Origin of the sequence: Bradyrhizobium sp. HKCCYLS1011, from assembly GCF_051167795.1 — a bacterium.
Classification (GTDB): domain Bacteria; phylum Pseudomonadota; class Alphaproteobacteria; order Rhizobiales; family Xanthobacteraceae; genus Bradyrhizobium.
Genome location: NZ_JBNPTT010000011.1, coordinates 216,554 through 273,273 on the forward strand (window position 1 = coordinate 216,554; position 56,720 = coordinate 273,273).

49 protein-coding genes (2 of these 49 running past the window's edge) are annotated in these 56,720 nt (G+C 64.1%); 30 read left to right on the forward strand and 19 right to left on the reverse strand.

All coding sequences use genetic code 11. The features are described from left to right. The 4 genes from ACQR1W_RS32270 to sbmA all read left to right on the forward strand — a co-directional run. A protein-coding gene (locus ACQR1W_RS32270) for a 6-pyruvoyl trahydropterin synthase family protein (RefSeq protein WP_035984181.1) crosses the window boundary here: on the forward strand, positions 1-178 show its 3' end. The gene continues 191 nt to the left of window position 1, outside the view; only the last 178 of its 369 coding nucleotides appear in the window; its start codon lies beyond the left edge, outside the window; it ends in the stop codon at positions 176-178. 19 nt (positions 179-197) lie between these two features. Further along, positions 198-1,082 (forward strand): oxygen-dependent coproporphyrinogen oxidase, encoded by an 885-nt coding sequence (gene hemF, locus ACQR1W_RS32275; protein WP_434854551.1) that lies wholly within the window; start codon positions 198-200, stop codon positions 1,080-1,082. 11 nt (positions 1,083-1,093) lie between these two features. Then, on the forward strand, positions 1,094-1,831 hold the full coding sequence (locus tag ACQR1W_RS32280) for an HAD family hydrolase (protein ID WP_008974697.1): 738 nt from the start codon (positions 1,094-1,096) through the stop codon (positions 1,829-1,831). A gap of 521 nt (positions 1,832-2,352) precedes the next feature. Next, the gene (gene sbmA / locus ACQR1W_RS32285; RefSeq protein ID WP_434854622.1) at positions 2,353-3,573 is read left to right on the forward strand and encodes a peptide antibiotic transporter SbmA; all 1,221 of its coding nucleotides are present in this window, start codon (positions 2,353-2,355) and stop codon (positions 3,571-3,573) included. Between the two features lie 34 nt (positions 3,574-3,607). On the opposite strand, the gene ACQR1W_RS32290 is transcribed toward sbmA, so the two are convergent. Genes ACQR1W_RS32290 through ACQR1W_RS32305 form a run of 4 tightly spaced genes read right to left on the reverse strand, consistent with a single transcriptional unit; the run spans position 3,608 to position 6,397 of the window. Next, positions 3,608-4,861 carry a CCA tRNA nucleotidyltransferase gene (locus ACQR1W_RS32290; protein ID WP_434854552.1) on the reverse strand — a complete coding sequence of 418 codons (1,254 nt, stop codon included), beginning with the start codon at positions 4,859-4,861 and terminating at the stop codon, positions 3,608-3,610. Further along, positions 4,858-5,121: a DUF6111 family protein gene (locus ACQR1W_RS32295; protein WP_008974693.1), complete on the reverse strand. Its 264-nt coding sequence runs from the start codon at positions 5,119-5,121 to the stop codon at positions 4,858-4,860. The genes ACQR1W_RS32290 and ACQR1W_RS32295 overlap by 4 nt, the downstream gene beginning before the upstream one ends. Continuing rightward, the gene (locus tag ACQR1W_RS32300; RefSeq protein WP_434854623.1) at positions 5,118-5,777 is read right to left on the reverse strand and encodes a CoA pyrophosphatase; all 660 of its coding nucleotides are present in this window, start codon (positions 5,775-5,777) and stop codon (positions 5,118-5,120) included. The genes ACQR1W_RS32295 and ACQR1W_RS32300 overlap by 4 nt, the downstream gene beginning before the upstream one ends. A gap of 8 nt (positions 5,778-5,785) precedes the next feature. Next, positions 5,786-6,397 carry a DUF1285 domain-containing protein gene (locus ACQR1W_RS32305; RefSeq protein ID WP_008974691.1) on the reverse strand — a complete coding sequence of 204 codons (612 nt, stop codon included), beginning with the start codon at positions 6,395-6,397 and terminating at the stop codon, positions 5,786-5,788. A 279-nt stretch (positions 6,398-6,676) separates the two neighbouring features. On the opposite strand from ACQR1W_RS32305, the gene ACQR1W_RS32310 reads away from it, so the two are divergent. The 4 genes from ACQR1W_RS32310 to ACQR1W_RS32325 are packed head-to-tail and all read left to right on the forward strand — an operon-like array spanning position 6,677 to position 13,562. After that, positions 6,677-7,675, forward strand: a complete 999-nt coding sequence (locus tag ACQR1W_RS32310) for an AAA family ATPase (RefSeq protein ID WP_434854553.1) — start codon at positions 6,677-6,679, stop codon at positions 7,673-7,675. After that, the gene (locus ACQR1W_RS32315; protein WP_434854554.1) at positions 7,675-8,676 is read left to right on the forward strand and encodes a DUF58 domain-containing protein; all 1,002 of its coding nucleotides are present in this window, start codon (positions 7,675-7,677) and stop codon (positions 8,674-8,676) included. The genes ACQR1W_RS32310 and ACQR1W_RS32315 overlap by 1 nt, the downstream gene beginning before the upstream one ends. Next, a complete protein-coding gene (locus tag ACQR1W_RS32320) occupies positions 8,673-11,489 on the forward strand; it encodes a DUF4159 domain-containing protein (protein ID WP_434854555.1) in 2,817 nt (938 codons plus the stop codon). Before ACQR1W_RS32315 ends, ACQR1W_RS32320 begins: the two co-directional genes overlap by 4 nt. 9 nt (positions 11,490-11,498) lie before the next feature. Next, positions 11,499-13,562, forward strand: a complete 2,064-nt coding sequence (locus tag ACQR1W_RS32325) for a hypothetical protein (RefSeq protein WP_434854556.1) — start codon at positions 11,499-11,501, stop codon at positions 13,560-13,562. 176 nt (positions 13,563-13,738) lie between these two features. On the opposite strand, the gene ACQR1W_RS32330 is transcribed toward ACQR1W_RS32325, so the two are convergent. After that, positions 13,739-14,839, reverse strand: coding sequence for a ferritin-like domain-containing protein (locus ACQR1W_RS32330; RefSeq protein WP_434854557.1), 1,101 nt, complete (start codon positions 14,837-14,839; stop codon positions 13,739-13,741). A 745-nt stretch (positions 14,840-15,584) separates the two neighbouring features. On the opposite strand from ACQR1W_RS32330, the gene ACQR1W_RS32335 reads away from it, so the two are divergent. From ACQR1W_RS32335 to ACQR1W_RS32345, 3 genes are all read left to right on the forward strand, one after another. Further along, positions 15,585-15,803, forward strand: a complete 219-nt coding sequence (locus ACQR1W_RS32335) for a hypothetical protein (protein WP_434854558.1) — start codon at positions 15,585-15,587, stop codon at positions 15,801-15,803. A gap of 194 nt (positions 15,804-15,997) precedes the next feature. Beyond that, on the forward strand, positions 15,998-16,399 hold the full coding sequence (locus ACQR1W_RS32340; protein WP_434854559.1) for a DUF2946 family protein: 402 nt from the start codon (positions 15,998-16,000) through the stop codon (positions 16,397-16,399). 152 nt (positions 16,400-16,551) lie between these two features. Then, positions 16,552-18,921 carry a TonB-dependent receptor domain-containing protein gene (locus ACQR1W_RS32345; protein ID WP_434854560.1) on the forward strand — a complete coding sequence of 790 codons (2,370 nt, stop codon included), beginning with the start codon at positions 16,552-16,554 and terminating at the stop codon, positions 18,919-18,921. A 171-nt stretch (positions 18,922-19,092) separates the two neighbouring features. On the opposite strand, the gene ACQR1W_RS32350 is transcribed toward ACQR1W_RS32345, so the two are convergent. The 3 genes from ACQR1W_RS32350 to ACQR1W_RS32360 all read right to left on the reverse strand — a co-directional run bounded on the left by ACQR1W_RS32350 (position 19,093) and on the right by ACQR1W_RS32360 (position 21,179). Further along, the gene (locus ACQR1W_RS32350; RefSeq protein ID WP_008974684.1) at positions 19,093-19,605 is read right to left on the reverse strand and encodes a GNAT family N-acetyltransferase; all 513 of its coding nucleotides are present in this window, start codon (positions 19,603-19,605) and stop codon (positions 19,093-19,095) included. Positions 19,606-19,676: 71 nt separating this feature from the next. Then, complete coding sequence (locus ACQR1W_RS32355) at positions 19,677-20,609, reverse strand: glycosyltransferase (RefSeq protein WP_434854561.1); 933 nt, start codon at positions 20,607-20,609, stop codon at positions 19,677-19,679. Between the two features lie 75 nt (positions 20,610-20,684). Next, on the reverse strand, positions 20,685-21,179 hold the full coding sequence (locus tag ACQR1W_RS32360; protein WP_434854562.1) for an NUDIX domain-containing protein: 495 nt from the start codon (positions 21,177-21,179) through the stop codon (positions 20,685-20,687). A gap of 122 nt (positions 21,180-21,301) precedes the next feature. Here ACQR1W_RS32360 and ACQR1W_RS32365 point away from each other — a divergent pair, with 122 nt between their 5' ends. Then, on the forward strand, positions 21,302-22,192 hold the full coding sequence (locus ACQR1W_RS32365; protein WP_434854563.1) for a metallophosphoesterase family protein: 891 nt from the start codon (positions 21,302-21,304) through the stop codon (positions 22,190-22,192). A 24-nt stretch (positions 22,193-22,216) separates the two neighbouring features. On the opposite strand, the gene ACQR1W_RS32370 is transcribed toward ACQR1W_RS32365, so the two are convergent. Both ACQR1W_RS32370 and ACQR1W_RS32375 read right to left on the reverse strand, forming a co-directional pair. After that, entirely contained in the window at positions 22,217-23,110 is an 894-nt protein-coding gene (locus ACQR1W_RS32370) for an alpha/beta fold hydrolase (RefSeq protein ID WP_434854564.1), read from the reverse strand. Positions 23,111-23,118: 8 nt separating this feature from the next. Further along, a complete protein-coding gene (locus tag ACQR1W_RS32375) occupies positions 23,119-24,063 on the reverse strand; it encodes an alpha/beta fold hydrolase (RefSeq protein ID WP_434854565.1) in 945 nt (314 codons plus the stop codon). Between the two features lie 64 nt (positions 24,064-24,127). Here ACQR1W_RS32375 and ACQR1W_RS32380 point away from each other — a divergent pair, with 64 nt between their 5' ends. Beyond that, complete coding sequence (locus ACQR1W_RS32380) at positions 24,128-24,769, forward strand: TetR/AcrR family transcriptional regulator (protein WP_434854624.1); 642 nt, start codon at positions 24,128-24,130, stop codon at positions 24,767-24,769. On the opposite strand, the gene ACQR1W_RS32385 is transcribed toward ACQR1W_RS32380, so the two are convergent. The 3 genes from ACQR1W_RS32385 to ACQR1W_RS32395 all read right to left on the reverse strand — a co-directional run bounded on the left by ACQR1W_RS32385 (position 24,755) and on the right by ACQR1W_RS32395 (position 27,373). Further along, entirely contained in the window at positions 24,755-25,300 is a 546-nt protein-coding gene (locus tag ACQR1W_RS32385) for a hypothetical protein (protein ID WP_434854566.1), read from the reverse strand. The two genes, ACQR1W_RS32380 and ACQR1W_RS32385, sit on opposite strands and share 15 nt — an antisense overlap. 194 nt (positions 25,301-25,494) lie before the next feature. Then, positions 25,495-25,707, reverse strand: coding sequence for a DUF4170 domain-containing protein (locus tag ACQR1W_RS32390; RefSeq protein WP_035984176.1), 213 nt, complete (start codon positions 25,705-25,707; stop codon positions 25,495-25,497). 28 nt (positions 25,708-25,735) lie between these two features. Beyond that, positions 25,736-27,373 carry an isocitrate lyase gene (locus ACQR1W_RS32395; RefSeq protein WP_008974676.1) on the reverse strand — a complete coding sequence of 546 codons (1,638 nt, stop codon included), beginning with the start codon at positions 27,371-27,373 and terminating at the stop codon, positions 25,736-25,738. A gap of 243 nt (positions 27,374-27,616) precedes the next feature. Here ACQR1W_RS32395 and ACQR1W_RS32400 point away from each other — a divergent pair, with 243 nt between their 5' ends. From ACQR1W_RS32400 to ACQR1W_RS32425, 6 genes are all read left to right on the forward strand, one after another. Next, complete coding sequence (locus ACQR1W_RS32400) at positions 27,617-29,065, forward strand: helix-turn-helix domain-containing protein (protein ID WP_434854567.1); 1,449 nt, start codon at positions 27,617-27,619, stop codon at positions 29,063-29,065. Between the two features lie 557 nt (positions 29,066-29,622). Then, positions 29,623-31,128, forward strand: a complete 1,506-nt coding sequence (locus tag ACQR1W_RS32405; protein WP_434854568.1) for a glucan biosynthesis protein G — start codon at positions 29,623-29,625, stop codon at positions 31,126-31,128. Beyond that, positions 31,116-33,254: a glucans biosynthesis glucosyltransferase MdoH gene (gene mdoH, locus ACQR1W_RS32410; RefSeq protein ID WP_434854569.1), complete on the forward strand. Its 2,139-nt coding sequence runs from the start codon at positions 31,116-31,118 to the stop codon at positions 33,252-33,254. Before ACQR1W_RS32405 ends, mdoH begins: the two co-directional genes overlap by 13 nt. 150 nt (positions 33,255-33,404) lie before the next feature. Continuing rightward, positions 33,405-33,836, forward strand: coding sequence for a hypothetical protein (locus ACQR1W_RS32415; RefSeq protein WP_008973518.1), 432 nt, complete (start codon positions 33,405-33,407; stop codon positions 33,834-33,836). A 223-nt stretch (positions 33,837-34,059) separates the two neighbouring features. Beyond that, complete coding sequence (locus ACQR1W_RS32420; RefSeq protein ID WP_434854570.1) at positions 34,060-35,235, forward strand: zinc-dependent alcohol dehydrogenase; 1,176 nt, start codon at positions 34,060-34,062, stop codon at positions 35,233-35,235. A gap of 14 nt (positions 35,236-35,249) precedes the next feature. Further along, positions 35,250-35,807: a hypothetical protein gene (locus tag ACQR1W_RS32425; protein WP_434854571.1), complete on the forward strand. Its 558-nt coding sequence runs from the start codon at positions 35,250-35,252 to the stop codon at positions 35,805-35,807. A gap of 8 nt (positions 35,808-35,815) precedes the next feature. On the opposite strand, the gene ACQR1W_RS32430 is transcribed toward ACQR1W_RS32425, so the two are convergent. Then, complete coding sequence (locus ACQR1W_RS32430; protein ID WP_434854572.1) at positions 35,816-36,199, reverse strand: hypothetical protein; 384 nt, start codon at positions 36,197-36,199, stop codon at positions 35,816-35,818. A 787-nt stretch (positions 36,200-36,986) separates the two neighbouring features. On the opposite strand from ACQR1W_RS32430, the gene ACQR1W_RS32435 reads away from it, so the two are divergent. From ACQR1W_RS32435 to ACQR1W_RS32445, 3 genes are all read left to right on the forward strand, one after another. Continuing rightward, a complete protein-coding gene (locus ACQR1W_RS32435) occupies positions 36,987-37,475 on the forward strand; it encodes a hypothetical protein (protein ID WP_434854573.1) in 489 nt (162 codons plus the stop codon). 325 nt (positions 37,476-37,800) lie between these two features. Further along, entirely contained in the window at positions 37,801-39,441 is a 1,641-nt protein-coding gene (pgm, locus tag ACQR1W_RS32440; RefSeq protein WP_434854574.1) for a phosphoglucomutase (alpha-D-glucose-1,6-bisphosphate-dependent), read from the forward strand. 136 nt (positions 39,442-39,577) lie between these two features. Continuing rightward, entirely contained in the window at positions 39,578-40,903 is a 1,326-nt protein-coding gene (locus tag ACQR1W_RS32445; RefSeq protein WP_434854575.1) for a lytic murein transglycosylase, read from the forward strand. Positions 40,904-40,941: 38 nt separating this feature from the next. Here ACQR1W_RS32445 and ACQR1W_RS32450 read toward each other — a convergent pair whose 3' ends face one another. After that, positions 40,942-43,197 carry a tetratricopeptide repeat protein gene (locus ACQR1W_RS32450; protein WP_434854576.1) on the reverse strand — a complete coding sequence of 752 codons (2,256 nt, stop codon included), beginning with the start codon at positions 43,195-43,197 and terminating at the stop codon, positions 40,942-40,944. 980 nt (positions 43,198-44,177) lie between these two features. On the opposite strand from ACQR1W_RS32450, the gene ACQR1W_RS32455 reads away from it, so the two are divergent. The 6 genes from ACQR1W_RS32455 (at position 44,178) to ACQR1W_RS32480 (ending at position 51,206) form a co-directional block, all read left to right on the forward strand. Then, positions 44,178-45,767, forward strand: coding sequence for an ABC transporter substrate-binding protein (locus ACQR1W_RS32455; protein WP_434854577.1), 1,590 nt, complete (start codon positions 44,178-44,180; stop codon positions 45,765-45,767). Positions 45,768-45,819: 52 nt separating this feature from the next. Then, positions 45,820-46,743 (forward strand): ABC transporter permease, encoded by a 924-nt coding sequence (locus ACQR1W_RS32460; protein ID WP_434854578.1) that lies wholly within the window; start codon positions 45,820-45,822, stop codon positions 46,741-46,743. Continuing rightward, positions 46,740-47,561: an ABC transporter permease gene (locus ACQR1W_RS32465; protein ID WP_434854579.1), complete on the forward strand. Its 822-nt coding sequence runs from the start codon at positions 46,740-46,742 to the stop codon at positions 47,559-47,561. Before ACQR1W_RS32460 ends, ACQR1W_RS32465 begins: the two co-directional genes overlap by 4 nt. After that, positions 47,558-48,538, forward strand: coding sequence for an ABC transporter ATP-binding protein (locus tag ACQR1W_RS32470; protein WP_434854580.1), 981 nt, complete (start codon positions 47,558-47,560; stop codon positions 48,536-48,538). The genes ACQR1W_RS32465 and ACQR1W_RS32470 overlap by 4 nt, the downstream gene beginning before the upstream one ends. After that, positions 48,531-49,565, forward strand: coding sequence for an ABC transporter ATP-binding protein (locus tag ACQR1W_RS32475; protein WP_434854581.1), 1,035 nt, complete (start codon positions 48,531-48,533; stop codon positions 49,563-49,565). Before ACQR1W_RS32470 ends, ACQR1W_RS32475 begins: the two co-directional genes overlap by 8 nt. 867 nt (positions 49,566-50,432) lie before the next feature. Continuing rightward, positions 50,433-51,206 carry an outer membrane protein gene (locus ACQR1W_RS32480; RefSeq protein WP_434854582.1) on the forward strand — a complete coding sequence of 258 codons (774 nt, stop codon included), beginning with the start codon at positions 50,433-50,435 and terminating at the stop codon, positions 51,204-51,206. A gap of 372 nt (positions 51,207-51,578) precedes the next feature. On the opposite strand, the gene ACQR1W_RS32485 is transcribed toward ACQR1W_RS32480, so the two are convergent. Beyond that, positions 51,579-51,968 carry a hypothetical protein gene (locus tag ACQR1W_RS32485; RefSeq protein ID WP_434854583.1) on the reverse strand — a complete coding sequence of 130 codons (390 nt, stop codon included), beginning with the start codon at positions 51,966-51,968 and terminating at the stop codon, positions 51,579-51,581. Between the two features lie 327 nt (positions 51,969-52,295). On the opposite strand from ACQR1W_RS32485, the gene ACQR1W_RS32490 reads away from it, so the two are divergent. Continuing rightward, positions 52,296-52,652, forward strand: coding sequence for a DUF3302 domain-containing protein (locus ACQR1W_RS32490; RefSeq protein ID WP_434854584.1), 357 nt, complete (start codon positions 52,296-52,298; stop codon positions 52,650-52,652). After that, entirely contained in the window at positions 52,645-53,985 is a 1,341-nt protein-coding gene (locus tag ACQR1W_RS32495; protein ID WP_434854585.1) for a TAXI family TRAP transporter solute-binding subunit, read from the forward strand. Before ACQR1W_RS32490 ends, ACQR1W_RS32495 begins: the two co-directional genes overlap by 8 nt. A 444-nt stretch (positions 53,986-54,429) precedes the next feature. On the opposite strand, the gene ACQR1W_RS32500 is transcribed toward ACQR1W_RS32495, so the two are convergent. From ACQR1W_RS32500 to ACQR1W_RS32510, 3 genes are all read right to left on the reverse strand, one after another. Then, the gene (locus tag ACQR1W_RS32500) at positions 54,430-54,666 is read right to left on the reverse strand and encodes a hypothetical protein (RefSeq protein WP_434854586.1); all 237 of its coding nucleotides are present in this window, start codon (positions 54,664-54,666) and stop codon (positions 54,430-54,432) included. A gap of 174 nt (positions 54,667-54,840) precedes the next feature. After that, positions 54,841-55,791, reverse strand: a complete 951-nt coding sequence (locus tag ACQR1W_RS32505) for an ABC transporter permease (protein ID WP_434854587.1) — start codon at positions 55,789-55,791, stop codon at positions 54,841-54,843. Next, on the reverse strand, positions 55,788-56,720 hold the 3' portion of the coding sequence (locus ACQR1W_RS32510; RefSeq protein ID WP_434854588.1) for an ABC transporter permease. It continues 51 nt past the right edge of the window; the window shows 933 of its 984 coding nt (coding positions 52-984); its start codon lies off the right edge, out of view; the stop codon is at positions 55,788-55,790. The genes ACQR1W_RS32505 and ACQR1W_RS32510 overlap by 4 nt, the downstream gene beginning before the upstream one ends.

Sequence of the window (56,720 nt, forward strand, 5' to 3'; positions counted from 1 at the left end):
CCAGAAGATGCTCGATCACAAGTTCCTGAACAAGATCGAGGCGATCGGATTGCCGACGCTCGAGAACCTGTCGCGGTTCATCTACGAGCGGGTCCGGCATATCGGCCATGTCACCAAGGTCAGCGTCCATCGCGACAGTTGCCGCGAGACCTGCACGTATTATGGGCCCGAAGCATAGGTCGGTCAGGGGAAGGCCAATGGACATCGCCGCAATCGAGCACCGCAAGGCGACCGCGCGAGCCTGGTTCGAGCGCCTGCGCGACGACATCTGCCTGGCCTTCGAGCGGCTGGAGGACGAGGCGCCTCCTGAGCTCTATCCGGGGACGCCCGGCCGCTTCGTCCGCACACCCTGGGAGCGCACCGACCATTCCGGCGCCAAGGGCGGCGGCGGCGTGATGGGCATGATGCATGGCCGGCTGTTCGAGAAGGTCGGCGTGCACTGCTCCACCGTGCATGGCGAGTTCGGCCCCGAATTCCGCAGCCAGATTCCGGGCGCCGCGGACGATCCGCGGTTCTGGGCGTCCGGCATCTCACTGATCGCCCATATGTGGTCACCACATGTGCCCGCCGTGCACATGAACACGCGTTTTGTCGTGACAACCAAAGCCTGGTTCGGCGGCGGCGCAGATTTGACGCCGGTGCTCGATCGCCGACGCAATCAGGAGGACCCGGACACGGTCGCCTTCCATGCCGCCATGAAGAAAGCCTGCGGCGCCCATCCCGTTGCCGACTATGAGTGGTACAAGAAATGGTGCGACGAATATTTCTATCTGCCGCACCGGAAGGAGCCGCGCGGCATCGGCGGCATCTTCTACGACCATCATGACTCCGGCGACTGGAGCGCCGATTTCGCCTTCACGCAGGATGTCGGCCGTGCCTTCCTTGCGATCTATCCCGAACTGGTGCGGCGCAACTTCTCGACGCCCTGGACCGAGGCCGATCGCGAGGAGCAGTTGATCCGCCGCGGGCGCTATGTCGAGTTCAACCTGCTCTATGACCGCGGCACCACCTTCGGGCTCAAAACCGGCGGCAATGTCGAGTCCATCCTGTCGTCGATGCCGCCCGAGGTGAAATGGCCGTAAACTTGACTCCGATGACCCCTGCCCTGCCCCGCGCCATGCTGATCGACATGGATGACACCATCCTGTCGGCCTATGCCAGACCGGAGCTCGCCTGGACCATCATCTCCACTGAATTCGCCGATGAGATCGCCCCTTACGAGGCGCAGATGGTGGCTGCTGCGATCACCGGCGCGGCGCGCGAGTTCTGGTCCAAGGCTGGCGCCGAATGGCGGCTGAAGCTGATCGAGGCGCGGCAGCTCGTGGTCAAGGGCGGCTTTGCGGCGCTCGCCGCGGCGGGCGGCCGCGCCCTGCCTGATGACCTCGCCGTGCGCATCGGCGACCGCTTTACCAGTTATCGCGAAGAGCAGATGTTCGTGTTCCCCGGCGCGCATGAGGCGATCGACGAATTGAAGGCGCGCGGCGTCAAACTCGCACTGGTGACCAACGGCGCCGCCGACATGCAGCGCGCCAAGATCGAGCGCTTCGCACTGGCCCACCGCTTCGATCACATCCAGATCGAGGGCGAGCACGGCTTCGGCAAGCCAGAGGAGCGCGCCTATCTGCACGCGATGCAGGCGCTCGGCGTTGGGCCTGCTGACACCTGGATGGTCGGCGACAATCTGGAATGGGAAATCGTGGCGCCCCAGAAGCTCGGCATCTACGCGATCTGGATCGACGTCCATGGCGACGGCCTGCCCGAAGGCTCGACTGTCAGGCCCGACCGCATCATCCGCTCACTGACCGAGTTGGTGCCGAACGTCAGCAAATAGCGCTGGCGCCAAGCGGGAGCTCACCGTTGGGCGCAAGGACTGCAATTGCATCGAACGCGTAGCCAATGGCGGCCTCTCGGCGATGCGTTGACAAGGACGCGGACAAAGCCGTTCCACCCGCGAGCTATCATTGTCGTGTCGGTGAGGAAGGTGCAGACCGAAGCGAGCGCCCCGTCATCTCCCAAAATGCTGGTCGCCTGCGGCTCCAGGGCCGGACCGCGGCCTCGAATTGGCTTGCATTTTGCCTGCGGTGATCCGTAGGAGTGATCCGTGGTATCGCGGACTTGCGGTCGCGCCTCGGCCGGGATTTCCGTAGCAACGGTCAAGTCCATAGCTACACACAACAAATGAGTTGGCCGGCGTTCCCCTGGCCCAACATTCGCAAGAGTGCTCCAGATGAAAGAGTGCTCCAAAAGGGATGCGAAAGTGAGCGCCGGGGCACCAGGAACTGAGTGCTTATCGTCATTCGGGCAGCAACGCCGCATCGATGAGTGTCGGCTGCCCTCACCGCCCTGAGGACCATGTTCGTCTCATTCTTCCCTCGACCCAGGCTGTTCTTTCTTTCTGCGGTCGCCTGGACCGTTTTCGCGATGGTGATCTGGTACGGCTATGCGAACGAGCTGTTTCAGGCCCCTGAAAAGCCGGTCGGACTAGCAACGTTCTGGGCGCCGCCGGCGCTTTGGTTCGATGCCTATTTTGTGCTGTGCGTGGCGATCTTCGCGACCGCATGGATGCGGCTCGCCCCACATCCCTGGGCAAACTGGTCCATCCTCGGCTCCTCGCTGATTCTGTTCACCACCTATTTTCAGGTGCAGGTCAGCGTGGCCATCAACAGCTGGTACGGACCGTTCTACGATCTGGTGCAGGCTGCGCTGTCCAAATCGGCTCCGGTCACCGTCGAGCGCTTCTACAGCCAGCTGTCAACCTTCGCCGGCATTGCTTTCGTGGCGGTCGTGGTCGGCGTGCTGACCCGTTTCTTCGTCAGCCACTACATCTTCCGCTGGCGGACGGCGATGAACGACTACTATGTTGCGAACTGGCCGCGGCTGCGCGCGATCGAAGGCGCCTCGCAGCGCGTGCAAGAGGACACCATGCGGTTCGCAAGCACCGTGGAGGGTCTCGGGGTCAACCTCATCAGCGCCGTGCTGACGCTGTTGGCTTTCCTGCCGGTTCTCGTGAAGCTGTCCAGCAATGTCACCGAGTTGCCGCTGATCGGCTCCATTCCGTATCCGCTGGTGTTTGCCGCCGTGATCTGGTCGGTGCTCGGCACCGGCGTGCTTGCGCTGATCGGCATCCGCCTCCCGGGGATCGAGTTCTTCAACCAGCGGGTCGAAGCAGCCTATAGAAAGGAACTCGTGCTCGGCGAGGATGATCCGGCGCGCGCTGATCCGCCGACCCTGAGCGTGCTGTTCGCCAACATCCGCAGGAACTATTTCCGGCTCTACCTCAACTTCATGTATTTCAACGTCGGCCGGATCGTCTACTTGCAGACCGACGTTATCTTTCCCTACGTCCTGCTTGCGCCCACCATCATTGCCGGCAAGATCACGCTGGGTGCGATGAACCAGATCCTCAATGCATTCACCCAGGTCAGAACCTCGTTCCAGTATCTCGTGAATGCATGGAGCACCATCGTCGAGCTGATTTCGATCTATCAGCGATTGCGTTCGTTCGAGGCCAAGCTCCACGGCGAGCCGCTGCCATCGATCGAGGCCGAGACGGAGCCCGTGTCCCTGGCCTGAAGTTGACCGTCGCGCGCGCAGATAGCCCGGAGTTCTACGAGCGTCCGTCGCGATGGATGCGCGCCGCGGCCTGATCGGCGATCGCGTGCAGGCGCGGCTCATCGAGCGGGAAATCCGCGGCCAGCCAGGCGTCCTCGGCGAGCGTCAGCACGTGACCGAGCAGCGGGCCCTCGGCGATGCCGCGGGCGATGAAGTCGGCCGCCTTGAGTGGGAATTTCGGCGGCGTGAAGCGCTGCGGCAACAGCGCCAGATCGCACCAGCGCGGATCGCTGCGATCGCGGCCCGCCCGCGCCCAGCCGAGCAGCAGGCGATCGCGGTAGTTCGCTTCGCCGAGCCGATAGAGCAGCCGCCGCGCCCGCGCTTCGTCCGCCGAGGCGAAGCGCCACCAGCGATGCCCCATCGAATCCAGCGCCTTGGTTTCGGCATTGGAGAGCTTGAGCCGCGTGCCGAGCCGGCGGGCATCCTCGGTGACGGCGACGGCAAGCGCCGCCAGGCGCCGGATCGGGTGAGGCGGAAGCGCCGACTGCCGCTCGGCCTCGATCATCGCCGCGAACGGACCGAGATAGACCACGCCGCCCAGAATCGATGTCAGCAGGCCGCCATCCGTCATTGCGGTGATCGCACCGACCGCGCCATCGGTGACGACAAGCTTCAGCATTTCCATGCGCACCCGCTCGGCCGACAGCGTGGCCAATCCTGCGCGTGCGGCGATACAGGCGAGATAACCGTCGCGGTCGGGCTCACCATGACCGAAGGCGGCATGGATGCGGAAGAAGCGGAGGATCCGCAAGTAATCCTCGGCGATCCGCTGGGCGGGATCGCCGATGAAGCGGACGCGGCGCGCGGCGATGTCGGCAAGGCCGCCGACATAGTCATGGATGATGCCGTCAGCGCTCACCGAGAGCGCGTTCATGGTGAAGTCGCGCCGATGCGCATCGCCGACCCAGTCGCGGCCGAACTCGACCTTGGCCTTGCGGCCGAAGGTCTCGGTGTCCAGGCGCAAGGTCGTGACCTCGAACGGATGGCCTTCGAGCACCAGCGTCACGGTGCCGTGGTCGATGCCGGTCGGCACGCTCTTGATGGAGGCCGCTTTGGCGCGACGGACCACTTCCGTCGGCAGCGCGGTGGTGGCGATATCGATGTCACCGATGGGAATGCCGAGCAATGCGTTGCGCACGGCGCCGCCGACCACACGCGCCTCCTCGCCGTCGCAGTTCAAGAGCGCCAGCACGCGCGCGGCGGGGCCGGATCTGAGCCAGGGCGCGTCCAGCACACGCGCATCCGTCATCGCTCGACTCCGGGCACGAGCCTGCCGTTCTCGATATGCGCCGGCGTGTAGGTGGAGTTCGGCGGCGCGCCGGAAAATTCAGCCAGCATGACCAGGCTCACAATGACCAGCACCAGCGCCGCCACGGTCAGCTTCGCGATCAAGGCCAGGGGCCATGCGGCCGGTACGAACAGCCCGGAGCGGGTCGCCAGCAGAAACAGCACATAGACGGCAAAGGGAATGAGGAAAATCCCGATTTCCGTCAGCACCGGGCGGATCATGACAGGTAGATCCGCTCATACAACAGCCGCAGGATACCAGCGGTCGCGCCCCAGATATAGCGTTCCGCGAACGGCATCGCGTAATAGATCCGCTCCATGCCGCGGAATTCTTTGCTGTGCAGCTGGTGATTGGCCGGATTCATTAGGAAGGACAGCGGCACCTCGAAGGCGTCGTCGACCTCACCCTGATTGATCTTGAGCGTGAAGCCGGGCCGCACCCGCGCCAGCGTCGGCAGAATGCGAAAACCGAAGGCAGTGCCATAGACGTCGAGATAGCCGATCGGATCGACGAAGCCGCGCGCGAGCCCGACCTCCTCCTCGGCCTCGCGCAAGGCGGCATCGAGCGGCGAGGCGTCGGTGACGTCGATCTTGCCGCCGGGAAAGGCGATCTGCCCGGCGTGGCTGGACAGATGCGCCGAGCGCTGGGTCAGGAGCACCGTGGGCTCGGGATGATCGACCACCGGAATCAGCACCGCTGCGGGGCGGATCGGCTGCTCCCGCGCGATGATCTCGAGCATGCGGTCGGTGCCGGCATCGCCGCTCTGTGGAATGAGATCCGGATCGAGCAGCGATGCCGGAACGTCGAACCGCAGCCGGTCGCGGCCGCGCTCGAAAAACGCGGCCGAGCTGAGCACAGCCGCCTTGTCCCTCACCATGGCCTCGTTCAACCTGCGGCCCTCACCTCTTCCGCATCCGCCATCGGGAAGAATTCGCCGCCCGACTCCACGCCAAACACCGCACGACCATCGATCATCCGCTCCTCGCCCATGTCAACCAGCTCATAGTAGAGCGACCGGGTAACCTTGGCCCAAAGATCGGCGCGAACGTGCAGATAGGGCGTGAGCCCGCCGGCTTCGCCCGGTTCGAAGCGCAAGCGATGCGCCACGTCGCACGCCACCCAATCCTCGACATTGGTCCGGAAATGCAGCAGCCGGCCCCGTTCGTCTCGCTCTACCCGCATTTCTACGGCCATGAAAGGCGCGTCGTCGACGCGAATGCCGACCTTCTCCACCGGGGTGACCAGAAAATAATTGTTGCCTTCGCGCTTGAGAATTGTTGAGAACAGCCGCACTAGCGCGGGCCGGCCGATTGGCGTGCCCATGTAGCTCCAGCTACCATCAGAGGCGATTCGGATATCGAGATCGCCGCAAAATGGCGGATTCCACAGATGCACCGGAGGAAGTTTTCCGGATGCGGTGGCCGTGCTGGCGGCGGCGGTCAGGCGGTCGAGGCCTGGAGCCGTCGCAGGATCTGTGGTCTGCCCTTGGTTCGCCATGGTTTCCTCTGAGCTTGCGGTATCGGTGTTTGCGGTATCGGCAGTGGCACGAATGGTGCAGATCTCATCGCAGAACGGCTAGCGAAAGTTCCGGACGTGCATAGCTGAAGTAGAGGTCGCCACATCGTGATGCCGTCAATCCCCAGGAATGCCGATAAGATGGGGATAGTTTAACTCAACGAATACAGGGCCTTCGCGCAAACTGGCAGCGGCTTCATCAGAAAATGGAGCGGATCGGCGGTCAAAGACTTAAAGGCTGCGGGGCAAAGGAGAGACGGAATGGCTGAGAGTGCCGAGAAGCTCGAAGACGCGATCGTCAGGTCGGCCGAACAGGTTTCAGGCCAGATTCGTGCAGCGAAGGAAGCCATTTCCGCCGTCATCTTCGGCCAGGACAAGGTGGTGGAAAACACCCTGGTGACGATCCTCTCCGGCGGCCACGCGCTCCTGATCGGCGTCCCCGGCCTCGCCAAGACCAAGCTGGTCGAGACGCTGGGCGTGACGCTCGGGCTCGACGCCAAGCGTATCCAGTTCACCCCCGACCTGATGCCTTCGGACATTCTCGGCGCTGAGGTGCTGGACGAAAGCTCGGCCGGCAAGCGCTCCTTCCGCTTCATCGCGGGTCCGGTCTTTGCGCAGCTGTTGATGGCGGACGAGATCAACCGCGCCAGCCCGCGCACCCAATCGGCGCTGCTGCAGGCGATGCAGGAGCAGCACATCACGGTTGCGGGCGCGCGTCATGATCTGCCGAAGCCGTTCCATGTGCTGGCGACGCAAAACCCGCTCGAGCAGGAAGGCACCTATCCGCTGCCCGAAGCCCAGCTCGACCGCTTCCTGATGGAAATCGACGTCGACTATCCCGATCGCGAGGCCGAACGGCGCATTCTGTTCGAGACCACAGGCGCCGAGGAGACCGCAGCGAAAGCGGCGATGACCGCGGACGCGCTGATCGCGGCGCAGCGGCTGGTGCGCCGCCTGCCGGTCGGTGATTCCGTGGTGGAGGCGATCCTTTCTCTGGTGCGCTCGGCCCGTCCGGGGCCGGATGCAGGCGAAACCGGCAAGCTGATCGCCTGGGGCCCGGGCCCGCGCGCGAGCCAGTCGCTGATGCTCGCGGTGCGCGCCCGCGCGCTGCTCGACGGCCGTCTTGCGCCCTCGATCGACGACGTGCTCGATCTCGCTGAGCCCGTGCTCAAGCACCGCATGGCGCTGACCTTCCCGGCGCGCGCCGAAGGACGCACCATTCCGGACGTGATCCGGCAGCTCAGGAGCCGGATCGGTTGATGGCCGCAACGCGAGAGCACGCCGAGAAGGAAATCATCGCGATACGGCGTGCCGACGGCGAGAGTCGAACGCTTGCCGCCTCTCTGCCGCGCCTGGTGCTGGAAGCCCGTCAGATCGCGGCCAACGTCATCCACGGCCTGCATGGGCGTCGCCGCTCCGGGCCAGGCGAAAACTTCTGGCAATATCGCCGCTTCATCTCCGGTGAGCCGTCGCAGCGGGTGGACTGGCGGCGCTCGGCGCGGGACGATCATCTCTATGTGCGCGAGCAGGAATGGGAGGCTGCGCACACGGTGTGGATCTGGCCTGACCGCTCGCCCTCGATGACGTTCGCGTCGAAGGGCGCGCGCGACAGTAAGCTCGAACGTGCCCTGATCGTGACCTTTGCGTTGGCCGAGCTGCTGGTCGCCGGCGGCGAGCGCGTCGGCATTCCCGGCCTGCTGACGCCGACTGCGAGCCGCAGCGTGATCGACCGGATCGCGCAGGCGATGCTGCATGACGAGACCGACCGGCCAAGCCTGCCGCCCTCCTTCGTGCCGTCGGCGCTCGCCGAGATCGTGGTGCTGTCCGATTTCTGGTCACCGATTGCCGAGATAAGAACCATGCTGGCAGGCCTCTCCGCGTCGGGCGCGCACGGTACGATGGTGCAGGTCGTCGATCCGGCCGAGGAGAGCTTCCCCTATTCCGGTCGCGTCGAATTCGTCGAGCCTGAAGGCGGCGAGGTCATCATTGCGGGACGCGCCGAGCGCTGGGCGGAAGATTACGTCGCCCGCGTCGCGCTGCATCGCGACCAGATCCGCGCCGAGACCGGCAAGCTCGACTGGCTGTTCACGACCCACACGACCAGCCGCTCGGCGGCCGAACTCCTGCTGTTTCTCCACGCCGGCATGACCACCAGCAAAGGCGGCGTCCGCGGCAACGTCAAAGTGGGACTTGGCGCAACAGGACTTGGCGCATCAGAACTTGGCACATCGGGACTTGGCACATCAGGATTTGACGCATGATGGGCCTGCCGCTCTCCTTCACCGAACCGCTGCTGTTGATCGGCCTGGTCAGCCTGCCGGTGCTGTGGTGGCTGCTCAGGATCACGCCGCCGCGGCCGCGGCGGATCGAGTTTCCGCCGACGCGGCTGTTGTTCGACATCACGCCGCGGGAAGAGACGCCCTCGCGCTCGCCCTGGTGGCTCACTCTGCTGCGGCTGATCGCGGCCGCGCTGGTCATTTTCGCCGCCGCAGGCCCGATCTGGAATCCGCGCACGGAGGCCGCGGGCAGCAAGGCGCCCTTGGTGCTGCTGCTCGATGACAGCTGGAGCGCGGCAGCGAGCTGGGATGCGCGCATCAAGGCCGCCGACGAGGTCATTGCGAATGCCGACGCCGACCGCCGCGGCGTCGCGCTGGTGCCGCTCTCGGAGCCGGCACGCGATATTACATTGATGCCGGCCGGAGCTGCGCGCGTCGCGCTGCGCCAGATCGCGCCCAAACCTTTCACCGCCGAGCGCGCCGACACGCTGCCGACGCTCGATCGCTTCTTGAAAGCGACCGGCGACGCCGAGATCGTCTGGCTGTCCGATGGCGTCGATCCCGGCCGCGGCAGCGAGTTCGTCGCCGGTCTCGGCAAGACCATCGGCGAACGTCAGCTGACCATCTTCCAGGGCGGCACCTTGTCGCCGCTGGCGCTGGCGGGCGCGGAGAATGCCGCCGCGAAGATGACCGTGAAGGTGCTGCGCGCCGATCTGAGCGTGCCGGGCGGCATCGTGCGCGCGCTCGACGCCAAGGGTTCGCCGATCGGCGACGCTCATTTCGGCTTCGCGGCCGGCGAGCACGAGGCCGAGGCGAGCTTCGATCTGCCGGTCGAGCTGCGCAACGACATCACGCGGCTGGAGATCGCAGGCGAGCGCTCGGCCGGCGCCGTGCAGCTGCTCGACAAGCGCTGGCGCCGCCGTGCCGTCGGCATCGTCTCCGGCGCCACCAGCGACACCGCGCAGCCGTTGCTTGCAGCGACCTTCTATCTGACCCGGGCGCTGGCGCCCTTTGCCGACCTCAGGCTCGGCGATCGCGGCGCGCCGCAGCAGGTCATCAGCCAGTTTCTGGACCAGAAGGTGCCGATGATCGTGATGGCCGATGTCGGGACCCTGTCGACGGAGCTGCGCGACCGCCTCAACGCCTGGATCGATAGTGGCGGCGTGCTGGTCCGCTTTGCCGGGCCGCGGCTCGCGCAGGGCGACGACGATCTGGTGCCGGTAAAGCTGCGCCGCGGCGGTCGCACGCTCGGCGGCAGCCTGACCTGGGAGAAGCCACAGCATCTTGCGGCCTTCGCCGCCGACGGTCCGTTTGCCGGCCTTGCTGTGCCGAAGGATGTCACCGTCAGCCGGCAGGTGCTGGCCGAGCCCGATGCGGTGCTGGCGACCAAGAGCTGGGCATCGCTCGAGGACGGCACGCCGCTCGTCACCGGCGAGCGCCGCGGCAAGGGCGTGCTCGCGCTGTTCCATGTCAGCGCCGACATGCGCTGGTCGGATCTGCCGATGTCGGGCGCCATGGTCGAGATGCTGCGACGGATCGTCGACATGTCGGGCTACACGGCGACGCCGGGTGCTGGCCCGGCGGGCGAAGCCGCCAAGGCGACGCTGGCTCCGCTTCATGTGCTCGACGGCTTCGGTGCGTTCGGGCCGCCGCCGTCGACCGCCAAGCCGTTGCCGGCAAATTTCCAGGACCGCGCCTCGTTGGATCATCCACCCGGCTTCTACGGCCCTGCCGAGGGACCCACTGCCGTGAACACGCTCAGCCCCGCCGATCGCATCCTGGCGCTTGATACATCGAGCCTCTCGGCGCGACGCGCGAGCTACACCAATGCCGAGCCGCGTGATCTGCGGGGCATGCTGCTCTCGACCGCGCTGCTTCTGTTCCTGATCGACGCCGTCATCGTGGCACTGATCGGTGGCGGTTTGGCCGCGCTGATCCGCCGGCGCGCCGCACCGGCCGCGATCGCGGTAGCGCTGCTGGCAACCGGCGCGATGTTCGCGATCGGCGTCCCGTCGCCGGCGCGCGCCGACGCCGCGAGCGATGATTTCGCGATGCGTGCGACGTCGCAGACCCGGCTCGCTTATGTCGTGACCGGCAATGCCGACGTGGATTCGATCGTCAAGGCCGGCATGACCGGGCTGACGCTGTTCCTGGCGCAGCGCACCGCGCTCGAAGCCGGCGATCCCGTCGGCGTCGATCCGGCGCATGACGAGCTCGCTTTCTTCCCGCTGATCTACTGGCCGATCGTACCGGGCGCACCGAAGCCGCCGCAGGACGCGATCAACAAGATCGACGCCTACATGAAGCAGGGCGGCACCGTGATCTTCGACACCCGCGATGCCGTCGAGGCGGCGCCGGGCGACAACGGCTCGCAGACCCCGGGCATGCAGTCGCTGCGTGACATTCTATCCTCACTCGACGTGCCCGAACTCGAGCCGGTGCCGCGCGAGCACGTCCTGACCAAGACGTTCTATCTGCTGCGCGACTTCCCGGGCCGCTTCACCACCGGCCAGACCTGGGTCGAGGCGCTGCCGAAGGAGGATGAGGATGAGAGCGCAACGCGCCCTGCGCGCGGCGGCGATGGCGTCTCGCCGATCATCATCACCTCGAACGATCTCGCCGGCGCCTGGGCGATCCGCCCCGACGGTCAGGCGATGCTGCCGCTGGTGCCGGGCGAGCCGCGGCAGCGCGAATTTGCATTCCGCGCAGGGGTCAACATCGTGATGTACACGCTGACCGGCAACTACAAGGCCGACCAGGTGCACGCGCCGGCGCTGATCGAGCGGCTCGGACAGTAGGGTTTCGACATGAACTACGGCATCGCGTTCACGCCCCTGGTCCCGTCGCTCGTGCTGTGGCTTGCGATCGGGGCGATCGTCGTCATTGCCGCCCTGCTCCTGCTCGGCCGCTCGCGCGGCGCCTGGGTGCGCGTCGCGGCGCTCGCGCTGATCGCGCTGGCGCTCGCCAACCCGCAATTCACCCGCGAGGACCGCGAACCGTTGACGTCGGTCGCCGCCGTCGTCGTCGACAAGAGCCCGAGCCAGAATTTCGGCGATCGCTCCAAGCAGACCGCGCAGGCGCAGGAAGCCCTCGTCGACGCGCTGAAGAAGATCAAGGGGCTCGAGGTGCGCGTGGTCGAAGCCGGACAGGCCGATGGCGAGACCGACGGCACCCATCTGTTCGGCGCGCTGACCTCGGCGCTCTCCGATGTGCCGGTCGAGCGCGTCGCCGGCGCCTTTCTGATCACCGACGGCCGCGTGCACGACATTCCCGCCAATACATCGGCGCTCGGCTTCCAGGCGCCGGTCCAGGCGCTGATCACGGGACAGAAGGCGGAGCGCGACCGCCGCATCGCCATCACCGCAGCGCCCCGCTTCGGCATCGTCGGCCAGCCGCAGAGCATCAACTTCCGCCTCGACGACCAGGGTGTCGCCGGCGAGCGCGCCAAGGTGGTGATCCGGCGCGACGGTGAGGTGATCAGCGAGCGAACGCTGTCCAGCGGACAGACCAGCAAGGTCGATGTCGACATCAAGCATGAAGGGCCGAATATCGTCGAGATCGAGGCTTCCCCGCTCGATGGCGAGCTGACGCTGGTCAACAACCGCGCGGTGGTCTCGATCGACGGCGTGCGCGACAAGCTGCGCGTGCTGCTGGTGTCGGGCGAGCCGCATTCGGGCGAACGCACCTGGCGCAATCTGTTGAAGTCGGATGCCAGCGTCGATCTGGTCCACTTCACCATTCTGCGGCCGCCGGAGAAGCAGGACGGGACGCCGATCAACGAATTGTCGCTGATCGCCTTCCCGACGCGCGAGCTGTTCCAGCAGAAGATCAACGAATTCCAGCTGATCATCTTCGACCGCTATGCCCGCCAGGGCGTGCTGCCGATCGGCTATTTCGAGAACATCGCGCATTATGTGCGTAATGGCGGCGCGGTGCTGGTCTCAGCGGGTCCCGACTACGCCTCGAACACCAGTATCTGGCGCACGCCACTCGACTCCGTGCTGCCGGCCGAGCCGGTCGGCGTCACCGAGAAGCCGTTCTATGCGCATCTGTCCGATATCGGCAAACGCCATCCGGTCACGCGCGGGCTCGAAGGCGCCGACGCCGAACCGCCGCATTGGAGCCGGTTCTTCCGCACGGTCGACACCCGCAACGCCGTCAACCCGCCGGTCATGACCGGTCCCGACGGCAAGCCTCTGCTGCTGTTGTCGCGGTTCGGCGAAGGCCGCGTCGCACTGCTGCTGTCGGATCATATCTGGCTGTGGGCCCGCGGCTATGAGGGCGGCGGACCGCATCTCGATCTGCTCCGCCGCATGTCGCATTGGCTGATGAAGCAGCCCGACCTCGACGAAGAGGCGCTGCGGCTCAAGGTGCAGGGGCATGATCTCGTTGTCATCAGGCAGACCATGGCGGACACGGTGTCGCCGGTCACGGTGACATCGCCGTCAGGCGCCACCCGTGAGCTGACCTTGAGCCAGGGTGAGCCCGGCGAATGGCGCGCCACCATGCCCGCCAACGAGCTCGGGCTGTGGCAGGCAACCGACGGCACGCTGAAGGCGCTGATCAATGTCGGCCCGACCAATCCGAAGGAATTCTCCGAGGTCACCTCGACCACGGAAACCTTGAAGCCGCTGACGCAGGCCACCGGCGGTGACGCCAAGCGGATCGCGGACGGATCGGGCGTGGAGATTCCCCGCATCGTGCCGGTGCACTCGTCGACGCTGTTCAGCGGCGACGGCTGGATGGGCGTGCGCATGCGCGACGCCAGCGTCGTGAAAGGCGTCGGCGTGCTGCCGATGTTCGCCGGGCTGATCGGACTGCTGCTCCTGCTCGGTGCATTCGCCGCGACCTGGCTGCGCGAGGGGCGTTGAACGACGGCCGGCGCGCATCACCCTTGCGCATCGCCGCACGACATTCTCACCCCGGCGGTTCGATCGTGACGGCGAAGCAGTAGTCCCGGTTGCATCCAGCCGGCGTGCCAGGCGAAGCGTTTGGCTTCGTCCGGCACGCCAGAACTATTTGATAACACGACCAGTAGCCGGTCAGGCTAAATCCGGCGTTGCGCCATATCGGCTTGCGCCGCCAGCTGGTTGAGCTCCGTAAAGAACGCTGCCGACTGGCCTCTGAACAGTCCATCGGCGGTGAGCGCGCTCACGGCTCCCGCCGCCGCGCCCTGCGTCGCGGTCGGGCGAATGATCGAGCAGACCGGAAGCTGGCGGCTCAGGAAGTGGGTCGGCTCCGGCATAATCAGGTTGGCTTGCAGATCCTCGTTGCCGTCGAACGTCGCCATATCCGGGAAGCTGAGCCCGTTGGTCGGGTCGGTCACCTTGGCGATGTTGCCCGCCTTGTCGTGCCACACCTGGAAATGCATCGTCTCGGTCGGGCCGATGCTGAGCAGGATGCGCAACACTTCCACATTAGTGACGCGCTGCGCGAGCGAGGGATAGAGGCTGCTGCCGCCCTGCTCGATCGTGCCGAAATGAAATGCGGCTGTGTTAACGATGGCTAGCAGATGGTTCGGGTCCTTGGTGTCGGCGTTGGTCCGCGGGATCGCGGCGAACTGGCCCTTGAGCAAACCCGGCACCGGATTGGGAAAATTGTTGTCGCCGAGATCCGGATTCTGGGTGCGGCTGCGATAGCGCCCCCACCAGGACGCATCCACCGTGAGCTGCAAGAGATTCGTCAGACGCTTCTTGCCCGACGAACCGTCAGCAGTGCTGCCCTGCAGGGTGCGGAATCTGTCGAGGTTGACGGGGTTTGCGCCCTTCGATTCGAGATATTCGTTGATGAAGTTGAAATGAGTGAATTCGTCATCGGTGTTGTCGTGAATATATTGCTGCATATCGCCGTCGATCTTCGAAAGCTGTTCGATATACGGCTTGTTTCCGCTCCCCGGCCGCTCTTCGCTGTCCTGAATGCCGCCGATCTCGTTGTACTGTTCCCACAGATCAGTCTCGAGGATTTCGAGCGCGGCAAGGAAACGGAGAATGCTGATATCTCCGTAGGTCGGCCCGTCACTGTCGGCAAATGCAAGCGTTGACGGATGCACCGCGAGGCTTGCGCCGATCACGGCCGGCGCTGCCAGTCCGGCGTGCAGGAAGGATCGGCGACTGGAAGTCGATCCAAACAGCTTGGGTAAGCGTAGCATGACCTCATCCTCCTCAAACAATGGTGGGTTGGGCCGCACAGCCGACACGCAATCGCAAGAGAAAATGACATAAAAGTTAGTTCGCGCATTCGGCCTGCAGCATTCGGCCCACCGAAGCAGCGCTTCGATGGTGTGGGCAGCCGCAATCAACACGCTCACGAACGCAAAGACGCCACGCGAGCTGCTTTATTCCGCGGAGCATCCGATGCAGCCGCGAACAAATTTTTTGTCGCGACACCTATTTGCGTCATCATTCCTTCAAGCACGACGATCAGGCGCGACAGGACAAGTCGGGCGCTGCATGCCAATGGCGCTTGACGATACGCGTCATGAGAGCGCGTGAAGCAAGTCGTGCGTGCACGTCCGTGCGCGGACATTATCGCATCAAAGCATGTTTTCGGATCGAAGCTTGACGGTTAATCGTGCCGAGACATCGCCGACAAATGTGACGACACTTGCCATCACAGCGCAGACACTCGATGAGCTCCACAGGCTTGATATTTGCGAACCTGTGTCTGACAGCCTCGCGCAGCGGGCCGCCAGCAGCCTCCGACAGCATCAATGACGGAACGTGATTGACCTTGGCGGCTAGAACCAGCTCTTCCAACATTCCCCTCCCAGCTTCTTTTGAAGCGGAGCTTCTCGGCATGAACGAACTCCACACCGAACGGTATTCGACTTTCAGCCCGCGCTCGGCAAGCTCGGCCACCAGCTTCAGGAGGATGACGGCCGGGAACGCTATTCCGTGTATCTGGCTTCGGCCGGACCGCTAGTCGCGCGGTATGGAGCAGAGATCGTCTATGTCTCCGAAGGGCTGCCGGCGCTCTCGGTGGAAGATGGGCAGGCTTGGAATGCTCTCGTGCTGGTGCGCTATCCAACCCGGAAAGCCTTCAACATGGTCGAAGACCCGGACTACCACCACAAATGGTCGTGCTGCAGCCGATTCGATTCCGTCGGTGCATGACCGTGCCAATCTGGTCACGCGCGCTGAGACGTGGATCTGGAGCCCGCGTGGCCCGAAGATCACAGGGGCCGGGAATACGCTGCGCCCAGACGGCCCGCGATTGACAGTCTGTGACAACCCTTGCGATGTTACATTATAACATCTACCGGTACGACACCGGCCGGTCGGGGGCGTTTGTTGGACTTTTCTTGGAAATGAGCTGGTTTCGCACGAACATCAGGGCGGCTTCGCTGCTGGCGCTCTTCGCGCTCGCCGTGCAATTCACGCTCTCGTTCGGGCACAATCATTGGCCAGCTGCGCGGACGTCCCCGACATCTGTCGTCGCGGCCCTGAGCGACGCCGCAGTTCCTGCGGCCGGCGACCGGCAGCTCACCACCGACCAAGATCCGAGCAAGCAAGATCGCGATCAGCAGCCTGCTGATGCCTGCGCGATCTGCGCCGTCGTCGCGATGGCGCAGGCCATGCTGCTGTCGCCAGCGCCGGTGCTGGTCCTGCCGCAGGCCGTGCCCTTCCACCGCGAGGTCGCGGTTGTCAGTACGATCCAGCCTGCAGCTATCGATCTCCCCTTCCAAGCCCGCGCCCCTCCCCTCGCCTGAGTTGCCGAAGCTTCAGACGCCAACGATCCTGGTGCGCGGCACCCGGATCCCAGCCTCTTGAAATTTTGCTCCGTCGCTCCGCGACGGCAGGCGTGCCCGACTGCAAGCAAACTGTGTCTGGCCGCCTGGCTTAAGGGTCAGGACTTGGAATCATGTTGTCGAAACAATCGATCTCGGGCTGCAGCTTCGCGGCCATTGCGTGCGTGCTCGCGGCACCTGCGCTCGCTCAGGACAAGCCCGCTGCGCCGGCCGAATTGCCGGAGGTCACGGTCACCGCACCAAGCCCGATCCGGGCGCATCGGCCGGTCGTTCCGCATGCCAATCCCACGCATGTTGCGCACGGCACCACCAGCCGCCGCCGTCCGCCGCAGCCAACCCAAACCGCGGCTCAGACGACACCGCCAGCCGCGCCCACAGCCGGCCAGCAAGGCGTGCTGCCGGTCGTGACCAACCAGTTCGCCACGGTCACCGTTGTCCCCAAAGAGGAGATCCAGCGCTCCGGCGCCGCGACGCTCGGCGATCTCTTGTTTTCCAAGCCCGGCGTCACCGGCTCGAGCTTTGCGCCGGGCGCATCGAGCCGGCCGATCATTCGCGGCCTCGACGTCAACCGGGTCGGCATTGTCGAGAACGGCACCGGCGCCGGCGGCGCCTCGGATCTTGGCGAGGACCACTTCGTTCCGATCGATCCGCTGTCAACCGATCAGGTCGAGGTCGTGCGTGGCCCCGCGGCGCTGCGCTACGGCTCGACCTCGATCGGTGGCGTCGTCAGCGCCACCAACAACCGAATTCCGCAGGCGTTGCCGGTCTGCCCTTCAGCGCCGTTCCAGAGTTATGGCCTGCCGGCGAAAGCGCCCGCGATCGACGGCGCGCCTTGCATCACCGCCGAGACCCGGACCTCGTTCAGCTCGGTCGACCGCGGCGTGCAGAGCGGCGTGCTGATCGATGCCGGCGGCGGCAACTACGCTATTCACGCCGATGCCTATGGCCGCAAGGCGGACGACTACGCCATTCCCGGTTACCCCTATCGCTTCGATCAGACCCGGCCGGTCACCAATGGCAGGCAGCCCAATTCGTCGCTGCGCAACGACGGCGTCTCGGTGGGCGGCAGCTATTTCTTCGATGGCGGCTTCGTCGGCGCCGCGATCACGCAGACCGATGCGCTCTACCACATCCCCGGCATCGACGGTGCCGATCACAATACGCGGATCGACGCGCACCAGACCAAGATCACGGCGCAGGGCGAATACCGTCCGGATGCCGCAGCGATCGAGGCGATCAGGTTCTGGCTCGGCGCGACCGACTACCGGCACAACGAGCTCGGGCTTGCCGATCCGGCCGATCCGAACAGCGACGGCGTGCGGCAGACCTTCAGCAATCACGAGCAGGAGGCGCGGGTCGAGATGCAGCTGGCGCCGTTCAATCTTCGCTTTGCGACGATGACGACGGCGATCGGCGTGCAGGCTGGTCATCAGGAGCTGGATGCGCCGAGCCCCGACAATCCCGGCTCGACCTTCAACGGCCTGTTCGGGCCGAACACCAACAACCGCGGCGCCGCCTATGTCTTCAACGAGTTCGCCTTCTCGCCGACGACCAAAGCGCAGATCGCGGGGCGCATCGAACATGTCGAGCTGCAGGGATCGACGCCCGACTTCCCGGCCGACTATCTGCCGGACGGCAATCCGCAGACCAATATCGCGCGCGGCCGCGCGTTCACGCCGAAGAGTGCGGCTGTCGGGCTGCTGCAGAACCTGCCCGGCGATCTCGTCGCCAGCATCACCGCGCAATATGTCGAACGCGCACCGAAACCGGCCGAATTGTTCTCGCGCGGCGCGCACGACGCCACCGGGACCTTCGACATCGGCAATCCCAACCTGACCATCGAGACTGCGAAGACGGTCGAAGTGGGTCTGCGCAAGGCGACTGGTCCGTTCCGCTTCGAGGTGACGGCCTACTACACCCAGTTCACCAACTTCATCTACCGCCGGCTGACCGGCGTGATGTGCAACGACGATTTCGCGTCCTGCGGCGCGGCTGACGCGACCAACAAGCAGGCCATCTACTCGCAGCGCAACGCCACCTTCCGCGGTGGCGAATTCCAGAGCCAGCTCGATGTCGGACCGCTCTACACCGGCATCTGGGGCATCGAGAACCAGTTCGACATCGTGCGCGCCACGTTCGACGACGGCACCAACGTGCCGCGCATTCCGCCGATCCGGGTCGGCGGCGGCCTGTTCTGGCGCAACGACAACTGGCTGGCGCGCATCAACCTGCTGCATGCCTTCGCCCAGAACGACATCGCCCCGATCGCGGAGACGCCGACGCCGGGCTACAATCTGTTGAAAGCCGAGCTGAGCTACAAGACCAAGCTCGATCCGAACGCATTCGGCGCGCGCGAGATGCTGGTCGGCATCGTTGGCGACAACCTGCTCAACGAGAAAATCCGCAACTCCGTATCCTACACCAAGGACGAGGTGCTGATGCCGGGCATCGGGATCAAGGTGTTCGCGAATGTGAAGTTCTGATCACGAGCTGCCGGTGCCGAGCGCTCGGGACCGGCAGCGATCATCTAAAGCGCGATGAGATCAGGATGAACGTCATCGCGCTTTAGCTTATTGTGTGAGCATGATCTCCGCGCAAACGCGTTCCGCGTTTGTCGCGAGGGAAAACCGCTTCGCACTTTTCCGGATCATGCTCTATCGCGCGAAATCCCAATCGGGACGGACCGCACCCGACACGCCGTCGAAGGCGCCTGTGACCAGTTCGTTGATCAGCAGGCGCTTGGGATCGACCGGACCCGGCATCGTCGCCCGGCCCTTTTCGATCGGCGTGAAGCCGAAGCGGCTGTAATACGGGGCATCCCCGACCAAGAGCACCAGACGATGGCCCTTGGCCTTGGCCTCGCTCAGCGCTTGCTCCATCAGCGCGCGGCCGATGCCGCGCTTGCGGAAGGGCGGCTCGACCGTCAGCGGCCCGAGCAGCAGCGCCTTGGTGTCGCCGAGGCAGATCGGCAGCTGCCGCACCGAACCGGCCAGCAAGGTGCCGATATGGGCGGTGAAGGACAGATCGAGCAGATGGTCGACATGCTCGCGCAGCCGATAGGCGCTCAGAACGAAACGCCCGGGCCCGAAGGTCCGCTCATGCAGCCGTTCGATCGCCTGCGCGTCGGATGGCTTTTCGGGGGCAATTGTAATGGACAGATCACTCATGATTCGATGCGGGATAGCATCTGGGAAAGGCGCGGTCCATGGCAGCCTTTGACTGGCCGCGCGCGAGCAATTCAGCCTTTCGCGGGCGGCTGCGACAGATAGGCGAGCAGCTTCATCTCGCGCCGGCCGCGGGTGACGGTATCCAGCACCAGCCCCGACGTGACTGACAGCAGCGCCATGATCATCAGGCCCATGGACAGCACGGCGGTCGGCAACCGGGGAACCAGGCCGGTCTCGATATAGGTGACGAACACGGGAATCGCGAAGCCGATGGAGATCAGCGCGAGAAAGATCCCGATCACGCCGAAAAAGCGCAGCGGCTTTTCGGAGCGGTAGAGCTTGAGGATGGTCCCGAGGATCCGGAAACCATCCTTCCAGGTGTTCAGCTTCGAAACGGAACCTTCCGGGCGCGCGTAATAGGGCGTCGCCACTTCGGCAACCGGCAGCGCCAGCTCCAGCGCATGGACGCTGAGTTCGGTCTCGATCTCGAAGCCGTCGGACAGCACGGGGAAGGATTTGACGAAGCGGCGCGAGAACACGCGGTAACCGGACAGAATGTCCTTGAAGGCCTGGCCGAACACCTCGGCCAGAAACTGCGTCAGCATCCAATTGCCGGTGCGATGCCCCATGCGGTACGCGGCCTGCTCCTGGTCGACGCGCAGTCCCACCACCATGTCGAGATGCTCGCTCAGGAGGCGCTCGACCATACGAGGCGCGCTCGGCGCATCATAGGTCGCATCGCCATCGACCAGAACGTAAACGTCGGCATCGATGTCGGCGAACATCCGACGGACCACGTGGCCCTTGCCCTGCCGCCGCTCGCTGCGCACCTCGGCCCCGGCCTCGCGCGCAACAGCGACGGTGCGGTCCTTGGAATTGTTGTCATAAACGTAAACGGTCGCCGTCGGCAGCGCCGCCTTGAACCCTGTCACGACGGAGGCAACAGCGGCCTCCTCATTGTAGCAGGGCACCAGGACGGCAATCCGCATCGATGGTGGTATCATTGGCCCAACTCCCCTGGCAGGGAAGCCTGCAGCCCATTCGGTGCAAAAAGTCATAATAGCGGGGCGGCCACCGCACTATTGCGGGCGCCAGGTGGGAATGGCCTTAACGCCCTGTAGCACCTCGGCGATCCGCAGCCGCGTTCCGAGCGTCGTCTCCTCCGGCAGCGCATCGGCTGCGAAAAAGCCGCTGGCGATGATCTCGTGGTTGGGCTCCGGCAGCCGGTCCTGGGTGAAATTCTTAACGATATAAACGGCGACATGGTCGCGGCGGGAGACGTGGCTGTTCAGGAAGATTCCGTGCAGGATCGCCTCGCCGGAGAGCGCAATCCGTCCCTCCTCCAAGAGCTCCCGCTCGAGCGCCTCCACGAAGCTCTCGCCCACCTCGACGCCACCACCCGGCAGATGCCAGCCCGCAACATAGCTGTGCTTGACCAGGAACACGCGATGGTCGGCATCGAGCACGACGGCACGGACGCCGAGCGTCATGCCGCGGGCAAAGCGCCAATAGAGGTGGAACACGCCCCGCAACCAGGGCTCGAACCGCACGCGTAAATTGCTTTGACTTGTCACCGCCACATCCAGGTTTGGCGGTTATCCTTGCACTGGCGCCGCGACCTTGCCAATAGAGCCAGGATAGTCCGGACACCACCTCACGATCACCCCAGCGTTGATCGTCGACAGGCAGACCGATCATGGCAGCGTTCACGCTGGCGCATCTCTCCGACCCGCATCTGGCGCCGCCGCCGCATCCGCGTCTTCTCGAACTCGCCGGCAAACGGGTGCTCGGCTACATCAACTGGACGCGGAACCGTTACAAATATCACCGCCGCGACGTGCTGGATGTGCTGGTCTCGGATCTGCAGACCCAGATGCCGGACCAGATCGCAGTCACCGGCGACCTCGTCAATTTCGCCATGGAGGCGGAGTTTCCGCTGGCGCTGGACTGGCTCAGGACGGTGGGCCCGCCCGATCACGTCACCGCAATCCCCGGCAATCACGACGCCTATGTGCGTCGAACCCGACTTCGCTTCGCGCAGAGCTTCGCCGATTATTTCGGCGGCGATGCGGATGCGGGCCAGGCGGCAAGCTTCCCTTCGCTGCGCCAGCGCGGACCGCTGGCGCTGATCAGCCTGTCCTCAGCCGTGCCGACAGCGCCGTTCATGGCGACAGGCAGGATCGGCCCCGAACAGCTTGCAGCCCTGGAGCGGCTGCTCACGGCACTATCGACCGAGCCGCTCTTCCGCGTGCTGCTGGTGCATCACCCCTTGCGCTCGACCAACCGCATGAAACGGCTGACCGATGCGGCTGACCTGATTGCGCTATTGAAGCGGCACGGTGTCGAACTGGTCCTGCATGGCCACGACCATATCCATTCGACGATCTGGATCGATGGTCCGGAGCGGAAAATTCCGGTGGTCGGCGTCCCGTCCGCATCGAGCATCGCACACGGACATTATCCGGCCGCTGCCTATAACCTCTTCGCCATCGCGCGCGAGGGCAATCATTGGCGCTGCGAAATGACCGTGCGCGGGATCAACGACGCGCTGCGTATGCGTGAGATCCGGCAGCTGCGACTGTTCTGAATAGCCGTCCGGCGAGACCAAGTGTCAGCCGGGCGTAGTCCCCGAAAAGAACGAAGCCAGCGCCGCGATCACTTCTTCCGGACGATCTTCGGGTTGAAGATGGTCTCCTGTGGTGATGATGCCCGTGACATCGTCGGCCCACGCCTTCCAGATCGCAATCCGCTCGGTAACGTCCTGGGCGCTTGAACACAGGACAAGGACGGGGCAGTCGAGCTTGCGGCCCGCTGTGCAATCGGCCTGATCGTGCGCAAGATCTTCATCCAGCGCAGCCCGATAGTCCTCGCAGATCGCATGCTGCACTGCTGGGTCGCGGAATGCCCGATGATATGCATCCCTCGCGGCCGGCTCGATCACGCTGTCGCTGTTGGCGTTCATGACTGCGATGGCATGATCAAGGATCGCGTCCGGTGCCGCCGCAAGCAGGCGCTCCGGCAGGTCGGCCCTCTGCGCGAACAGGAACCAGTGATAGGCTTTGCGCGCAAAGTTGTAGTCGACCGCTGCCATCGCATCTACTGTCGGAACGACCGTCAGCGATGCAAATCGGCTGACCACGCCGGGATGATCGAGCACCAGACGATATCCGGCGCGTGCGCCACGATCGTGACCCGCGAGCGCGAACCGCTCATGCCCGAGCGCCCGCATCAGCGCCACCAGCGCCGCACCGACCCGGCGCTTGGTCCAGCGCGGCACCATGGTCTGCGGCCTGCTTGCGCCATAGCCCGGCAGATCGGGGATGATGAGCGTGTGATCGCGGGCGAGCGCCGGAGCCACTTTGCGCCACGCGATGTGCGTCTCTGGATAGCCGTGAAGCAGCAGCAGTGGCGGCCCGACGCCCCCGATCACGCCGGCGAAGCGAACTCCTCCGGCGTCCACGTCCAGACGAGCAAAGCCTGGAAAGAAGGGTGGTGTGCCCACCATGCTGCCCCTCAGCTCCGCGCCGCCGTGGTCACGAACGCGGCAAGCTCGCGGTTGAAGCGCGCCGGCTCCTCGTAAAACGGACTGTGCCCGCTTTCGTCATAGACGGACAGACGACTCTCGGGACGCAGGGTCTTGATCCGCTCGGACATGGCCAGCCGCACCAGACGGTCATGGCGTCCATGGGTCAACAGGATAGGACCGGCATAGGCCTTGAAGACCGGCTCGAGGTCGGGCGTCGCGGTTTTCACGAAACCCTCACCTACTGCGCGCGCGGTCATGCCGTTGATCACAAGCATGCGCTGAAGCTCGACCCCTGTCGGGGGCTGATGGAAGCAGGCTCCAAGAAAGCTCGCCGTCTCGGCGGTACGCTCCGCCAGATCGTGCGATGTCGTCGTTCGCGCAAAGGTGCCGGCGAGCGGCGTCAGAAGATCGGGCGCAAGCTTGGTCACGGCATCGACCAGGTTCACGCCGGCGACCGGCGCGCCACCGTGGGATTTCAGATAGCTGCCGGCGACGAAGCCGCCGAGCGACCAGCCGACGAGCACGGGCCGGCGAAGCTTCGCCGCCGCGATGACGGCGGCGACGTCGTCACCCCATCGATCAGCATCGGCGTAAGCCTCCGGCGCCTCCGGCTTGTCCGAGTCGCCATGGCCGCGCAAATCGAACCGGACCAGGCGGAAGCCTGCAAGCGTCGCATCAGTGAATTGCTTGTCCCAGCTCAACCGGCTCTGCCGCAGCCCATGGATAAACAGGATCTCCGGTGCCTGTGGGTCGCCCTTGGCCTCGCCCACCAGCATCGTGCCATCCGTCGAGCGAACGACGAATGGTTCGGGTACTGTCCGTGGCTCGGCGGCGTTCATCGGATTGCCGACCGCAGCCAGCGCTGCGGCTCCCGCCCCCAACAACAAGCCTCGTCGATCGATCTGATCCATCGCACCCATGACGTCGTCCATTTGTTTATCGATCACTAAACATTAAGCGCTTGCGGTTGAACGTCAAGAGCCTAATTTGGCCGGCATGGCTGCTTCATCGAACAAGAGCGTCGAACCAACGACCCGGTCCCGCGGCCGACAGCCGACATTCGATCGTGACGAGGCGCTGGAAACGGCGCTCGATCTGTTCTGGCGACACGGCTATGACGGGGTCAGCATTGCCGACCTGACCAAGGCGATCGGTATCGCTGCCGCCAGCCTCTATCACGCGTTCGGCAGCAAGGCGGATCTCTACCGCGAAGTGTTGCATCACTACCGCTCGGTCCGGATCGGTGCGAAGGAGATTGCCGACGCACCGTCGAGCTACGACGCCGTCCGCCAGATGCTTGACCGCGGGATCACCGCCGTGACCATGCCGGGCAAGCCGCTCGGGTGCATGGTGTCGAGCGGCATGCTAATGACGTCGGAGGAGAATGCCGATCTGGCCGCGGAGCTCAAGGCGATCCGGACGGTGTCGCGCAAGGCGCTGGAGCGGCGCATCGCACACGACGTCAAAGAAGGCGTTCTGCCGGCGACGACGGATGCCGCTGCGCTCGCCCGGTTTTACATGACCGTCCTGCAGGGGTTGTCAGTGCAGGCCCTGGACGGTGCGAGCGCCGCTGAACTGCGGCTCGTCGCGGCATCAGCCCTTCGAGCCTGGCCGGGCGCCCCGTCAGATCTGCTCTAGCGTCGCGTAGAGCGCGATCCCAAACAGTGCCAGCGCGCCGAGGATGAAGCCAAGCAGGAACAGCCAGACGCCGCCGCGCCGGCGCGGTGTGGCGACGGCAGGCGCCGGCTGCCGGGACGGGCTGAATGCGCGCTCGCGTTCGACCATGCGCCTGGCGACATAGTCGGTCACCGCCTGCACGATCATGGCCGCCTCATGCGATTCCGCGATCACGATGCGGCCATTGCGGGTGTCCTGCACGAAGCGATATTGCCGCTTGTCGCGGCCCATCGCGATATGCGCCACCACATCGATCCACAGCCGCGGCGTCTCGCCCTGGCTGATGCCGCGATCGAACAGATCGATGTCGCCGGGAATCTGCTCGAACAGCGGATCGAGCGCGTCGTTCAGGATCTCCAGCCGCGCCACCTCCGCATCGCGCAGGTCGACCACCACGCCGGTGCGATCGGCGGCCTCGATCCGGGCCTGCCGCAGCGCCTCGCGCAGCCGCATTGGACGAGATTCGTTACCGCTATCGGACGCCTGGGCCATGACCGGCTTCGTGACGTTTTTCAGGGAGGTCCACGCCGGCAGCCTAGCAGCAACCCAAGGTTCCGCAAACGCTTATTATTTCCAAGCACTTACATGAATTCCAAAAGGACGTGGGCGGCCCCGCCCGGCGTCAACCGGATGAGACCGCCCCGTCCTTGGGCATTTAACGTGGTGCAGATACCCGGCGAATGGCTTTAAGCGGCGGGCGCGCGCTGCGGTTCCTCGACGATCGAGAACCGGACGCCGGCTTTGTGCCGGTTCTCTTCCGATACCTCGCGCCAGCAGTCTTCGGCTTCCTTGCGGGACTTGAACGGTCCTTTGACCTGAGCCGAACCTTCCACGAGCTTGTGGAAGTTCATCGAGCCGAACTCACCGCCAATCACCCAGAAATTGCTGCCTTTGGTCATGGTCAGTCTCCTGTTAGCCGAATGGTTGCTAGCCGAACTGGTTCATCGTGTTGTGGGCGCCGCCGGCCTTCAGCGCAGCCTCGCCGGCGAAGTACTCCTTGTGATCGTCGCCGATGTCGGAGCCGGCCATGTTCTGATGCTTGACGCAGGCGATACCCTGACGGATCTCCGCGCGCTGCACGTTCTTCACATAGCCCAGCATGCCCTGCTCGCCGAAATATTCGCGGGCGAGATTGTCGGTCGACAGCGCGGCCGTGTGGTAGGTCGGCAGCGTGATCAGGTGGTGGAAGATGCCGGCGCGCTTGGCCGAATCCGCCTGGAAGGTGCGGATGCGCTCGTCGGCCTCGATCGCCAGCGGCGTGTTGTCGTACTCCGCCTTCATCAGCTCGGCCCGATTATACTGGCTGACATCCTTGCCGGCTTCCTTCATCGCGTCATAGACCTGCCAACGGAAGTTGAGGGTCCAGTTGAACGACGGCGAGTTGTTGTAGGCCAGCTTCGCGTTCGGGATCACCTCACGGATGCGATCGACCATCTTGGCGATCTGCTCGATGTGCGGCTTCTCGGTTTCGATCCACAACAGGTCGGCGCCGTTCTGCAGCGAGGTGATGCAGTCGAGCACGCAGCGGTCCTCGCCGGTGCCGGGCCGGAACTGATACAGGTTCGAAGGCAGCCGCTTCGGACGCATCATCTTGCCGTTCCGGTTGATGATGACATCGCCGTTGCGCGCGTTCTCCGCCGTCACTTCCTCGCAATCCAGGAAGCTGTTGTACTGGTCGCCGAGATCGCCGGGCTTGTGGCTGACGGCAATCTGCTGCGTGAGGCCAGCGCCGAGCGAGTCGGTGCGGGTGACGATGATGCCGTCCTCGACGCCGAGCTCAAGGAAGGCGTGGCGGCAGGCGCGGATCTTGGCCAGGAACACCTCGTGCGGCACCGTCACCTTGCCATCCTGGTGACCGCACTGCTTCTCGTCGGAGACCTGGTTCTCGATCTGCAGCGCGCAGGCGCCCGCCTCGATCATCTTCTTGGCGAGCAGATAGGTCGCCTCGGCATTGCCGAAGCCGGCGTCGATGTCGGCGATGACGGGCACGACGTGAGTCTGGAAGTTGTCGATCTTCTCGATCAGCGCCGCTTCCTTCGCCTTGTCGCCGGCCTTCCGCGCCGCGTCGAGGCTGCGGAAGATGTCGTTGAGCTCGCGAGAATCCGCCTGGCGCAGGAAGGTGTAGAGCTCCTCGATCAGCGCCGGCACCGCGGTCTTCTCGTGCATCGACTGGTCGGGCAGCGGCCCGAATTCCGAGCGAAGCGCTGCGATCATCCAGCCGGAGAGATACAGATAGCGGCGATCGGTCGTGCCGAAATGCTTCTTGACCGAAATCAGCTTCTGCTGCGCGACGAAGCCATGCCAGCAGCCGAGCGACTGGGTGTACTTGGTGGGATCATTGTCATAGGCCGCCATGTCGGCACGCATCAGCGCCGCGGTGTAGCGGGCGACGTCGAGCCCGGTCTTGAAGCGGTTCTGCAGGCGCATCCGCGCCACGGCCTCGCCGGTGACGCCGTTCCAGGTCGGGTTGGTCTTGAGCAGCGCCTCGGCAGCTGCGACCTCGCTCAAATAGGAAGCGGGCCCTTGGACAGCCTGGTCACCGATCCCGCGTGGCTGGTAATTCATGTGCTCGATCCTTTTCGTTAGGTCGCTTCGCACACTCAACATTTTTGACAGTGCGCTGCGAAATGCGTGACCAGAGCTAAACGCGAATCCCGAAGCTTCGTACAGATGGCTTGTCTTTGAATGGTGATGTCATGTAACATATGCACTTGTCACAAATGTCGTTTTGTAAATTTTGTCACAATCTAGGTCAGCAAGACTGACCTTTGACAGGTGACAAGAGGCACCAAGAAGCAGAAGGGCGAGATGGCAGGCGAATCCGGGAAGAAACTGTTCGTGGGCCCGCGTTTCCGGCGGATCCGCCAACAGCTGGGCCTGTCGCAGACCCAGATTGCCGAGGGGCTCGGGATCTCGCCGAGCTATGTCAACCTGATCGAGCGCAACCAGCGCCCGGTCACAGCGCAGATCCTGCTGCGGCTGGCCGAAAGCTATGACCTCGATCTGCGCGACCTCGCCACGGCCGACGAGGATCGCTTCTTTGCCGAGCTGAATGAAATCTTCTCCGATCCGCTGTTCCGGCAGATCGACCTGCCGAAGCAGGAGCTGCGCGACCTCGCCGAGCTCTGCCCCGGCGTGACCCACGCGCTGCAGCGGCTCTATGCCGCCTACACCGAGGCGCGCCGCGGCGAGACGCTGGTCGCCGCGCAGATGGCCGATCGCAACGAGGGCGGCGCCCGCTTCGAGGCCAATCCGATCGAGCGCGTGCGCGACCTGATCGAGGCCAACCGCAATTATTTCGCCGAGCTCGAACAGGCCGCCGAGACCTTGCGCGATGAGCTGAACGTGCCGGCAGAGGAGCTCTACGCCGCCCTTGCCGCACGCCTGCGCGAGAAGCATGGGGTCGTCACCCGCATCATGCCGGTCGACGTGATGCGCGAGACCTTGCGCCGCTTCGACCGCCACCGCCGCCAGCTCCTGATCTCCGAGCTGATCGATGCGCCGGGCCGCACCTTCCAGCTCGCCTTCCAGCTCGGCATGGCGGAATGCGCGCAACCCTTGCAGACCATCGTGGCCCGCGCTGGCAATCTCGACGACACCGCGCGCCGGCTCTATCGCATCACGCTCGCCAACTACTTTGCCGCGGCCGTCATGATGCCCTACCCGGCCTTCCTCGCCGCGGCCGAAGCCCTCAGCTACGACATCAACGTATTAGCGCAGCGTTTTCAGACCGGGTTCGAGCAGATCTGCCATCGCCTGACTACGCTGTCGCGGCCGAATGCGCGCGGCATTCCCTTCTTCATGCTGCGCGTCGACAATGCCGGCAACGTCTCCAAGCGGTTCTCGTCCGGCACCTTCCCGTTCTCGAAATTCGGTGGCACCTGCCCGTTGTGGAATGTGCATTCGACCTTCGACACGCCGGACCAATTGTTGCGGCAGGTGATCGAGCTGCCCGACGGCACGCGTTATTTCTCGATCGCGCAGGTGGTGCGCCGGCCGGTGGCGCCGCACCCGCATCCGCAGCCGCGCTTCGCCATCGGTCTCGGCTGCGAGATCCGCCATGCCGCCAAGCTCGTCTATGCCGCAGGCCTCGATCTGGAAAAGACCGAGGGCACGCCGATCGGCGTCAACTGCCGGCTCTGCGAGCGCGAGAACTGCAGCCAGCGCGCCGAGCCGCCGATCACCCGCACACTGATCCTGGACGAGACCACGAGGCGGGTGAGCTCGTTTGCGTTTTCCAATGCAAGGGAGTTGTGAGCAGACAGGATGTCGTTGCCCGGCTTGACCGACCGCGCGATTCACCACCGCTGTCGTCCCCGCGAACGCGGGGACCCATAACCACCAACGGTCGTTGTTTGGTTGATGCGTCGACCATTTGATCTCGCAACATCCGCTGCGGCGTATGGATCCCGGATCGCGCTCGCTCCGCTCGCTTGTCCGGGACGACATCGGCGAAAAGCAGCACGCTGTCTCTGTCATCCCAATCCCAGGCATGACGCCCCAGTCTCGCGATGCACGCTTCGCGCCATCTCTCCTCCAGATAAGCGCAGCGCCTTATCACTCGTTTTGCGGGAAAATACCGCGGTCCGAGCACAGGGACGACCTGCGGCAAATCGTACCAACCTGCTCCCCGCACGGGCATGAGGCAGGCAAGCCTGCAGCCGAGCCGCTTGATATTGCTGCACTTGCTCGGCGCGGCGGACGGCACACGATGGCAAGTGATGCGGCGCGATCGCGCCGCCGTCACTTCGTTCGGGAACCCAGGGTTTCCAGAACGGTTGCTTTGCCGTTCCGCACAGCAAAGCGAGAGTCCCGTGAACCGCCGTCAGTTCGTGCAGTCTGCGGCTGCGATCCCGATCACCACATCGCTGCTCCGCAGCGCCTCCGCGGCCGCTGCGTCGGGCCAGCCATTCAATGCCTCCCAGGTGCGCGACCTCGCGCGCAATCTGGCCGGAAAGCCGTTCGCCGCCCCGGACGATCATCTGCCGGACGCGCTGGCCAAGCTCGACTACGACGCCTTCCGCTCGATCCGATTCCTGCCGGAGCATGCGCTTTGGCGCGATGAGAAGCTGCCGTTCCAGGTGCAGTTCTTCCACCGCGGCTTCATGTACAAGGACCGGGTCGACATCTACGAAGTATCGAACGGACAGGCCGCGCCGGTGGCCTATCGTCATGACGACTTCTCGTTCGGGCCACAGGTCCCACCTCTGCCTGCGGCCGATCTCGGCTTTGCCGGCTTCCGCATTCATGCCCCCATCAACCGGCCGGACTATTACGACGAGGTCTGTGTTTTCCTCGGCGCGAGCTATTTCCGCGCCGTCGCGAAAGGCGAGATCTACGGGCTTTCGGCCCGCGGATTGGCGATCGATACCGGGGAAGCGAAAGGCGAGGAGTTCCCCGTCTTCAAGACATTCTGGCTCGAGAAGCCGGCAGCCGGAGCCACGGCGATGGTGGTGCACGCGTTGCTTGATAGCAAGAGCGCCACCGGCTCATACCGCTTCACGATCCGGCCGGGCGACACCACCGTGTTCGATGTCGAGGCATCGATCTATCCGCGCGTCGAGATCGCCCATCCCGGGCTCGCGCCGATGACCAGCATGTTCTTCTTCGGCCCGAACGATCGCAGCGATACGGACGATTTCCGGCCCGCGGTGCACGATTCCGACGGGCTTGCGATGTTCAACGGCAAGGGCGAGCAGCTCTGGCGTCCCCTCAGCAATCCGCGCGACCTGCAGGTCAGCGTGTTCAACGATCTCAACCCGCGTGGTTTCGGGCTGATGCAGCGGGAAAAGAAGTTCTTCGCCTACCAGGACCTGGAGTCGCGCTTTGAACAACGACCGAGCCTCTGGGTCGAGCCGATCGGCGATTGGGGCGAAGGCGCGGTCATGCTGTTCGAGATTCCGACCAAGCAGGAGATCCACGACAACATTGCCGCGTTCTGGCGGCCGAAGACGCCGCTCCCGGCCAAGGGCGAGCACAACATGACCTACCGCCTGCACTGGGGTCCGGATGCCCCGAAAACGCATACGCTGGCGCGCTTCACCCGCACCGGGGTCGCCGCCCGCGGCGAAGGCAGGCTGTTCGTGCTCGAACTCGAAGGCGACGCCTTGAAGGACCTCGACCCGAACACCGTGAAGGGCGTGGTCAGCGCCGAGAAAGCCGAGGTGACCAACGTCGTCGCGCAGCCGAATCCGGAAACGGGAGGCTGGCGGCTGAGCTTCCAGTGCGCCGTCAACGACGCACCCGTGGAGCTCAGGGCGGAACTGGTGGCCAACGACAAGCCCGTCTCGGAGATCTGGATCTACCGATGGACACCGTGACCGCAGCGCAGCCGCGCGAAAGCTGTGACATCGCGGGCTTCCTTCCCACCGAGGCGCCGCTGGCGATGGAGCCGGTCGCGCTGCATCAGGCTGCGCGCGGCAAGCAAGACGCCGACAGCGGGCACCGGCAACGCGTCGCGTTCCGTCGCGGCCTGATCCTGGCTGGCACTGCGGCCCTGACCGCGGCAGGCTGTTACAGGATGTATGAGGTGGTCGAAGTCGGCGGGGTCACCGTGCTGGAGGGCATGGTGCTCGTGCTGTTCTCCGTGCTTCTCGCCTGGATTGCCTTCGCCTTCGTTTCGGCGCTGGCCGGCTTCTGTGTCATATTTGCGCGCCGGCGCGACACGATTGCGATCGACATCGATGGTCCCCTGCCCGCGGTTTCCAGTCGCACGGCGATGCTGCTGCCGACCTACAACGAGGACCCGGACGCCGTGATGGTCCGGCTGCGCGCCATGGTCGAGTCGGTGGCAGAGACCGGACAGGCCGAGCGCTTCGACTGGTTCCTGCTCAGCGACAGCACCGATCCCGATATCTGGATCGGCGAGGAGGCAGCATTCCTTGCGCTCCGCCGAACCTGCGGTGACAGCCGGCTGTTCTATCGGCACCGCGCCGACAATACCGCCCGCAAGTCCGGCAACATCGCCGACTGGGTCCGTCGCTTTGGCGCGGCCTATGACTACATGATCATCCTCGATGCCGACAGCCTGATGAGCGGCGCGAGCGTGGCGCGGCTGGTTCACGCCATGGAGCACGCACCGCAGGCGGCGCTGATCCAGACCCTTCCCGTGATCGTCAACGCCAAGAGCCTGTTCGCCCGCCTGCAGCAATTCGCAGGACGGCTCTATGGGCCGGTGATCGCAGCCGGCAATGCCTGGTGGTACGGCTCGGAAGGGAATTATTGGGGCCACAACGCGATCATTCGCGTCGCCGCGTTCGCGCAGGATGCGGGCTTACCGGAATTGCCGGGGCGCAAGCCGTTCGGCGGCCATATCCTGAGCCACGATTTCATCGAGGCCGCGTTGATGCGCCGCGCCGGCTGGGGCATCTACATGACGGTCGATCTCGGCGGCAGCTTCGAGGAGGTGCCGCCATCGCTGCTCGACTATGCCGCGCGCGACCGGCGCTGGTGCCAAGGCAACCTGCAGCATCTCGCCGTGCTGCCCGCCCGCGGCCTGCATTGGGTGTCGCGACTGCATCTGCTGACCGGGATCGGCGCCTATGTCACCGCGCCACTGTGGCTCGCCTTCCTCGTGCTCGGAATCCTGATCTCGCTGCAGGCCAACTTCGTCAGGCCGGAATATTTTCCGAAGGATTTTGCGCTATTTCCGACCTGGCCGGCCCAGGATCCCGTGCTCGCCGCGCAGGTCTTTGCCGCGACGATCGGCCTGCTCCTGATCCCTAAGCTGCTCGCCTGCATCGCGACGCTGTTCATTCGCACGCAGCGCCACGGTTTTGGCGGCGGCTTGCGCCTGTGCATTGCAGTTCTGACAGAAACAGTGCTGGCAGCACTGATCGCGCCGTCGATGATGATCTTCCAGTCGGTTGCCGTGATCGAGATCCTGCTGGGCCGCGACGCCGGCTGGCAGGTGCAGCGCCGCAGCGACGGCGGCGTGACGCGTCAAGAGATCTATCGCAAGTTCGCCCTGCCGACCGCCTGCGGAGTGGCCATGGCCGCAAGCGCCTATGCGGTCTCCCTGCCGCTGCTGGCCTGGATGTCGCCCGTGATCGCCGGCCTGGTCCTGGCGATTCCGATCGGCTTCATCACATCAAGCCGCAGCAATGGCGCGCGCCTGTTCACGACGCCGGAGGATCGCGCTCCTTCGCCGGTGCTGATCCGTGCTAGAGAGCTTGCGGAAGCGCCGCCGTTTCGGCGCGGGGCTGCGCTGGTCGAGCTGCGGCAGAACGCCGAGCTTTTCCGGCATCATCTGCAGGCCCTGCCGCCGCCCCGGCCGCGCAAGCCGGGCGCGATCGACGTCGACCTGGCAACCGCAAGGGCGAGGATTGCGGATGCTGACGGGTTCGAGCAGGCGATCGGATTTCTCTCCCGCCGTGAGACGCTCGCCGTGCTCAACGATCCCGTGACGCTTGAGCGGCTCATGACGCTGCAAGCTGCGGATATTTGAGCCAAGGCTCGCCATACCTCCGCCCCGATTGCAAAGCGCGGCTCGCAATTGCATAGTCGCGCGCGTTTTCGGCCCGTTGATGAGGCTGATTCGAGACAAACCCTTTTCGCGACGATTCTTGACGATTCTTGGGGACGATTGAGGACAACCATGGCGGATGCCGACCTTGATGCCGTGATCCGGCAACTGGCCAAACAGCAGAACAAGACCATCCTGGCGGCTGCAAAAAAGCGGCGCGACCGCTTCACCGGCATGGCTGTCAAGGCCAAGGACAAGGACGCCAAGGAACGCTACAAGATGCTGGCGCGGGAGGTCATCGAGCAGGCCAATGCCGCGGCGCGCCGGCTGCTGCTCTCGGCCGACAACGCCGCCGACAGCTATGCCCGCGCAATGCGCCAGGCCGCGGCCGCCGAGCTGCCCAAAGTAGCTGAGAAAAAGACAGCCGAGAAAAAGGCGCCCGAGAAAAAGGCCGAGAAGCCACAGGCTCCAGCCGCTGCCAAGCCCGGCAAAGAGACCAGCAAGGGCGCCAAGAAAGCCGCGAAGAAGGACGCGGCCCAGAAGGCTGCAAAGAAGGCCGCTTAGGCCCGCCTCCCTCGTTCGTCGGCACGACCTTCATCGTCGGCGCAAGCAGCGAGCGCCTGCGACGCGCTGTTGCAAGCAGTTCGTGCTCGGCGTCAACAATCCGCTGCCTTAACCGCTAGTTCCCCGGCAGGCCGGCGCAGCCGGCGGGCAAAAACCCGTGGCCATTTGCAACCTTCCGCTCCGCACCGACTTGCCTCGCAGGTTGGTTCGCGCGGAGGTTTGCATGAAGGCGCTGGTCTGGCACGGCAAGGAGGATATCCGCTGCGACACCGTCACCGATCCCGAGATCGAGCATGAGCGGGATGCGATCATCAAGGTGACGAGTTGCGCGATCTGCGGCTCCGACCTGCATCTGTTCCACAACTACATCCCCGCCATGATGCCCGGCGACATCATGGGCCACGAGACCATGGGCGAGGTGGTCGAGGTCGGCTCCGGCGTGAACGGCAAGCTGAAGAAGGGCGACCGCATCGTGGTGCCCTTCACCATCATCTGCGGCGAATGCGAGCAATGCCGGCGCGGCAATTTCTCCGTCTGCGAGACCACCAACCGCAACAAGAAGATCGCCGAAAAGGTGTTCGGCCATACCACCGCAGGCCTGTTCGGCTACACCCATCTCACCGGCGGCTATCCGGGCGGCCAGGCCGAATATCTGCGGGTACCGTTCGCGGACAAGACCCACATCAAGGTGCCGGACAGCCTGTCCGACGAACAGGCGCTGTTTCTCAGCGACATCCTGCCGACCGGCTGGCAGGCCGCCGTGCAATGCGACATCGAACCGGATGATACCGTTGCCGTGTGGGGCTGCGGGCCGGTGGGCCAGATGGCGATCCGCAGCGCCATCCTGCTCGGTGCCAAGCAGGTGATCGCGATCGATCGCCTCCCCGAGCGGCTCTCGATGGCCGAGGCGGCCGGCGCCATCACCATCAACTTCGAAAAGGAGAGCGTGGTCGGGCGGCTGAACGAGCTGACCGACAACAAGGGGCCGGAGAAATGCATCGACGCCGTCGGCTTCGAAAGCCATGTCAGCGTCGCGCAACCGGACAGCGTGCTCGATCGCGCCAAGCAGATGTTCATGATGGAGAACGACCGACCGCATGCGCTGCGCGAGGCCATCTATGTCTGCCGGCCCGGCGGCATCATCTCGATCCCCGGCGTCTATGGCGGCTTCTCGGACAAGATCCCGATGGGCATGCTGATGAACAAAGGGCTGACGATCCGGACCGGCCAGACTCACGTCAACCGCTGGACCGACGATCTCCTGCAGCGGATCGAGGACGGCCAGATCGATCCGTCTTTCGTGATCACGCACACCATGCCGCTGGAGCGCGGACCCGAGATGTACCGCGTCTTCCGCGACAAGCAGGACAGCTGTGTCAAAGTCGTGCTGAAGCCGTAAGGGAATCCAACGATATGTTCTATCTGTCCAACTACGTCCGCTCCAAGGGAGACCCGAAAGTCGTCTCGAGCGGCCCGAGCTCGCTGACCTCGGCCGACCGGTTGGCGCGCAATCTCGGCTGGTTCAGCATCGCGCTTGGCTCGCTCGAGCTGTTCGCGCCGCATCGCGTCACCCGCACGCTCGGCATGGAAGGGCGTGAAGGCCTGATCCGCGCCTATGGCGTGCGCGAACTGCTTGCCGGGGTCATGTCGCTCTCGGTCGACAAGAAGGCCGGGATGTGGAGCCGCGTCGCCGGCGACGGGCTCGACATGGCGACCCTGGCCTCGGAGCTGCGCTTCAGCAACCGCCGCGCCGGCAATGTGCTGGTGGCGATGATCATGGTCGGCAGCATCACCGCACTCGACTACATTGCGGCGCAGGATGTCGGCAAGCAGCACGACCCGAAGCGCGGGCGCAAACGCGACTACAGCAACCGCAGCGGCTTCCCCAAGGGCCTTCAGGCCGTCAAAGGAGCTGCATTGCCGCAGCCGGCGAGTGCGGGCATCGGCCAACGCGAGCCCGCACCATTCTGATTGCGGTCCTACTGTGCAGGCAACGGCACCTGAAACAACGTCAGGCCCGCAATTTTCGGAAATGCCTCCGCAGCCTCCGGCGATACCAGCGCGACGACGGCGGCGGCGACTTCGCCGCTGAGCAGCCGGCTGATGGCGGTCGACTGGCCTTCGAGCACCAGCACCTCCGGCGCACCAGCCGCGGCGATCGCCGCCGTGATCCGTCCATTCGAGGCCGCATTGCGATCGTCAATCGCGATCACTTTGCCGCGCAACTCCGAAACGGCCTTGACGTTCGGTCCTGCCATCACGACCGCAACCAGACGTGCTTTCGGCTTCTCTCCGGCTTGCGGCGGGACCGTTGCCGACGCGATCGCGGTCATGCGCTCGGCGAGCGCGGTCGCGACCGCCACCTGCTCCTGAATCTTGGTTGGATTGGCGCTGCCCGCTGGAGATGTTTCAGCCCGATCGGCCGGTCGCGGCGGGATGGACTGTGCAGCCTGCGGCGGCTGCGGCGGAGATGGCGGCGCTGGTGGCGGTGACACCGCGGGGGAAGCCGATGTGGCAGCCCGGGTGGATGATGGCGGCTGGACGGCGTCCGCGCGCGGCCTGGCGTGATCGGCCGTGCGGCTGATCTGGCCGGCTGCTACGGAGCGGTGCCGGTGTCGAGCGACATGGCGGCGGGCCGACCGGACGTGATGGACTGTGGCGGACCGACGCTGCGCACCCTCCACGTCCTTGCGCGGGGCAACAGCCGGCTCAGGCGTACAGGCCGTATTGTTCAGAGTGACGCATGGCGCAGCAGATTGCTGTGGCGCCGAATGACTGCACCCGGCGACTGTCAACGCCAGGGCGCCGATGACAAGCGCTCTCAAAGTATTGCCCCCAATTGTTGACGCACCCGATCCCGTTTGCGCGGGCTCCAATCTCTTCTGCCAAGCGTTAAATCCGGGCTTATGCGGCCGCGCCGTCCAGTGGCGTGGTTAATGCGCTCTCATCGCCGCGCCGGCCGGCATGATTTTCCTGTTGCTGGCCCAGCGCCGCAGTCCTCGAGAGACAGCCAGCGCACTGACTTAAATCAAAGAGTGCGAGGCGCAGGCGCTGTCCATTTCGGGCGTGAATGAAGCATGCCGGTCGGCAGCGGCAAGAATGTCGCAACTGCAACGGCCGACGCCGGTTCACCGCACACGGAGGAGACCCATGAGCAAGCGCATGATGGTGGTTATGATCGGCTCAGCGCTCGGCCTGATCGCAGCAAATGAGAGCGCACAGGCAGGTCTGCTGGCGCATTACGAATGCAACGTGATTGGCCCCTCGATCCCCGAACCCATTGGCGACCGAAGCGGACACAGTCTGGCGGTCACGCAATTTTCCTGCCTGGCAGTCGATGGCGCAATGAAGGGCGCGGTCTACACCGCGACCAATGTCGCTGAGTGGGACGGTCCGAAAGCTGTCTATCAATTCGCCGGTGGCGTCCATCGGATCGCTGGCGGCTTCGCGGTGACACAAATGGCGGAGGGCGGCGCGACCCTCATCATGAAGGATGGTCAGCCGGTCGGGAGCGAGGGGGCCGGCAAGGCCGTCATCAAATTTGCGGTTGGCGCGCTTGCTGCCTATGCCGGCAAGCAGGTGACATTCACCGCCAAGTCGACCGGCCTCGGCCACTTCATTCTCGAATTTACCGATTGAATATCGGTGGCGTATTCGGCGCGGCGTCGATAATCGAGGACCAGAGCGCGATGGGGTTGGGTCGAATCACCATCGCGCTCGAGGTCTTGATTGAGCATCATCTTTTTCGGAAAACCGCTTCGCACTTTTCCGGATCATGCTCTCGCGCGGTCCGGACCGGGCCCGCATGGAGGTGCACTTTCGCCATTGATCGTCCTTCGCGGGCCAGCCATGGTGGGCGCTCCCGGCTTCCTCAATGGCCGGGAGGTCCCCTTGCCTGGCGTGCGCCAGCCGCAGCGGAACCAGATGCTGCAGCAGATGTTTTCTAAGTCGCGAAGGACGTCTCATGGCCAAGATTGACCCTGCCGCCGGCAAGCCCGCCGCTCCAGCTGCGCTTGCCAACATCCCGAGGCTGATCACGGCCTATTATGCGCTCAAGCCCGATCCCGCCGAGCCCACCCAGCGCGTCGCCTTCGGCACCTCGGGCCACCGCGGCTCGTCGCTGAAGACCGGCTTCAACGAAAATCACATCCTCGCCACCACGCAGGCGATCTGCGACTACCGCCGGCAGCAGGGCCTGGACGGTCCTCTCTTCATCGGCATCGACACCCATGCGCTGGCCGAGCCGGCGCTGGCGAGCGCGCTGGAGGTGTTCGCCGCCAATGGCGTCGACGTCATGATCGACAAGGACGGCGGCTACACGCCGACCCCGGTGGTCTCGCATGCGATCATCTCCTACAACAAGGGACGCACCGCGCATCTCGCCGACGGCGTCGTCATCACGCCGTCACACAATCCGCCCGAGGACGGCGGCTACAAATACAATCCGCCGCATGGCGGCCCGGCCGATACCGACGCCACCGGCGAGATCGAGCGGCAGGCCAATGTCTATCTCGCCAATGAGCTCGCCGGGGTGTCGCGGATCACCTATGCGCAGGCCCGCAAGCAGGGCTCGGTGCATCTGCATGACTACGTCACGCCCTACATCGAAGACCTCGCCCACGTCGTCGATCTCGCCGCGATCAAGTCCGCTGGCGTCAAGATCGGCATCGATCCGCTGGGCGGCGCCGCGGTGCATTTCTGGGACCCCATCATCGCGCGCTACGGCATCAACGCCGAGATCGTGAACGATCGCGTCGATCCGACCTTCCGCTTCATGACCGTCGATTGGGACGGCAAGATCCGCATGGACTGCTCGTCGCCCTACGCGATGGCGAGCCTGATCGGCATGCGCGACAGATTCGACGTCGCCTTCGCCAACGACACCGACGCCGACCGGCACGGCATCGTCACCCGCTCGGGCGGGCTGATGAACCCGAACCATTATCTGGCGACCGCGATCGCCTATCTGTTCGCGCACCGCCCGGACTGGCGCGCGGATGCCGCGATCGGCAAGACCATCGTCTCCTCCTCGATCATCGACCGCGTCGCGCGCAAGCTGAACCGCAAGCTGGTCGAGACCCCGGTTGGCTTCAAATGGTTCGTGGAGGGTCTGGGCTCGGGATCGTTCGGCTTCGCCGGCGAGGAAAGCGCCGGGGCCTCGTTCCTGAAGCGCGACGGCACGGTGTGGACCACCGACAAGGACGGCATTATCCTAGGGCTTCTCGCCGCCGAGATCATGGCCAAGCGCGGCCGCGATCCGAGCGAGCTCTACAAAGAGCTGACGGCTGAGCTCGGCGCCCCCGTCTATGAGCGCATCGACGTGCCGGCCGCGCCGCCGCAGAAGGCCGCGCTGAAGGCGCTGACGCCAGAGAAGCTGAACCTCAAGGAGCTCGCCGGCGATCCCGTGCGCATGGTGCACACCAAGGCACCGGGCAACGGCCAGTCCTTCGGCGGCATCAAGGTCGAGACCGATTACGGCTGGTTCGCCGCGCGCCCCTCGGGCACCGAGGACGTCAACAAGCTCTATGCCGAGAGTTTTCGCGACGCGGCGCATCTGAAGCGCATCCAGGAGGAGGCGCAGGCGGCGCTCGCCAAGGTGGCGTGAAGAGGCGAGTGGCGAAGGGATTTCTCTTCCCCCATTCGCTACTCCCTGTTCGCTATTCGCCCCCTCGCCTTTCCCTTTCCCCGCGGGTCGGATATTCCTTGTCTCACAAGGATTAACCGCCGCCGGGTGAGACCGAATGCGAAGCCGTTTCTGCAGCCTGCGAACCACGTTCGCCATCATCGCAACCTGGATCGCTTTCGGATCGGCCGCATCGGCACAATTCGCTCCGGCTCCAGACGGGACCGTCGCACCGCGGCCGGTCCGGACCCCACCGGCGCGTACAGCGGCCTGCCACAACGGCCAGAGCTTTGCCCAATTCCTTGCCGAGCTGAAGCAGCGCGCGGTCGCCGAGGGCGTTTCGCAGCGGGCCATCGCGGAAGCGTCCCCTTACCTCACCTACGACCAGGGCATCGTCAACCGCGACCGCGGCCAGCGCGTGTTCGGCCAGATCTTCACCGAGTTCGCCGGCCGCATGGCCGCGAACTACCGGATGCAGAACGGCCAGCAGCATATCCGCACCTATGCGGCGGCGTTTGCCCGCGCCGAGAAGGAGTATGGCGTGCCGCCGGCGGTCATCGCCGCGTTCTGGGGCCTGGAGAGCGATTTCGGCGCCAATATGGGCAACCTGCCGGTGCTGCCGTCGCTGGTGTCGCTCGCCTATGACTGCCGCCGCAGCGAGCGCTTCCAGAACGAGACCGTCGCCGCGCTGAAGGTGATCGACCGCGGCGATCTCGCGCCCTCCGAGATGCTCGGCTCCTGGGCCGGCGAGCTCGGCCAGACGCAATTCCTGCCGACGCATTACGTCACCTACGCCGTGGACTATGACGGCGACGGCCGGCGCAACCTGTTGCACAGTGCGCCTGACGTGATCGGCTCGACCGCGAACTACATCGCGACCGGGCTGAAATGGCGGCGCGGCGAGCCGTGGCTCGAGGAGATCAGAGTGCCGCAAAGCTTCCCCTTCGAGCAGGCCGATCTCACCGTCAAGGCGCCGCGCAGCAAATGGAATGGCCTCGGTGTCACCTATCCGGATGGACGGCCGCTGCCCAACGACGCGCTCGAAGCCTCGGTGCTGCTGCCGATGGGACGCAACGGCCCGGCGTTCCTGGCCTATGCCAATTTCGGCGCCTACACCGAATGGAATAACTCGCTGATCTACTCGACCACGGCGGCCTATCTCGCCACCCGCATCGCCGGTGCGCCGCCGATGCGCCGGCCTGCAGGCGCGGTCGCGCAACTGCCGTTCAACGAGATCAAGGAATTGCAGCAGTTGTTGACCCGCGCCGGCTACGACGTCGGCAAGGTCGACGGCGTGCTCGGACAGCAGAGCCGCACGGCCATCAAGGAGATGCAGCTGAAGTTCGGCCTGCCGGCCGATTCCTGGCCAACCGCGGAGCTCCTGGCCCGCATGCGCGGCGCGCCACGGGCGCAGGCCGCACCTGCGGCCACGGCCACGCGCTAGACGAGGGCATACGCTCACAAACGCTCGAGATCACGCAGTCACAGACTGATTCCGGCAGCGCTACCTGCCCTTTGCCGAAGCGCGACAGCCTTGTTGTGAAGCGCCTTCGCCGCCTGCTCGCGCAGCGCCGGTTCTTTGGCGGCCCCGTACCGCGCGATCACATCGTCATAGACCGCGATCTCCTGCATACCCCGTCCCAATTCACCGAGCCTGACAGCCTTATGGACCATCGCCTTCGCCACCTGCTCACGCATCACCGGTTCGCTTGCGGTGCTGAACCGGCCGATGAGATCGTCATAAACCGCGATCGCTTCCTCGGCCCTGGCCTTCTGGGCAAGCCTAATCGCCTTGTTGGATAACGCCCACCCAACCTGCTCACAGACCGCCGGTTCCGCCGCGGTCCCGAACCGAATGACCACCTCGTCATAAGCGACGATTTCTTCCTCGTTACGGCCCATTTCGCCAAGCCTGATGCCCTTGCTGACCAACGCCTTGGCTACCCGCACGCGCATCGCCGGTTCGCTGGCGGTCCCATAGCGTGCGATCACTTCGTCATAAATGGCGATCGTTTCGCCTTTTTGTCCCATTTCGCTGAGCTTGACGCTCTTGTTGACCAGCGCCTTCGCCAAGTGCTCCCGCAACGCCGGTTCGCTTGCCGCTCCGAAACGTGCGATGACTTCGTCATAGACTGCAACCGCTTCGTCGTTCCGTCCCATCTTGGCTAGTCTGGCCGCCTTGTTGCCGAGCGACTTCGCCACGTGCTCACGCAAGACAGGTTCGCTCGCAGCTCCAAAACGCGCGACGACTTCATCATAGATCGCAATCGCCTGCTCGCTCCTTCCCAATTGACCGAGCCTCACTCCCTTGTTGTAGAGTGCGATTCCCACCTGCTCGCGCAACAACGGCTCCCTCGCGGTCCCGAACCGCCGAAGCACTTCCTCATCGGCTGCCATCTGTTCATCTTTGCGCCCGATCTGGCCAAGCCTGATACTCTTATTGACGAGGGCCTTGGCGACCTGCTCACGCAACACCCGTTCGCTCGCCGTTCCAAACCGCGCGACCAGTTCGTCATAGACCGCGAGTTCTTCGTCGAGCCGCCCAAGCTGGCCGAGCCGCAGGCCTTTATGGACGAGCGCCTTCGCAACATGTTCGCGCAAGATGGGCTCGGCCGCTGTTCCGAACCGACCGATCACCTGATCATGGACCGCGACCGCTTCGGTGCTGCGTCCTAATTCGCCGAGGCCGACTCCCTTGTTGTAAAGCGACTTCGCGACCCGCTCACGCAAGGCCGGTTGGCTGGAGGTCTCGAACCGCGCGATCAGCTCGTCATAAACTGCAACTGCGTGCTCCCTCCGCTCCAACTGGCCAAGCCTGACAGCCTTGTTGAAGAGTGCCCACGCCACATGCTCCGTGAGTACCGGTTCGGTGGCGGCTCCGAATCGCTCAACCACGTCGTCATAGGCCGCGAGCGCTTCCTCGTCCCGCCCCAACTCGGCAAGGCGAACGCCCTTGTGGACCATCGCCGTCGCCACACGCTGGCGCATCGTCGGTTCGTTCTCTGTCCCGAGATGCCCGATGAAGTCGTCGAAGACCGCGATCTCGTCCTCGCTGCGTCCGAGCTGGCGAAGCCTGCTCATCTTGTGCTGCCGTGCATTCGCGACCAGTTCGCGCAGAACCGGTTCGCTTGCCGTCCCGAACCGCTCAGCCACTTCGTCATAGACCGCGAGCGCTTCGTCGCTCCGCCCGATCTGGGAAAGCATGCCTCCCTTACTGACGAGCGCCCTCGCGACCTGTTCGCGCATGTAACGTTCGCTAGGGCGGCCAAACCGCGCGAGCAGCTCATCGTAGGCTGCAATTGCCTCCTCGGGCCGCCCGATCTGGCCGAGCTTATTCCCCGTGTTGAACAGCGCCTCCGCCGCCGGAACGCGCAACAAGGGTTCGCTCGCCATCGCAAACCGTTCAACGATCTCCGCCCATGCCGCGATCTCGTCCTCGGTTCGCCCGGTCTGGCCAAGCCTGGCCGCCTTGTTGCCGAGCGCCCATGCCACCTGACGGCGCAAGGGGAGTTCGCTCTCGGCCCCGAAGCGCCGGACCATGATCTCATAAACCGCGATCTCCTCGTCAATCCGCCCTGCCTCGCCAAGAGTCACGGCCTTGCTGCCCAACGCCATCGCTAGCAGATCGCGCAGCGGCAACTCGCTTGCGGTGCCCAACCGCATGACGATGTCGTCATATCTCGCGAGCGCGTGTGCGGTCTGCCCCAATCGGCGGAACATGACCGCGGCGTTGAGCAACGCCATCGCAACCAACTCGCGCGCGGGAAGCTCGGTCGCGGCCCCCAGCCGCCCGACCACGCCTTCATAAGCCGCGAGCGCTTCGTCGTTTCTCTCCAACTCGCCGAGCCTGACGCCCTTGTTGAAAAGCGCCCGTGTGACCAAATCCCGCAACATGACGTCGCTCGTGTCGCGGCTGCGTCCGATCAGATCCTCATAGACGGCGAGTTCGTCCGCGGTCCGGCCCAGATTGCCGAGCATGATGGCTTCATTAAACAGCGCCTGCGCGACGAGCTTGCGTAGAACGGGACCGTTCGCGGCGCCAAACCGCTGCACCACATCCGCGTAGACCGCGACCGCTTCCTCGCTCCGCCCTGATTGGCCGAGCGCGACGCCATTGTTGACGAGTACTTTCGCGACTTGCTCAGGCGACAACGGCACACCGGCGGTTTCGCCCCATTTGGTCACATCGTCATTGGCCATGATCCTGCCCCCCGTAGCGCTATGCTGGCCGCCAAGCCTGTCCCTGGTCGTCGGCTCGCCAGAACCCTCCCAGGTTGTCCCTTGCTCGGATAGACACCAAACCGGCGCAAAACTGAGGCGCCGTTCGCACATGGGTCTCCCAGGCCATAGCAACGGCCGACGATTGCCGGCCATTTCGCAAACGTCGGGAATGGCGATACGGACGAGACCTTTCAAGATGGAGCCGTTGCTGCAACGGCTCCACAATTAAAGCGCACACTTCAGCCTCGATAGCGCAACGAGGCGTCCTGTCTTGAGATGAGGGGGACGCAACCTTCGCCCAAGATCCCAACCCTCGCTCAAGCCATGAGCATCCAGCGATCACCAACGAGGCAATGAGCCCGTTGCGGCGGCGAGCGCCGGCAACGGTCATTTGTATCTGAGTGCTGGCTTAACAAATTCAGGATGTCCCCCTTGCGCCAGATGCGCTGCGAGTGGTCAACTCCTGATCGGAATGTTCCTGCAGTGTTGGGGGAAACATGATGCTCAAGACGATCGCGATCGTGGCCGGTTTGGGACTGGCGCTGTCCGGCACGGCGGAGGCCCAGACGCCGCGCAAGGGCGGCACCATTCGCATGACGGCGCCCTATGGCTCAAGCTTCACCAGCATGGACATTCATACGACACAGCGGGCCCAGGACGAGATCTATGCCAAAGCCCTGCATCGGTCGCTCTACATCTGGAATTCCGCTGAAGGCAGGCCGGTTCTGGAGCTGGCCAAGGAAGACACCGTCTCGGGCAGTGGTCTCGTTCATACCTTCAAGCTGCGCGACGACGCTTATTTCCACAACGGCCGGAAGATGACGGCCGACGACATCATCTGGTCCTACACACGCATCATGGACGGCAGCAAGGCCTATCCCGGCGCACGTTTTGTTCGCATCATCGAGGGCGCGGCCGCAGTCGAGAAAGGGCAAGCCAAGGATATCTCGGGCCTGAAGAAGATCGACGACTTCACGCTCGAAATGAAGCTGACCGAGAAAGTCGATCCGGGGTTCTACTTTTTCACCGCGCTCACGTCGATCTATCCGGCCGACGAAGGCGGCAAGGAGAGCTTCCTCCAGAAGCCGATCGGGCTTGGGCCATTCAAATTTGTCGAGCACGTGCCGGGATCGCGCGTCGTCCTGGAGCGATGGGACCGCTTCTACAAGCCCGGCAAGCCCTACGCTGACAAGATCATCGTGTCGGTGATGGGCGAGGCCGCGGCACGCGATATCGCCTTCCGCAACAAGGAGATCGACACCTCGGTGCTCGGGCCCGCGCAATATGTCGCCTATCAGGCCGACCCCGATCTCAAGGGCACCATCGTCGAGGTCGCCGAGGTCTTCACGCGCTACATGGGGATGAATCCCGCATTCAAGCCGTTCGCCGACAAACGCGTCCGGCAGGCGATCAACTATGCGATCGATACTGACCTGATCATCAACAAACTGGTCAAGGGCAAGGCCTATCGCGCCACCAGCTGGCTGCCGCTGACCTCTCCCCTCTACGACAAGACCATGAAGCCCTACCCCTACGACCCCGCCAAGGCCAAACAGCTGCTCGCCGACGCCGGCTATCCCGCAGGCTTTGAATTCGAATGGACCACCAGCCAGAATGAAAGCTGGGGCTTGCCGATCGTCACGGCAGTCATCCCGATGCTGGACAAAGTGGGCATCAAGGTGAAGGTCAAGCAGGTCGAGACCGCGGTCCTGGCGGAAGTCATTCGCACCGGCGATTACCAGGCCTTTATCTATTCCCAACAGAGCGGTCCGGACCCTCAGTCCGCGCTCAAATGCTTCCACTCGTCGACGCCACAATCGGCCTGCAACTACATGAACTTCAAGAACACCGCGTTCGACAGGTTGATCGACGAGGCCGGGCAGACCGACGACGCCGCAAGGCGCGGCCAGCTGCTGCAGCAGGCCAACGCCCTGCTCTATGACGAGGCGCCGGTCTGGTTCTTCAACTACAACAAGGCGGTCATGGCCGTGCAGCCGTGGCTCAAGGGGGTTCAGTTGAACCCGACGGAGCTGACGCATCAGAACGTCGAGGACCTCTGGGTCGACGAGACCTCGCCCGCGAAGTGACACGCACTCCCTCAATCGCAATAGACGTTGAGAGAGGGAAGAAAAAAGGTCGATGCTCTCCTTTCTGATCCGTCGAATCCTGCAGACCATTCCGACCGTCCTCGCCGTCGTGCTGCTGGTCTTTGCCCTGTTCAGCGTCGTTCCCGGCAGTATCGTGTCGACCATGAGCGATGACAGCGATCCGCAGGTCGAGGCGCGCATGAAGACGCAGCTCGGGCTTGACCAGCCCGTCTACGTGCGGTTCGGCTCCTACATCGCCAATCTCGCGACCGGTGATTTCGGAACCTCATTCCGAACGCGCGAGCCGGTCACGACCATGATCGCAAAGCGGACCGGGCCAACGTTGCAACTGATATTTGCGGCCATGGCGTTTGCGATCGTCATCGGCGTGCCGCTCGGCTTCATCTCTGCCTTGCGGCCAGGCAGCATCGTCGACACGGCCGCGATGGTCGTGGCGGTGTCGGGGCTGTCGATGGCCAAATTCTGGCTCGGTCTGCTGTTGATGTACCTGTTCGCGCTGAAACTCGGCTGGCTGCCGAGTTTCGGTTATGGCGATGGCGGCCTCAAATATTTGATCCTGCCGGCCGTGACGCTCGGCGTCTCGCCGATGGCGCTGCTGGCGCGGACGACGCGCGCCGCGGTCCTCGAGATCATGACCGCTGATTTTGTCCGCACGGCGCGCTCGAAGGGCATGAGCGAGACCCGGGTCGTGAAGTGGCACGTGACGCGCAACGCGCTCGTCCTCATTCTCACGACGACAGGCCTGCAATTCGGCGCGTTGATGGGACAGGCGGTCGTCGTCGAGAAATTGTTCTCGTGGCCGGGCATCGGCTCACTGCTCGTCGACAGTGTCCTGCAGCGCGACATTCCCGCCGTCCAGGGCTCCATTCTCGTCGTGGTGCTGTTTTTTCTCGCGATCAACTTGCTGATCGACCTGCTCTACGGCGTGATCGATCCCAGGATCAGATACGCATGAAGCTCCGTGCCAATCTCATCATCGGTGGGGCGCTGTTCGCGCTTGCAATCTTCGTCGGCCTGCTCGCGCCCTGGCTGGCGCACGCCGATCCTGTCCTGGACGCCAACCTGATGAATGCGGAGGAGGCCCCGAGCTGGCTCTGGTGGTTCGGGACCGACGGCCAGGGCCGCGACATCTATTCGCGCGTCGTGTATGGCGCGCGCGTCTCGCTGACGGTCGGCATCGTCTCGCAGCTCATCAACAGCGTCATCGGAGTGGGACTGGGCCTGAGCGCCGGCTATTGGGGCGGCTGGTGGGACGATTTTGTCAACGGGCTGACCAATCTCATGCTCGCGATCCCCTCGCTGATCTTCGCGCTCGCCATCATGGCGGTGCTGGGACCAGGCCTGACGAGCCTGCTGATCGCACTCGGGCTGACCAACTGGTCCTTCACCTGCCGGATCGCACGGGCCTCGGCGCTGTCGCTCAAGAGCCAGGGCTATGTGCAGGCCGCAACCGTGCTTGGCTACGGCGATCTGCGCATCATGATCACGCAGCTGCTGCCGAACATGCTCGGGCCCATCATCGTCATCGGCACGCTCGGCATGGGCAGCGCGGTGCTGTCCGAAGCCTCGCTTTCATTTCTCGGCCTCGGCGTCCGTCCGCCCTACCCAAGCTGGGGCAGCATGTTGTCGGAAGCCCGCGACCAGATCACGACGGCGCCGTGGCTCTCGGTTTTTCCGGGGCTGGCCATCTTCCTGACCGTGCTCGGCCTCAACCTGCTCGGCGACGGCCTGCGCGACATTCTCGATCCACAATCGCGGAGCCGGCGGACATGACGGGCTCGCCGCTGATCGACATCGAGAACTTGCGCATCGATCTCAACCACGGATCAAGTAAGGTTCCCGCGGTGGAGGGTGTTTCGTTCCGCATCGATCGTGGCGAGACGTTCGGCCTTGTCGGCGAATCCGGCTGCGGCAAGAGCATCACGGCGCTCGCCTTGATAGGCCTGTTGCGGCCGCCTTTGTCGGTCGGCGGCGGCGTCATCCGATTTGACGGGCGGGAGATCCAGAGACTTCCAGCCACCGCGCAACGGGCATTGCGCGGCAACCGCATCGCCATGATCTTTCAGGAGCCGATGACGGCGCTGAACCCGGTCTCGCCAGTTGGCCGGCAGATCGCCGAGATGTTCGTGCTGCACAAGGGCAAGAGCTGGCGAGAGGCCAACCAGTTGGCGGTCGAGGCGCTGGCGCGAGTCCGCGTCCCCGCGCCCGAGCGACGCGTGAAGGACTACCCGCACCAGCTGTCGGGCGGCATGCGCCAGCGCGTGATGATCGCCATCGCACTCGCATGTGATCCGGACCTTCTGATCGCCGACGAGCCGACGACCGCGCTCGACGTCACCGTACAGGCGGAGATCATCGAGCTGATGCGGACTTTGTGCGCCGAGCGAGGAACGGCAATCCTGATGATCAGCCACGATCTCGGCTTGGTCGCCAATGTCTGCCGCCGCGTTGCGGTCATGTATGCGGGCCGCATTGTCGAGGAGCGCGGCTCGGCCGATATCTTCCGGACGCCCTCGCATCCCTATACGCAGGGCCTCGTTGCCTCGCTGCCGCGGCTGGGCAGCCGCGCTGCACTTGGCCGGACGCGCCTAAAGGAGATCGCGGGCGTCGTCCCGGCCATTACGGCTTTCCCCGACGGGTGCCGGTTCAATCCGCGCTGCGCGCAGGCGACGGATATGTGCCGGGCCACCGCGCCGGAGACATCGTTGCTGGAGGCCGGCGGTTTGGTCAGGTGTCATCACCATGCATGAACCCCTGGGGAGGCAGGACGACGTCATTCTCAGCGTTGAGGATCTCGCGGTTCATTTTCCGGTGGGTGGCGGCTTACTGGGCCGCGGCGGAAGGCTGTTGCGTGCCGTCGACGGTGTCGATCTCGGGCTGAAGCGAGGTGAATGCCTCGGCCTGGTCGGCGAGTCCGGCTCCGGCAAGTCGACGGTCGCACTTTCGATCCTTGGCCTGCTGACGCCGACGCGCGGCCGCATCGTGGTGGACGGACAGGTCGTGACAGGCCGGCGAGCGGGCAATCGGAAGACGTTGGCCCGCATCGTGCAAATGGTGTTTCAGGATCCCTACGCGTCGCTCAATCCACGCCAGACCGTTCGTCGTACGCTTGAGGACCCGTTGCGTGTGCATGGCGTGACCGCCGCCAGCGAGATCGAAGACCGCGTTGCGACGATGTTGCGGCATGTGGGCCTGCGGCCCGAACAGGCCGACCGCTATCCGCATGAATTCTCGGGTGGCCAGCGCCAGCGTATCGGCATTGCGCGTGCGCTGATCCTCAATCCCAGGATCGTCATCTGCGACGAACCGGTCTCGGCGCTCGATGTCTCGATCCGAGCTCAGATCATCAACCTGCTGCTGGAATTGAAGGAAACCCTCGGCCTCTCCTACATCATGATCAGCCATGACCTCGGCGTGGTCGAGCATATGAGCGACAGGGTCGCCGTCATGTATCTCGGCCGCATTGTGGAGACGGGCGACTGGCGCGAAATCTTTGAGCGGCCCGCGCACCCGTATACGCGAAGCCTGATCGCCGCCATTCCCGATCCGCTCCGCCGCGCCCCGCTCGCGACGACAAAGGGCGAGCTTCCCAATCCCTTAAGTCCGCCGAATGGATGTGCGTTCAGCCCGCGCTGTCGTTACGCCGAAACCGGGTGTCATCGCGAGCCTGGCCCACCGCTTGAAACGCGTCCCGACGGACACATGGTCCGATGCTGGCGAGCTGACGAGATCACCGATCAGACGGCGTTGGCCTTGACCGCAAGTGGACATCCCTAGAGCGGCGGGCATGTCTGCTGCCGCCCGTGCCCAACTTGCCTGCTCGATAGCCGGGAACTCGGATCAGCACCTGAAGCTCGTCGTTCCGGCTTGATCCAGATCAATGGTCGGCCCTCGAACCCGACCAGCTTTCATGTCAAGGACTCATCCATCGAGGGTGACTCGCGTGACGAGAAGCGGTTTCCAACTCATTCGTGCTGTGGCGGCCGCATTCGCCTTTTCGCAAGCCTCACACTCAACGTCTCGCCCGCCGTGTGGCAGTCCGTGACGGTTGTTTCTCAAGCAGAAGCGGTAATTGGACGTCCGGCGGCCGGCTCAGGCTGACGCAACACGACGCGTGGTCGTGGCACGTCGACTGACAACGGACTGTAGGACTGAGCCCACCTCGCCTTGGGCTGGAAAGACGCGTTCGGAGTCCATGCGAGATGACAGCTACCTGGTACGTCACGTTTGAGAGCCGTCCACGTAGTCTGCGAGCCCCAAGGCGAAGTCCGCGCGAAACCAGGACATTCGCGACCGAAGACGAGGCCAAGATCTTCGCGCGCTCCAAGCTCGACGATGGACTGATCGTGTTCGCAGGTACGATCAATCCGCATCTCCCCCGACGGCATGTGCCGTCCAGCCAGGTTCATCTGTGGCTTTCAGAGGAGCATAAAGACTCAGCGGAAGGCCTGCCCCGTCCTAACAACGAATGAGCGCACCCCCCTGGGGCTGGACTATCAGATTGCTTTTGGCTGTTGCCATTTTGTTACGGTCTCTGGAGAGACTCGCGACTAAACTCATGATGGTAACAATAGAATTATGCACGCCCCTGTGCACAAAATCGTCAGTCTACAAACAAATAAACTTGGATATGGAGACAATCACATGAGGAAACTCCTGACAGCCGGTGGGAGCATCGCCGCCTTGGGCTTGGCTGCTGGCTTGGGCTTGGCTGCTCCGGCCTCGGCCGCAGATATGGCCGTCAAGGCGCCGCCGCCGGCTCCAATCGCGACCATCTACAATTGGAGCGGCTTCTACATCGGTGCCAACGGCGGATGGGGCCAAAGCCGCGGTTGCGTGGACTTCGTCACGCTTGCAGGAACGGTGGCCGGTGGTTGCGCTACCCGCTCTGGGGGTCTTGTCGGCGGACAGATCGGCTATCGCTGGCAAACCAATCAGTTCGTATTCGGATTAGAGGCACAGGGCGATTGGGCCGATATCAAGAATACGCGCGTGAGCCTGATCGATCCGTTCATTTCAACCACCGGAAAAACCGATGGCATCGGTCTCTTCACGGGTCAACTCGGTTGGGCGTGGAACGCATCGCTGTTTTACGTGAAGGGAGGCGCGGCCGTCACTCACAATCGCTTTGATATATTCAACAACGTCACCGGGGTCGGCTTGGCCTCGGCAGGTCACACGCGCTGGGGCGGAGCTCTCGGTGTCGGCTGGGAGTATGGCTTCGCACCGAACTGGTCGGTCGGTCTGGAATACGATCATCTCTGGATGGGACATGACAACACCACCTTCGCAGGTGTGGTCACGCCCGGCGGGGTGACCGTCCTGGGCGACCGCCTCAGCCAGGACGTCGACATGATCACTGTACGCTTCAACTATCGCTTCGGCGGTTTCGGCGCTCCCGTTACTGCACGTTATTAGTAGCCACCACCAAGATTTTCTGGAAATCAGCTAAGCAAACTTCGGCGGATGGGACGACGACAGGCCCAAGGCGGCATTGGCTGTGACCACGGCACCCTTGCCAGAGCCGATGGCGGCGTGCTCCATGTCTGCCTGTAGAACATCAGCGCGGTGAAACGACCGGAGGCGGCTCAAGGGCCGCCTCCTCTTTTTCAGCTGTTTAGCAGCTCGATCGCGTGAGAGCCGCGGTTTGAGACGCCAACTGCCGCGTGTTCATTGCGGACTTCAGGCAGAAAGCTGGCGGCTCATCCTGCGATGCGTGTCGCAGCCGCTATAGCCGCACCAGGATCATCCGCGCAGGAGCTGACCGCTTCCGGACGCGAAGCGCTGGTTTTACCAGCCCCAGCCGCCATAGTAGCGGGGAATCAGCGTTGGCCTTCCGGTGACGTAGCTGCGATTGGCGTAGCCGCCGTAATAGCCACCGGGGTAGCCGACCGCGGCGTAGCTGCCGCCATAGTAGCGCGGAATCAGCGTCGGACGTCCGGTGACATAACTGCGGTTGGCGTAGCCGCCGTAATAGCCAGGGTAGCCATAATTGCCGTAATAGTTGCCGGGGTAACCACCGTCATAGTAGCCCGTGTTGTAGTAATAAGGTGAACTCGCAACTGCGGCGGCCGTGCCGACCGCGGCGGCGCCTGCCAGGCCATAGCCATATCCGCCGTAACCCCACGCACCGCGTCGATATTGGCGGCGCGCCACGCCGGCAACACTGACGGGAGTCAACGGGCGACCGATCCTTGCCTGAGCGCTTTCGACCGACAACGAAGCTCCATGTTGCTCAGACCAGCTGAAGGAGAACAGCGTGGCGCACACAGCCGCAGAGGTTGCGATAGCAGCTTTCGCGGTGGATTTCATGAGCCCACTCCATGAGGAAACCCTGCCCTAACCGCTTCCTGGCGCCTCGGCCGCTGCGACTCTTGATCTAAATCAACGAGGCCGAGCGGTTCGGGAAAAGGCTGGCGAAAATGGCGAGCGTTGCTCAGGGCAGCAACGCCGCGGTGGGCGTATGAATGCCTGCGGCGGCGCATCAGTCCAAATGTGGGAATGCCGATGGAACATCCGTTCCTGAATTACTTCGCACTGGGCCCGCTATTCTTCGTGGTGATCATGCTGGCCTACGGGATGGTTGCGCTTCACGACATACCGGCCCGGATCGCGCATGCACGTCATCATCCACACCAGGACGCGATCCACGCCGCCGGCTGGATCAGCCTGTTCATGCTGCACCTGCTGCGGCCGTTTCTCTGGATCTGGGCGATGATGTCTCGGCCGGATCGAGGCTGGGGTTTCGGAGATAAGCCGGGCTCTCCGCAGGAGGCGGTGGCCCAGCTGGACGAACTCAGGCGTCGAATGGCTGACATCGAGGCGAGGCTCGGGAGCGAGGTTCTGCTGGGGCGCCATGGATGACCTGTCGAAAATTCGGCTTGATGGTGCCGGGCTGCCGATCTGGCTTCGCATCCTCATCGTCTTGGTGCTGGCACTGCTGGCCAGCGGCGCGAGCCTATTCGCGTACCGCTGGTACGTCCGGCCGGTGACGTTGTCGATCGCGGTCGGATCGTTCGATGGCGACGCCCCCAAGATCATATCGGCGCTCGCGAGCAGGCTTGCCGCCAACAACGCGCCGGTCCGGCTGAAGGTGGTTGAGACCACCGGTCTGGTAGAATCCGCAGAGGCGTTCTCCTCCGGCAGGACAGACCTTGCCGTCGTCCGCGGAGATGTCGGCGACCTCTCTCAGGCGCAAGCGATCGTCGTCCTCGCCCAGGCCGTGGCGCTGCTTGTTGCACCGCCGGGATCGGCGATCACGGACATGGCCGGCTTGAAGCGCACGACGATGGGGGTGGTTGGAGGCGACACCAATCGGAAGATCGTCAGCGTGTTGACAAAGGCATATGACCTCGAGCGCGCCAATGTCGCATTCAAGAATCTTGAGCCCAACCAGGTCCGCCGCGCGCTCGAGACCAAGGAGATCCGCGCCCTGCTGCTCGTCATGCCGCTGAGCGAAAAGTACTTGTCGCTGGTGCGAGGGCTATTTCCACAGAACGCGAAGACGGCCCCGGTCCTGATCCCGATCGAGAACGCGGGGGCAATCGCCGAGAAGGAGCGCGCCTACGAGAGCTTCGACATCCCGAAGGGTACGTTGCGCGGGTCGCCTCCCGTTCCCGACGACGACGTGACCACGCTGCAGGTCTCGTTCTATCTGGTCGGCAAGAAGAGCCTCGACAAGGATATGATCGCCGGCTTCACGCAAGCCATCACCAGCGCGCGCAGGGATATTGTGGCCGAAATGCCGATCCTCGCGCAGTTCAAGGCGCCCGATACCGATCCGGGCGCCTATCTTCCCGTTCATCCAGGGGCTGCGGAGTTCTACAACGGCAATCAGCAGACCTTCCTCGACAAGTGGAGCAACGCCATCTTTCTGGCGCCAATGGCGCTTGGCGCACTCGCCACGGTCCTCGCTGCGGCCTGGCAATTCCTCCGATCCGGCGATCTTAAGCAGAAGACGCCGGCGCTGGATTCACTCTACACGTTGGGACGACGAATCAGGCACGCCGAGACCGAAGCGGAATTGTTGGAGATTGAGACCGAGATCGACGAGACTCTGAGGGCGCAGCGCGCGAGAGCAGACCAAGATGAAGACTCCCTCGATGCAGCGACCCTGAACGTCGCGGCCCATCGCCTTGAGAACCTGATACATGACCGCCGAGCGGCGCTCGCCGCGCCAAGATCGAATGGGCGCTGAAGGCAGTGCGTAGGATGGGTTGAGCCGGAGGCGAAACCCATCATCTTCGCAACCATGATTGATGGGTATCGCTTCGCTCAACCCATCCGGGCTGGTCACGGTTTCTCTGCTCTACACCAATCCGCCGTGGCCAATTCAGCGGATATGGAGCTACGCCGCTCCTGCCCTGCGCCGTAACGGGGCATATCTGAGACTGCCTCTTCGAAAGCTGTCCGGATTTCACTTCGGCTGAAATTCCTGTCCCAAAGCTCAGTCATAGAGCAATTGATGATAAAATCTAATGGCGCGGCAACATGATGAGGATTTTGCGCCACCAGCTTTGCACACTGCAAGCCGAACTCATAGGCAGCGTCACAGCATTGCTGCTCCCAAGGGACTCGCCTTGTTTAGTCATGAACCTTCAATGCTCCGCTTCTGCGCAAGTCTCCTACGAACGCTGGCCCATCAGCTCTGTTCGCGCGAGAGTAGACGCATCGTCGCCTCGGGCTCCTTATAGTGAATTAGACCGGCCTTTTCCGATAAAATCATTACTCCCGACCCAAGAAATTCCTTCCACTGATCTTTGGGGTAGGCTTCCGAATATTCGTCCGCATCAATAGAGAAAACCACAACTCCGACGTTTCCCTCCCATAGCTCAACACGATCGCCGATATGCGCCTCGGTACCATCAGGATATCTCATGTATACGGACTCCCGTCGCTCGAATCGACAGTCAAGCAATTTTCGCTCTGTGTCAAAATCGGCGACACTCTAATTGACGTAAGCGCGTAGGATGGGTTGAGCCGGAGGCGAAACCCATCATCTTCATAACCATGATTGATGGGTATCGCTTCGCTCAACCCATCCTACGGGCTCTTACCGTGCCGCTTCCGCGCCGCCTGCCGCGGTGATGACCGCGACGATGATCAACCCGGTCAGCACGAGGCGGACGCCGGCGCTGACGCCGAACGTATTGAGCATCGTCAGCAGCAGCACCAGGAACAGCGCTGCACCCCAGAGCCCGGGAACGTTGGCCTTGCCGCCCGCGACGGACGTGCCGCCGATCACGACCACCGCGATCGAGGCCAAGAGATATTCGTTGCCGATGTCGACATTGGCGCCGCGGAAGTAGCCGGCCAGCAGCGCGCCGTCGATGCCGCCCAGCATCCCCGACAAGGCATAGGTGGCAAAGCGCACCCGGTTGACCCGGATACCGGCCAGCCGCGCGGCCCGCATGTTCTGTCCGATCGCAAGGACGGAGCGGCCGAAGATGGTACGTTGCAGCGCAAGCCCGGCGCCGACGGTGAACAGCACGGTGAGAACGGCCAGGATCGGAATTCCGAGGACCTGGATGTTGGTGAAGTCCGCAAAGCCGGGTGGCGGCTTGATCTGCAGCCCGCGGCCATAGCTGATGTCGATCGACTGGATGACGAAGCTCGCCGAGAGCGTCGCGATGATCGGCGGAATCCGCAAGGCCCAGATCAGCAGGTAGTTGGCCGCTCCGATCGCGAGGCCACACGCGAGCGCCGCAGCGAGCCCCAGCAGGATGCGACCGTCGTCGCCGGCCATCACCGTCATCGCGACCGCGCTGGCCAACCCGATATTGGCCGGCAGCGACAAATCGACATTGCCCGGGCCCAGCGTGATCACGAACATCTGGCCGACGCCGACGATCACCGTGAACACGGCAAGCGAGAGCGCCGCTGTCAGCATGCCTCCAGCACCATAACCGCCGGTGAAGAAGACCGCTGCCAGCCAGACCGATAGCGCCCCGACGAACGACCAGATCCAGGGTCTGGCGAAAGCTCTGCCAAGCGTGCCCTTCATCGCTCCGCCTCCTTGCGACTGATCAGGACGCGAGCGGCCAGTACGACGATCAGGATGGCGCCGTTGGCGGCGACCTGCCAGTCCGGCGGGATATGCATGAAGGTCAGCAGCGGGGACGCGGCAAGCGCCAGGGTCAACGCACCGATCACAGCGCCGACCGGTGAGACCCGGCCGCCGACGAACTCTCCCCCACCAAGAATGACGCCGGCGATCGACAGCAGCGTGTAGCCGTTGCCGATATTCGCATCAGCCGAGGTGGTGATGCCGATCAGCGCCAGCCCCGACAGGACGCCGAACACGCCGGTGCATGCGAACAAGACCATCTTCGCCTTCAAGAGCGACCAGCCGGCGCGGCCGATCGCAACCGCGTTGCCGCCGGAGCCGCGCAGGATGGCACCGTAGGATGTCCGCATTAGCCCGACATAAGCGAGCGCGGCGATGACAGCCGCGGCCAGTATCGGAAACGGAATCAGAGGCGGCTTGAAGCTCATGGTGGCCAGCAGCCAGCCGGGCGCCTTGCCACCTGGCTTCGGCAGCATCAGGATGGCAAGCCCTTGCCAGACGAAGCTCATGCCGAGCGTCACCACGATCGAGGGCAGATTGCGCAGATAGATCAGCGCGCCGAGACCTGCGTAAGTCGCGATGCAGCCTAGCAGCACGAGAATTCCCAACACCGGTGTCTCGCGCAGCCAGGTCGCGGTGACGCAGCCGACAAAGCCGACGAAGGCGCCGATCGACAGGTCCAGATCGTTGCCGGCAATGACGAACATCTGCGCGATGGTCGCGAGCGCAATCGGGACCGCAAGGTTGAGCATCAGCGTGAAGCCGAAATAGCTGATCGCCCGCGGATTGAGGTAGCTGATCGCCAGGAGCACCAGCACGAGCGACAGCGCGGGCAGCAAGGCCCGCAACAGTCGTGGCGTGCTGCC

What these genes read in the sequence shown, in the direction of transcription:
- ACQR1W_RS32280 (WP_008974697.1), top strand. Translation starts at nt 1,094, where the DNA reads ATGACCCCTGCCCTGCCCCGCGCCATGCTGATCGACATGGATGACACC.
- sbmA (WP_434854622.1), top strand. Translation starts at nt 2,353, where the DNA reads ATGTTCGTCTCATTCTTCCCTCGACCCAGGCTGTTCTTTCTTTCTGCG.
- hemF (WP_434854551.1), top strand. Translation starts at nt 198, where the DNA reads ATGGACATCGCCGCAATCGAGCACCGCAAGGCGACCGCGCGAGCCTGG.
- ACQR1W_RS32495 (WP_434854585.1), top strand. Translation starts at nt 52,645, where the DNA reads ATGGATGACCTGTCGAAAATTCGGCTTGATGGTGCCGGGCTGCCGATC.
- ACQR1W_RS32370 (WP_434854564.1), bottom strand. Translation starts at nt 23,110, where the DNA reads ATGGTGGGCACACCACCCTTCTTTCCAGGCTTTGCTCGTCTGGACGTG.
- ACQR1W_RS32465 (WP_434854579.1), top strand. Translation starts at nt 46,740, where the DNA reads ATGAAGCTCCGTGCCAATCTCATCATCGGTGGGGCGCTGTTCGCGCTT.
- ACQR1W_RS32435 (WP_434854573.1), top strand. Translation starts at nt 36,987, where the DNA reads ATGAGCAAGCGCATGATGGTGGTTATGATCGGCTCAGCGCTCGGCCTG.
- ACQR1W_RS32445 (WP_434854575.1), top strand. Translation starts at nt 39,578, where the DNA reads ATGCGAAGCCGTTTCTGCAGCCTGCGAACCACGTTCGCCATCATCGCA.
- ACQR1W_RS32455 (WP_434854577.1), top strand. Translation starts at nt 44,178, where the DNA reads ATGATGCTCAAGACGATCGCGATCGTGGCCGGTTTGGGACTGGCGCTG.
- ACQR1W_RS32480 (WP_434854582.1), top strand. Translation starts at nt 50,433, where the DNA reads ATGAGGAAACTCCTGACAGCCGGTGGGAGCATCGCCGCCTTGGGCTTG.
- ACQR1W_RS32505 (WP_434854587.1), bottom strand. Translation starts at nt 55,791, where the DNA reads ATGAAGGGCACGCTTGGCAGAGCTTTCGCCAGACCCTGGATCTGGTCG.
- ACQR1W_RS32365 (WP_434854563.1), top strand. Translation starts at nt 21,302, where the DNA reads ATGGCAGCGTTCACGCTGGCGCATCTCTCCGACCCGCATCTGGCGCCG.
- ACQR1W_RS32395 (WP_008974676.1), bottom strand. Translation starts at nt 27,373, where the DNA reads ATGAATTACCAGCCACGCGGGATCGGTGACCAGGCTGTCCAAGGGCCC.
- ACQR1W_RS32490 (WP_434854584.1), top strand. Translation starts at nt 52,296, where the DNA reads ATGGAACATCCGTTCCTGAATTACTTCGCACTGGGCCCGCTATTCTTC.
- ACQR1W_RS32350 (WP_008974684.1), bottom strand. Translation starts at nt 19,605, where the DNA reads ATGAGTGATCTGTCCATTACAATTGCCCCCGAAAAGCCATCCGACGCG.
- ACQR1W_RS32310 (WP_434854553.1), top strand. Translation starts at nt 6,677, where the DNA reads ATGGCTGAGAGTGCCGAGAAGCTCGAAGACGCGATCGTCAGGTCGGCC.
- ACQR1W_RS32355 (WP_434854561.1), bottom strand. Translation starts at nt 20,609, where the DNA reads ATGATACCACCATCGATGCGGATTGCCGTCCTGGTGCCCTGCTACAAT.
- ACQR1W_RS32390 (WP_035984176.1), bottom strand. Translation starts at nt 25,707, where the DNA reads ATGACCAAAGGCAGCAATTTCTGGGTGATTGGCGGTGAGTTCGGCTCG.
- ACQR1W_RS32325 (WP_434854556.1), top strand. Translation starts at nt 11,499, where the DNA reads ATGAACTACGGCATCGCGTTCACGCCCCTGGTCCCGTCGCTCGTGCTG.
- ACQR1W_RS32470 (WP_434854580.1), top strand. Translation starts at nt 47,558, where the DNA reads ATGACGGGCTCGCCGCTGATCGACATCGAGAACTTGCGCATCGATCTC.
- ACQR1W_RS32290 (WP_434854552.1), bottom strand. Translation starts at nt 4,861, where the DNA reads ATGACGGATGCGCGTGTGCTGGACGCGCCCTGGCTCAGATCCGGCCCC.
- ACQR1W_RS32460 (WP_434854578.1), top strand. Translation starts at nt 45,820, where the DNA reads ATGCTCTCCTTTCTGATCCGTCGAATCCTGCAGACCATTCCGACCGTC.
- ACQR1W_RS32475 (WP_434854581.1), top strand. Translation starts at nt 48,531, where the DNA reads ATGCATGAACCCCTGGGGAGGCAGGACGACGTCATTCTCAGCGTTGAG.
- ACQR1W_RS32500 (WP_434854586.1), bottom strand. Translation starts at nt 54,666, where the DNA reads ATGAGATATCCTGATGGTACCGAGGCGCATATCGGCGATCGTGTTGAG.
- ACQR1W_RS32420 (WP_434854570.1), top strand. Translation starts at nt 34,060, where the DNA reads ATGAAGGCGCTGGTCTGGCACGGCAAGGAGGATATCCGCTGCGACACC.
- ACQR1W_RS32385 (WP_434854566.1), bottom strand. Translation starts at nt 25,300, where the DNA reads ATGGCCCAGGCGTCCGATAGCGGTAACGAATCTCGTCCAATGCGGCTG.
- ACQR1W_RS32295 (WP_008974693.1), bottom strand. Translation starts at nt 5,121, where the DNA reads ATGATCCGCCCGGTGCTGACGGAAATCGGGATTTTCCTCATTCCCTTT.
- mdoH (WP_434854569.1), top strand. Translation starts at nt 31,116, where the DNA reads ATGGACACCGTGACCGCAGCGCAGCCGCGCGAAAGCTGTGACATCGCG.
- ACQR1W_RS32330 (WP_434854557.1), bottom strand. Translation starts at nt 14,839, where the DNA reads ATGCTACGCTTACCCAAGCTGTTTGGATCGACTTCCAGTCGCCGATCC.
- ACQR1W_RS32315 (WP_434854554.1), top strand. Translation starts at nt 7,675, where the DNA reads ATGGCCGCAACGCGAGAGCACGCCGAGAAGGAAATCATCGCGATACGG.
- ACQR1W_RS32415 (WP_008973518.1), top strand. Translation starts at nt 33,405, where the DNA reads ATGGCGGATGCCGACCTTGATGCCGTGATCCGGCAACTGGCCAAACAG.
- ACQR1W_RS32380 (WP_434854624.1), top strand. Translation starts at nt 24,128, where the DNA reads ATGGCTGCTTCATCGAACAAGAGCGTCGAACCAACGACCCGGTCCCGC.
- ACQR1W_RS32425 (WP_434854571.1), top strand. Translation starts at nt 35,250, where the DNA reads ATGTTCTATCTGTCCAACTACGTCCGCTCCAAGGGAGACCCGAAAGTC.
- ACQR1W_RS32375 (WP_434854565.1), bottom strand. Translation starts at nt 24,063, where the DNA reads ATGGACGACGTCATGGGTGCGATGGATCAGATCGATCGACGAGGCTTG.
- ACQR1W_RS32320 (WP_434854555.1), top strand. Translation starts at nt 8,673, where the DNA reads ATGATGGGCCTGCCGCTCTCCTTCACCGAACCGCTGCTGTTGATCGGC.
- ACQR1W_RS32340 (WP_434854559.1), top strand. Translation starts at nt 15,998, where the DNA reads ATGAGCTGGTTTCGCACGAACATCAGGGCGGCTTCGCTGCTGGCGCTC.
- ACQR1W_RS32300 (WP_434854623.1), bottom strand. Translation starts at nt 5,777, where the DNA reads ATGGTGAGGGACAAGGCGGCTGTGCTCAGCTCGGCCGCGTTTTTCGAG.
- pgm (WP_434854574.1), top strand. Translation starts at nt 37,801, where the DNA reads ATGGCCAAGATTGACCCTGCCGCCGGCAAGCCCGCCGCTCCAGCTGCG.
- ACQR1W_RS32305 (WP_008974691.1), bottom strand. Translation starts at nt 6,397, where the DNA reads ATGGCGAACCAAGGGCAGACCACAGATCCTGCGACGGCTCCAGGCCTC.
- ACQR1W_RS32400 (WP_434854567.1), top strand. Translation starts at nt 27,617, where the DNA reads ATGGCAGGCGAATCCGGGAAGAAACTGTTCGTGGGCCCGCGTTTCCGG.
- ACQR1W_RS32345 (WP_434854560.1), top strand. Translation starts at nt 16,552, where the DNA reads ATGTTGTCGAAACAATCGATCTCGGGCTGCAGCTTCGCGGCCATTGCG.